Here is a 41,849-nt window from a genome sequence, read left to right on the forward strand (position 1 = left end):
TAGGTGTATTCATATCAGCATAAAATGCTGATATGAAACACAAAAGTAAGATTTTGAGTCAGATTTATCTAAAAAATACTCAATATTAAAACATATGAAAAAGGGCTTTCATTAACTCAACAGCCTTAATGAGATAAAGGATTGTGTTGTTACATCAAAACTTTGTTATGGTTCTAATTACCCTGTATCAAATAAAGATAATTATAATAAATGGTTTAATATAGTTTATAACACATTTGCAGATGCTAAATTACAGCAAGATATATTCTTTAATACCGCTAATAAGTTGTATAGATTTAACCTTTAGTAGAGACTTTTGTTGAAGTATAGATATTTTTGAAGAAGATTAGATATATGCTTGTATAAGCTGTTATAAATATCATATTAATCGTGAAGTTTGACCAATACATAGTCCATAGAACACTTTTGTCTTTTATCATAATTGGGAGCATTACTATATTGTTTATTAGGATAACTATCGCAACACTTATTATAGTTGAGAAGAAGATATTATTTTTTAAGAGTTTCTTATAAATCCAACTAAAAATTGAGACTTCTGCTAGATTTGTCACAAAGGTGCTTAACATTCCTGATAAAAATAACAGTATCGTCGGCTCAGCGATTTGGTGTATAGCGCTTGATCTTATGTGATTATTATCTCCGATTATAGATATATCAGCCAAATGAAAAAATGATGATGAATAAACGCCAAAAGAGTATATGCCATCCATTACCATAGCTAGAATTATTAATTTATAAGTGTTTTTTAGGCCATAAATTATTGAACAAACATCTAACACGACAAAAATTCCTGCATATACCAAAGATGATTGTGTTATTACTAGGTGAGTACCTAAAAAATTAATATTTATAGTGTTAAGAAAAAGTGGGTCACATAATATTTTCAATGTGATAAAAAGAGCAGCAGGAGTGATATATTTTATAAATTTATTTGACTCTAAATTATTAAGGTTAGCAACTTCCATGATAATGATATTTGTGTTAAAACGCTATAAATTGTATATTTTTTGCATAAGAAATACGACAAAAATATTTGGTGTTTATATTTTAGAGTTGGGCATAGTGTGTTATCACATTGATAAAAAAACTAATATGGATATAATGTTTAAAACTATATTATTAAATATTCAATTAAGGCTATATTTTGGATAATAGTTTGGAGCTATTTCTGCATTCATCTAATTATATTTTATTAGCGTCTGGCTTAATATTGTTTTTTGCGATTGTATCTCAGTTTTTATCATGGAGGCTAAAACTTCCTTCAATACTATTTTTGATCCTTAGTGGTATTATTTTAGGACCTTTATCTGAAGCTGTATTTCAAGGAGGCTTTAAACTTGTAGATGGTACGATTATTTTTGGAGAAGCATTATCTCCATTTGTATCAATTTGTGTGGCCATTATCCTCTTTGAGGGGAGTTTATCACTTAATTTTAGTAAGATTAAGAGTGTCAGTAGTGTTGTAATACTTTTGACTACCGTAGGATTAGGGGTTACAGTGATACTCACAGCAATGTTCTGCTATTACGTCATTGGCTTGAACTTAGAGCTATCTATGCTAATAGGCGGTATTACATGTGTTAGTGGTCCAACTGTTGTACCTCCATTAATGAGAACTGTTAGACCGAAAAGACATATTGCAAGTATCTTGAAGTGGGAGTCTATACTTGTAGATCCTATAGGAGCTTTAGTAGTTGTATTCATGTTAGCATGGTTCGTTATAGGGGGGAATTATGCAAATCAGCCTAATGGAACAAGTATATTCATAGCTTATATAATCTTCGTATGTATTTTGGGAATAACTTCGGGCTTTATTTTTGGCTACTTGATAGGACTAAGTTTTAGAAAGCATTATATTCCTGAATATCTAAAAAGTTTTTTTGTGTTAGCTGTAATAGTTGTAGGTTTTATACTAACTGATGCTACTATGCATGGTGCAGGGCTTTTAATGGTAACGGTTGCTGGTCTTGTGATGGCTAATATGAAAGATATTAAGATGTCTGATATTTTGTCATTTAAAGAAAATCTAAGCATAGTTATTATTTCAGTTCTTTTTATAGTGCTAGGTGCAGAGATAGATTTTAGTTTGTTCAAAGACTATTGGCTAGATCTAATAGTGCTCTTTTTATTTTTACAGTTTATTTTGCGCCCAATTGTAGTTCTATTATGCTCTATTAAATCTAAAACAACTTTTGCAGAAAGAATTGTCATGGGTATTATTTATCCACGAGGTATTGTAGCAGCATCTGTAGCGGCACTAGTTGCTGTAAGAATTACTAAATCTCATCCTGAGCTGTACGATGAGGCGAACACTTTAGTATTCTTTGTATTTATGATAATTGTTTTTACTGTGGTTTTTCAAAGTATATTTACTCCTTATATATCAAGACTTCTTAAAGTTACTGAACCTGAAGGTAAAGGGTTTTTGATAATCGGCGGGAATAGGTTTGCACGTGAACTAGCAGAAGTGTTTGTCAAAAATGATATTGAAGTGGTTGTTACTGATTCGTCTTGGGTAAATGTCCAAAAATGTCGTCAGTTAGGCTTGAATACGTATTATGGTAGTCCTGTGTCAGCACACGCTGACTGGAGTATTAATTTGGTGGGGATTGGAGCTATGCTAGGATTATCAACTAGCGAATATGTGAATGCTGTATCAGCCATGAAATATAGGTATGAATTTGGTTCAAATAATGTTTTTGTGTTAAGAGCATCTCAGAAAGAAAGCTATAAAGGCATAGGGTCGATAGAAAATAATCTAGCAAATCTGTTGTTTGAAGAGGGTACTGATTTCAACGTTTTAATAGAGAGACTGAATCAAGGTGCTACTATTAGGAGTACAAATATTACACCTAATTACCCACTCGAGAAATTCTTTAAAGATAATCCTAATGCTATAGCATTGTTTATAATTGATGATAATGGCTATGCTCAGCCTTTTGATAAAGATAAAAGGTTAAGATTTGATAGCTATAGTTTGGTATCATTAAGAGATGATGTTAGTAAGACTAGAGAGCAGCTATGTCTAGATGTGTAAGAGTTTTTAATGATAAAGTACCAAATATTGATGCTTCAGCCTATGTTGATGAATCAGCCGCAGTGATAGGAGATGTGATTCTAAGTCAAGATGCATCTATATGGCCTCAAGTTAGTGTGAGAGGTGATCTCTTAACAATAACTATTGGAAAAGGGACCAATATTCAAGATTGTAGTACATTACATACTACAGAGTACCCAAAGGATTCGGGTCAAGGATATCCTCTAACTATTGGAGATGATGTGACTGTAGGACATGGTGTGATATTGCATGGCTGTGATATCAAAAATAATTGTCTAATAGGTATGGGATCTATAATTCTTGATGGAGCTGTTGTTGAACCTTGGGTCTTCTTAGGCGCTGGAAGTTTGGTTCCTCCAGGTAAAGTTCTAGAGTCTGGTTATATGTACTTAGGGTCGCCGGTCAAAAAGATTAGGCCAATCAGTGATCATGAAAGACAAATTATTAAAGAAAATGCTGAGCATTATGTTAAAGTCAAAAATAGATATAAAGCACAAAATTAGATTAGTATTAACTCTGATTTTCGTATCGTTATTAGTATCGTGCACTAGCGTGCAATCTAGTATTGCTCCAATAAATGATAATATGAAATTTGATCAGAAAACAACATCTGAACAACTTTTGCAGTTAAACAAGTGGCAAACAAAAGGGATTATAGGAATTATCTATAATAATCAGGCAGAATCTGCTAACTATATATACACTCAAGATGGTGATAAATTTAGTATTAGCTTATATGGTCCTTTGGGTATAGGTAGTGTTGAGATAAAAGGAGATACTGATGAGGTATCGCTTGAAAATAGCAAAGGACAAAAAATAGTAGCTAAAGATGCCAAAACCTTAATGTTAGAGCAGTTAGGTTGGTATGTTCCCGTTGATGGGCTTAAGTATTGGATCAAAGCTGTAGCTATACCAAATATCAAATATAATACGCAACTGAACTCACAAGGGTTGCCACATAAATTATCTCAAAATGGTTGGAATATTTCTTATCAGAATTATGAACTAGTTGATTCTAAGTATCCGTTACCGGCTAAAATTAGAATGTCTAGAGAGAATATAACGTTAAAGATTGTTATAAAGTCATGGCAAATATAGAACCCAAAAACTATCAAAGTTATGCAAAAATTAATTTGTTTTTGCATATATTAAATAAGCGAGATGATAGATATCATAATTTACAAAGCTGGTTTACATTTTTGGATCTAAAAGATCATCTTAGCTTTAGGTTTAATAATTATAGTAAGATTGAAATTACAAGTAATATACAAATAGCTTCCCAAGAAGATAATTTGATTTATAAAGCTGTTAAAGGGTTTCAAGAGGCTTATAATATTGAGAATATCGGAGTTGATATTGATATTATCAAAAATATACCAATGGGTGCTGGTCTCGGTGGCGGAAGTTCAAATGCAGCAACCACTTTAATAGCATTACGAGATTATTACTTACCTGAACTATCAAATGACCAGATGATACCTTTAGCTAAAAAACTTGGAGCAGATGTGCCGATATTTCTGTATGGCAGATCAGCATGGGCTGAAGGGATTGGAGATATTTTATACCCTAAGGAATTTGAGCAACAATATGTACTATTAATTAAGCCTAATATTCATATTAGTACCAAAGAGTTTTTTGAAAGTAAGAATTTAGCTAAGACAAAGGATATATTATCAAAAGATCTGAGCTTTGATACTAACACTATGCATAATGCTTTTGAAAATATATTCTTTACAAAGTATCCTGAGTTTAAGCAATATTTGTATAGTATTGATGATGGTTTTAGAATGACAGGAACTGGATCATGCTTTTATCTACTTTCTAATAATATTAATAAACTACAGCAACTTGCAAGAAAATTTGATAAACCTCTTGACAAATGGGTGGTCAAAACATTAAACTATGCCTACTAACTTTCGTTAGTGCTTATGTTGGGCTATCGCCAAGCGGTAAGGCAACGGGTTTTGATCCCGTCATGCGCAGGTTCGAATCCTGCTAGCCCAGCCATAAAAATTCAATATTGTATACTTTAATTGTTCTAGTCAAAAATATCAGTACTATATATTGATCTAATAAATAATATATAAAATTTTTGCAGAGATGGACTATTAATCGTTATACTATTTGCATAAATGAATTTTATTATACGGAATTAATATGTCTACACAATATCATATTGGAACACCTAGTAAAAAGTGGGGCTCTGAAGAAAAAGTCCAATGGTTATCAGAGCAAAGCAAAAAAAGATCATACAAAGAAGAAGCTGAAAAAAAGATTTTGGCACTATCAAAAGATTTTGATATCGATGTTTATGGAGAGCTTGATTATCCAGTAGGCAGTTATAAGTTGTATGCACTTAAAACTAAAAACTGGGATGCTAGTAAGCCCTATGTTTTAGTTACAGGTGGTGTACATGGTTATGAAACAAGTGGTGTACAAGGAGCTATTAGTTTTGCTGCAACTAGAGCAAAAGAGTTTGCAAGTGATTATAATATCTTGATACTGCCTTGCTTAAGTCCTTGGGGATATGAAACAATTAACCGCTGGAATCCTAATGCTATGGATCCTAATAGATCGTTCTATCTAGAGAGTGGTTGTGATGAGTCGGTTTTTGCAATGAAATATATTAATTCGTTGAATATTGAACTTCTGATGCATATAGATTTGCATGAGACAACAGATGCTGATGACAGTGAATTTAGACCAGCATTAGCAGCTCGTGAGGGTATAACTATAGATAAATGGGGTATTCCAGATGGATTTTATTTAGTTGCTAACAATAGAAATCCACACTATGACTTCCAGAAATATATAATTGATGCAGTAGCAAAAGTTACTCATATTGCTCCTACTGATCCTAGCATAAATATATTAGGTGATGATATTATCAGAGATGGAATTATGGCATGTGATTCAGACAAAGAAAAATTATGCATGTCTTTATCAAATGCTGAGTATACAACTACGACTGAGGTTTATCCAGATAGTCCAAGAACAAATCCTCAAGAATGTATACTTGCTCAAGTAGCGGTAATAGTTGCAGGTTTGAACTTTATTAGCCAGCAAAAATAAAAGGAAAATATAAATGTTAAATGGTTTGATTAATGTAGCGACTTTTTTGATAGATATTGTCTTTGGCATTTATGCTTTTATACTACTGTTTAGATTTTTCTTACAGTGGGTAAAAGCAGATTTTTATAATCCAATTTGTCAGATGATTATGCGTGCGACAAATGCTGCTATATTACCTCTAAGAAAATTTATACCAGGATTTTTGAATCTAGATTGGTCATGTATAGTAGCTGTGTATATTGTGTTTGTGGTGCAGGACTTACTTGTAGGCTTATTAAATGGGATAGGTCTTAGTTTGATGTTTATTTTCTTTAAACCGGTGATTGATATAGTTTTTGCAGTTATTAATATGTATGTATATTTGATAATAATAAGAGCAATATCTAGTTGGTTTGTTCAAGGAGGCTATAATCCAATTATTATGGTTATATATCAAGTTACGGAACCATTATTATCAAGAGCTAGAAATATAATCAAACCAACTAATTCAGGATTTGATTTTTCTCCAATTATTGTATTAATTGGTCTATTTTGTATTCAGATATTCATACAAAGCATTATTGCACAGTTTTTTCATTACTGATTAATAGCATGTAGAGTCGAGCTAATATCTTTAATAACTATTCTAGTTGAATCACATTCGAGATCACGAGGATAGTTAAGTTCTATAGTTTTTTCTGATGCTATACGTCCTGGATTACTATCGAGAATTATTACTCTATCTGCCATATTTACAGCTTCTTCAATATTGTGTGTAACAAGAACAATGGCTTTTGTCTTAGCCTGACCAGTATGCCATAGACGCATAATGTCATCTCTTAAAGTTTTGGCAGTGACTATATCAAGTGATGAGAAAGGCTCATCAAGAAATAGAATCTCTGGCTCAATCATTAGTGCTCTAGCAAATCCCACACGTTGTTTCATGCCTCCAGAGAGTTCGCTTACATAGGCATCCTCAAAATCATTTAAGCCAATCTTTTTGATAATCTCTAGAGCTTTAGGTTTGCTTTGTGATCTAGGTATACCAAGAGAGTCTGCACCAAAAAGAACATTTTCTAAAACATTTAGCCATGGTAGGAGGGCAAAGTTTTGAAAAACCATGCCGATGTTTTCTAAAGGGCCATCAATAGCCGAACCCTTATAAAAAAGTTTTCCAGAAGTTGGTTTTAATAGTCCGCTTAATATTCTTACAAGACTAGATTTGCCTGCTCCTGATTTGCCAACTATAGCGATTATCTCATTTTCTCTTACTTTTAAAGTTAGATTTTCAATTACTCTTTTTATATTCTTTTTATCTTGCTTATAATCTAGGCAAATATCGTAGCAATTTATTAACGTGTTATTTTTAAATTCAGTCATGTTCATTCTCCTTTTAGATATTTATGGATTAGTTACATTTGTATTTTGTTTCAGCAAGTTTATATAATGGCTTCCAGATAAATATCACACACAAAGCCACTAATGAGCACAATGCAACTACCGCTAGGGCTGCTTCATGAAGTTGGTTATTGCCTGTTGTGGTAGATACCAGTGCGCCAATTCCATCTACCTTAATAGTATTTGAGCCCCATATTACCAATTCAGCTGCAATTGCCGAGTTCCAAGCGCCACCTGCAGCACTAATAATTCCGCAGACTATATATGGAAATACAGCAGGTATTGCAAACTTAAACCACCATTTCCAACCTTTTAGATGGAAAGACTTTGTCATTTCTATTATTTCTGTAGGCAAGCTAGAGACACCCGCAATTACATTAAATAGTACATACCAAGAGGTTCCTGTCATTATTAATGGAATACACCAAACATTTAGCGATCCACCACCGCCTAATATAAGTACAGCAACAATCGGAAAAAATATTGGTTGTGGTATTGCTGCACCTATTTGTATTATTGGTTGAATAGCTTTTGTACGTTTGCTCGACATACCTATCCATATACCTAATGGTGTACATATAGCGACACTTATCATCATGGCAATAGTCACACGAACAGTTGTCTCTATCATTAGTGGTATCAAATAACTCATATCACCATTTGGGAAGAAGTGCCACAGAGCATTACCTGCCCATACACATGCTGAGATAATTACTATATACCAAGCAATACAGCTAAGCTTTTTCAATATCTTGAGGTCTCTAGTCGGTGATTTGAGATTAATTTTTTTACTTAAAAAACTAGCGCCATTAATTAACCAAAATATAATAGTGCTAAAAATAGGCTTTATAGCATTTACAAATTGAGATTTTTTATATGAGCGATAAAGCCAAGGGCTATCTGTAGTTTTATTGTTGATAGATTCGTATTTGAACTTCTCTGACCATTTGACTAAAGGTCTAAAAAGTAGCTGATCAAATAGAGCTATATTAATGATAATAGCCACAAGAGCATATAAGATAGCTGTTATATTTGAGTCAGTTAATGCCAGCGCTATATACGAGCCTATACCAGGTAAGCTAACATCGCCTGTGATAGTCGGGATAGCTTCACTAGCTGTGATAGCGAACCAAGCAGCTGATTGAGAAACCATAATATTCCAAAGTAAACCAGGTACCGAATAAGGTAGTTCAATCTTCCAAAATCTTTGCCATGCGTTGAGTTTGAAAGCAGTTGCAGCTTCTGTTAGCTCTGCAGGGACTATTCGTATAGTTTGGTATAAGATTAGTGCCATATTCCAAGCTTGAGATGTAAATATTCCAAAGATTGCTGCAGCTTCTAAACCCATAATTGAGTGTGGAAATAGAAAAATAAAAAACGCGGTGGTAAATGTCAAAAATCCTAATAAAGGTGCAGATTCTAGGAAATTTATGATTGGCAAACATACTCTAGCGAAGTGTTTATTCTTAGCGCATGCATATCCAGCTATCAATGCAAAAGCAAATGAAAATATCATACCTATAATCAATCGCATAGTAGTACGCAACATATAGTATGGTAAGTGGCTTGGATCAAGTGATATTGCTGAAACTGATGAAGCATCAATAAATGATTGATGCATATCATTCCAAGCATAATAAGCTAGTGCGCTAACAACTAATATTAAAGCTACTATAATCACATCAGCTTTATTTGGTAGAAATCTCTTTTTTGTTATTGTATAACTTGCGAACATTATTATTCTCCTTAGTAATCGAATCAAGTTATCTTAGAGTTACTAATTTTGTGATTATATGAACTTATAGGACTTATATATCTTAATGGCTATAAAAGTATTACAAGTCTATTTCTAATTCATTATCTTGAATTAAATAAATAGACTATTTTTAAGTAATTTAGCTTTAGATACAACTATCCCTATACAGACAGTTTAAGGATATCTTTGGTTGAAAATAGCCCTTAAACTGATTACACAAAATTAGTTATATGAAGTTAGTTGTGACTAACAACTCGGAGGTTGTAGTGTGTGAGTTATAAACATTTGATGCCTCCTTGTGAGAGGTTGCTACTACAGTAGCGCTTATTTTGCGGAGATTCTAGCGCTATAAATCATGTTTTGCAATATGTTTTAGCAGATTTTATAGTAATTATCTTAGAAAGAGTCGATTAACTTGAGTTTTTTTATAAGAATCATTTTAAGAAGCATCACTATCATGATAAATTCTTATCAGTACTATGATTTTTTAATGGTTTTTATTAACAGTAAGAGAGTATATTCTAATAGCTCTTTTATATTCAAAACATAGAATATAACTAGTTAAAAAATTTGTATCTTGGTAGTAAAGAAATATTTTTGTTTATTGATGTATAAGTAAGTTGTTTTTTTGAAGTTTTATCATGACTAAGTTTGGTATTTTTTCAGCTATTAGTTATCGTTGAATTAAGCTAATATAAAAGCAGGAAAAGAGTCGTTTACTTGTTATATGTTATACAAAAAATGTTTACTCATAATGCTTTTGTTTGTAAGTGTTTGCTCTTGCTATTCATATGATAGGATTGAGGATTTTAAATATAACCAAAATATTCTTCTCACTGGTGTTATCAGTAGTATTCCCAGACTAGAAGGTAACGATTATAAGTTTATTTTTCATAGCTATAAATACGGAGATGTCTTACTAAAGGTTAACAGATCATATCGCCATTATTTAGTACCAGCAAATAAGTTAGAGTTAGAAGCAAAAGTATATAAGCCTCATGAGTATGATAATGTAGAAGCTTTTAACTATTCTGAATATTTAGATCATAATGATATCGTTGCCATAGGGCGGATGGTGGATAATACGGATATTATCTACAAAGGTACTGCAAGCTTATACTTGCCCGAAAGGATAAGGTATTACTTATTTAATAAACTAGAAAAAGATTTGCGAGGAAATGAACTTAAACCTTATATTCTAGCATTACTTATTGGCGATAAAGAATTTAGTCAATCTCAGCAAAATCTATTGATAAGCTCTGGTACATCACATCTAATGGTAATTTCAGGATTACACATAGGACTTTTGGCTTTTATTACTTTTGTTATTTTTAGAGGCTTATGGTCATTATCACCACACTTATGTCGCAAGCTGCCAGCACAATATGCAGGTGTTATTAGCTCTGTCATAGTAGCTTTTATATATAGTTTATTAGCGGGCTTTAGTTTGCCAACACAACGAGCATTGATAATGCTTCTAGTGGTAGCATTATTTTGGCTTTTGGGTAGGCGTATTTCGATAGTTAAATCACTGATTGTTGCTTTAGGCATTATAATGTTGATTAATTTTGAATCAATATATAGTGTGAGCCTATGGTTGAGTTTTTCAGCTGTTGTGCTCTTGGTTATTATTTCTATAGTGTTACAACAATATAAATCAACATTAGCAAAAACATTACTTGCACAAATTTATCTAGCAATCTTTTTAGTACCAATTTCAGTTTATTATTTTGGCGGTTTCTCAGTTATTTCGATTTTAGCAAATATCATTGCAATTCCATTGGTTAGTTTTGTTATAGTGCCATTACTGTTAGTATGTTTACTACTATCTTGTGTTGGACTAAGTTTGTGGATCATTCCTAGCTTAATTATTAAATTATTAATTTATTATTTAAGCTTTTTGACGGGTTATGCTGGCTTTATTGAGTATTGGAGTTATTTTTCATTTTTTAGTCTTATAATTATTATTTTTGGGACTGTTCTAGTTATTTTCCCATTCAGTAATTCAATCAGACTGCTTGGATTAGCTTTATGCTTAGTGTTTTTGCAATCTTCAGAAAATACTTCAGAGAAATATCAATACTTTAGGATACATATTTTTGATACTAAAAATTTAATGATATTAGTTGAAGAAAATGGTAATAGTCTTCTATATACTTCAGCTGAAAACTTAGAGAATGAATATTTGTTGACAAATATTTTAGGTAACTACATTAAGCTAGTAGGTATTAAACAAATTAATTATTTAGTAGTGGTTGGTTCAAGTGATAATGATTTGGTTTTTAATTTTATTAAACAAATAGTCTCTGTTAAGAAAGTTGTTACAAATTTACAAACTAATAGAAAACATCAAAGCTGTAGCTATAAAAATAATTTTAACTTAACTGGGGATACAAAAGTAAAGTTTCTTTCTAATGATGAAAGTTGCTTTATAACTATTGGACACGGAAATAAAGAATTCTTAATTGTAGATAACTCAAGTACTAAAGATCAGCAACAAATTTACACTTTATACAATAGAGTTATTAATCCAAATATAGTGATTAGTCCTTTGATCCTTAGTACTAAATTTTTAAAATCAAATATTGATTACCTAGTATACATATCTGATAAGCCATTGAATAAACAGGTTTATAACAGTAGTCGGATAAGGATATTTGACACATATAATAATGGGGCTATAACCGTCATGATAGATAGTGATAGTCACTTAATAATAAAGTCTTTACTTAAGCAATATTAGTTAAAAACGATTAATATCTTTTATAGTCTTTCAAAAAAGTTTTTATTAATGATAATATTTAAGCTAACAATCAGTAATTTTTAATAATCTTTGATGATAAATGTTATTAAGTATGCTTACTATGGATTATTCTCGATAGTATGTTTGATGTCTACTGCTATAATTACTTTTATACCAGTATTTATTTTTTCATTAATTAAGCTTTTGGTGCCGATAAAGGGTATAAGGTATTTTTGTACTTCAGCAGTTCAATATTTTGTGAGTGTATGGGTAAGTGTTGTTATTTTTATTGCTCGATTTTTATCACCTACTGAAATTGATGTTGATCAGAATAAAGAGTTGGATAAAAATGGCTCTTATTTAATTATATGCAATCACAAAAGCTGGCTTGATACTTTTATATTAATGATGATTTTTCATAAGAAAATAGCCTTTCCTAAATTCTTTATGAAGTTTCAGGTATTCTTTATACCTGTATTAGGGTTGATTGCATGGGCTTTAGAGTTTCCAGCGATGAGACGCTATAAAAAAGAATATCTCAAGCAGCATCCAGAGAAAAAAGGCGAAGATATTAAAAAAACTGTTGAGTACTGTAAAAAGCTATCTTCTAGACCAACAACTATAGTTAACTTTGTTGAGGGTACTAGATATACCTCACAAAAGGCTGTTAAGAGTAACTATAAGAATTTACTTAATCCAAAAGCTGGAGGTATAGCAGTTATTCTAAAAAGTCTCTCAGATAGGATGGTAGGGGTTCTAAATACGACTATAGTTTATGATAATCCTAAACAGACTTTATGGGATTATATGACTAGAAGAACTAAGCAGATCAAAGTGAAAGTAGACTTAATCCCTATATCTGAAGTACCTATGGGAGATTATTTTAGTAGCGAGGCTGATAAGGAGCACTTCCAGACTTGGTTAAATCAACTTTGGCAAACTAATGATGAATATATTTCTAAGGAGGCAAAGAAAATTACTTACTAGCTATTAACCCCGTTTTTATTAAATTCTGTATTACCATAACTATAAAATACTACGTTAAGTTTATTTCAGTAACTTTTACATGATTGTACTAGTTTTAAGTTATTTTGTACTATGAATATAGTTAGCTAACTAAAAGAAACGACAGGCAATCTAATAGAGTAGTTTTATTTTGAGAAAAGTTTTTAGAAATAAAATTAGTTTAATGTATGCGGAAGCCAGTTAAGCTCAACAAATAAGAATAGTGCTGAATAAATACCCATAAAGATGAAAGGCATATATATTTCGAGTATTCTGATAGGTTTGAAAGATCCTTTTTGTTCAGCGATATGCTCCTCAGTCAACCATACTTTTGAAGGAAGACGCTTCTCAAGAGACGGAACAATACTGTTTTTTATTTGTATGTGATGTCTAAAGAATCTTATAATTTTCCACCAAGCATAGCAGAATACTAATCCCGCAAAATAAGGTATAGTAACAAGTATGCCTGATGGTGGGTTCTCAACATTAATGTTATTACTAATTGCCAAAGCAACAGTACCTACAAGAACAAGGTTGAAAACTAAGAAGAATAAATTAATTACAATTCTTCTATAGCTAGTTCTGTCGGTTAGCTCAACATATATTCTATATTGCTCAATTAGCAGTTGATTATACTGCTCGTTAGATAAATTACTTTCATCTTCATTGCTCCATAATTTATCTTGTATATCTTTATGATTAATCTTTTCCATTTTATTCCTTTTTTATCTATAAGCTTAAAAGAATTCAGCAGTCTTAATGCTATTATATTTTGAGATAATTAGCAAATTTTTAGTGCCTGTGCTTACCTATATCTATCTCTAGTGATTATATCAATAATTCTTGACGGTTGTGAAGAGTTAACTTCTCTTTCTAAGATATAAATATTGTTAAAAGTTTTATTAATTGAATGAGAATTGTTGATGAAATCTTGTCCAGATATATTTGCACTAGTTGAAATAATAGCATCATCAATTTTAGTACAAATATTTGTTATGATATCTGTTGTTACTAAGCGTATAGCAATAGTTGGTTTCCCTCCTGCTAGCCATTGTATGCTTTCTTTGCCTGGTACGATCCATGTCGTGGGCTGTTCCTGTACTGAACATATTTCTTTGATTTGCTTTGCTGATAGCACAGCAGTATCTGTATATTTTAACAAATGTTTGTAGTTATGTGAGATTATTATAAATCCTTTGCTTGAGTCTCTTTTTTTTAAGCTGATAATTTTTGCAACAGCATCTTTGGATATCCTACAGCTTAGACCATATACAGTATCAGTTGGGATGCTAACAGCCTGGTTGTCAGAGATTTTCGATATGATTTCATTCAAATCTTTTGTGAGCATACTATTTTTGTCAGATTTATAAATTAGGGATATTTTATTATATTTTATGAATAAAAAAACCCCATAAACTATAAATAGTTTATGGGGTTTAGTTAGATCTAGATTTTAAAAGATTGAAGAAGTATTACTTCTTATTTAGTTGCTCTTTGATTAAGTCACCAAGAGTTGTAGGAGTCATTTGCTCTACTTTGTAATTAGACTTAGCTCCAGCCGTAGTATCTTCATCAACAGCCTTGATAGAAAGAGCAATACTTCTTTTCTTAGTGTCGATGTTTATGATTCTAGCCTCAACTTCTTGTCCTTCACTTAACTCATCACTAACATTTTTAGTATGCTCAGCAGAAATCTCAGAAATTCTGATGAAACCATCAATGTTATTGTCAGCGTCAAGCATAACTACAGCACCGTTATCTTGTAGTTTAGTAACGTTACCTTTCACTAAAGATCCTTTAGGGTGGATATTTATGAAGTTCTTGAACGGATCTTCAGAAAGTTGCTTCATGCTAAGGGCAATTCTCTCAAGATCAGTGTTTACAGAAACTAATACTGCTTCAACTTCATCACCTTTTTTAAGCTCTTTAATTGCTTTAGCTGGGTTATCCCATGCAACATCTGAGATGTGTACAAGACCGTCGATACCACCTTCTAGTCCGATAAATACACCAAATTCAGTAATTGATCTGATTTTACCAGTTACTTTATCGCCAGGCTTATAGTTTTTCTCAAACTCATCCCAAGGGTTAGCTCTACATTGCTTGATACCTAGAGAAATTCTGTGATTATCAGCATCTAGTTCAAGTACTATAACTTCAACTTCTTGACCGATAGATACAGCTTTATGAGGATTAACGTTTTTGTTAGTCCAATCCATTTCAGATGTGTGAACTAGACCCTCGATACCTTCTTTTAACTTAACAAAACAACCGTAGTCAGTTATGTTAGTTACTGTACCCATAAGCTTAGCACCTACAGGAAGCTCATTAGCGATGTTTAACCAAGGATCTTCACCAAGCTGCTTGATACCTAGAGAAATTCTTTGCTTCTCTTTGTCGAACTTGATTACTTTAACATCGATTTCTTGACCTATAGATAATACATCTGTAGGGTGGCTAATTCTGCTCCAAGAGATATCTGTGATGTGTAGTAGACCATCAACTCCACCAAGATCGATAAATGCACCGAAGTCGGTGATGTTTTTAACGATACCTTGAAGTACGCTACCTTCAGAGATTTTCTCTAACATAGCATCTCTATCACCAGAGTTATTTTCTTCGATTACAGCTTTTCTAGAAACAACGATGTTATTTCTTTTAGTATCGATTTTAACAACTTTTAACTCGATATCCTTGTCTTCTAAATGAGCAACATCTTTGACAGGTCTTGTATCAACTAATGAACCAGGTAAGAATGCTCTTAGACCCTCAACATCCATAGTGTAACCACCACGAACATGATTAGTGATTCTACCAAGAACAGTTTCATTGTTTTCGAAGGCATTTTCAATCCTATCCCATAGCTCGATTTTTTTAGCTTTATCTCTAGATAATCTAGTTTCACCACAGCTATTGTCCAGTGCTTCTAATACAACGTTGATTTTATCACCAGCAGCTACTTCTAGTTCACCGTTGTTATTTTTCAAAGAAGATACAGGGATGAAAGATTCTGATTTAAGACCAGCATCAATCATTGCAAATTCTTTGTCTATGCTTACTACAGTTGCTTCGATGATTTTACCTATTCTCATCTCTGTTTGTTTCAGAGACTGCTCAAATAGTTCTTTGAAATTTTCTGACATTTTTTGATTTCCATTTCCAGTGTGGTTGGTTATACATAGTTTGACAAGTACCCACTGGTTTATATATAAAAAGTACTAGCAAACAATTATGTAATGTATTATCTTATCTAAGAGATGTAAATTCTTCAAGAAGAAAATTCTAAAACTTTATGCCTAATTGTCCAGATGAAAATATTTTCTATATGCGAAAGGCTTATGAGCAAGCACTGTTGGCTTATGATGCAGGTGAAGTTCCTATAGGAGCAGTGCTTGTCAAAGATGATCAGATAGTCGCACAAAATTTTAATAAAACGATAATGATGAACGACCCAACAGCACACGCTGAGATTTTAGTTTTACGTGAGGCTGCTAAAAAACTTCAAAATTATAGATTAGTTAATACAAAATTGTATGTTACTTTAGAGCCATGTATAATGTGCTTGGGTGGTTTGGTTCAGGCTAGAGTATCTGAGTTGATTTATGCTTGTTATGATACTCGTGTTGGGGCTTTTTCTCATGAAAAGTTGCATCAAAACAAGAACATCAATCATAGCCTTAAAGTAACATCTGGTGTGATGACTGAAGAGTGTAGTACGCTCTTAAGGGATTTTTTTAAACAAAAAAGAAATTAGGTACTTATGCAAAAAGAAAAAATTGTCGTTCTATATGGTGGGGACTCTCCAGAAAGAGAAGTATCTCTGAAATCTGGTAAAGCAGTTTTGGATTCTTTACTAAATCAAGGCTATGATGCGTCTGGCTTAGATGCAAGCTCAAAAGATTTGGTTACTAAACTTATAGAGCTAAATCCTGATAAGTGTTTTATTGCATTGCACGGTGAAGATGGCGAAAATGGTAGGGTAGCAGCATTGCTTGAAATGCTAGGCATTAAGCATACTGGCTCAACTATGAAATCATGTGTCATAACTATGGACAAAATGATCTCGAAAGAAATATGGATGCACCATCGTATGCCTACACCCATGGCAAAGTTCCTTACAGATAAATTAGTGGAATCTGATGAGATTAGTTTTCCTGTTGCAGTTAAACCAAGTAATGGTGGATCTAGTATAGCTACTTTCAAAGTAAAAAATTTTAAAGAGCTTGAAGAGGCATATAAACAAGCTTCAGAGTATGGTGAAGTAATGGTTGAACAATGGATTACTGGTAAAGAAATAACTGTAGCTATTGTTAATAATGATGTTTACTCATCTGTCTGGATCGAGCCATTGAATGAGTTCTATGACTATGAGTCAAAATATAGCGGTAAGTCAATATATCATGCACCTAGTGGATTATGCGAGCAAAAAGAGCTAGAAGTTCGTCAGTTAGCCAAGAAAGCCTATGACCTATTGGGATGTAAAGGACATGCTCGAGTCGATTTTATATATGATGATAGAGGAGATTTTTATATTATGGAAATTAACTCATCACCAGGTATGACAGAGAATAGTTTATCTCCAAAGTCAGCGGCAGCTGAGGGGATTGATTTTGATAGCTTTGTTAAATCAATATTAGAACAGGCACAATGCTAAAGATTTTTAAAAAATTTTCTATACTAAGCTTTATTTTCGTAATAATTTTTGGTGCTGTGATTTTTATTGCTAGTAAGACAGATAAAAAAATCTCAAGGGTAGATGTGGTCTCTAATGATGGTTTGGTATACATTTCAAAGCAGGACTTAATTAATAAAATAATAGGTTTAAACGATAAAGAGTGGTTTGATCTTAATATTGATACTGTTGAGAAGTATTTTTATGATATGAAAGGGGTTGACTATACCCTTGTAAAGAAAGTTTGGCCTTCAACTTTAGTTGTATATGTCTATGATCATAAGCCTGTCGCGTATTGGAATAATAACCAAATTCTGCTTGATAATATGGATATTATCACTCCAGTTGTTTTTAATTATGATCAAAATTTACCATACATAGATAGTAATGATGATGCTGGTAAGGACTATATCTATGAGACTCTACAAGAGTTAAATAAGGTAGCTGAAAATAATAATATGCAAATAGTCAAAATATCCTACAGAGGTAATCAGTTTAGTGTCTTACTTACAGATGATATTGAAGTTGTCCTAGGTTCTATAAAATTAAAAAAACGACTAAATCTGTTCTTTAAATCATATAAAGATGTTAAAAACTACAAATCTGTGAAATATTTTGATATGAGATACAGTGATGGTTTTGCAGTAAAGTATAACTAGAAAAAGATTTATTTTATTGGTTTTCTATGATAATAAGCATATAATGTAATGTAAGTGTATGAAAGTAAGAAAATATCTGTCTTAGATTGGGGCTATAATAAATGGGTTTTGGGAATAATAATTTTTGTGCGGTAGATTTGGGATCTCACAAGATAACCGTTGCGATTGGACAACTTGCTGAAAACAACAGTATAAAAATATTAGGTGTAAGCCAAAAGCAGTCAAAGGGCATTAAACAAGGTTCTGTTATTAATCTTGAAATGGCTATAGAAACATTAAATGCAGCCTTAGATGAAGCAAAAAGTATAGCGGGAGTCGATATTAAAGAAGTCACGTTGGGTGTCAGTGCGCCTAGTATTAATGGCTTTAATTCTTATGGTTTAGCAGCTGTCGAAAATGGAGAGGTGAGCTTAGAAGATTTGGCTATGGCTATTAAGACAGCAAAAGCTGTGCCGATGTCTGCTGATACAGAAATGCTTCATGTTCTTCAGAGAGACTACATAGTTGATGGTCAGCCTGGAGTTACTGAACCAATAGGAATGTTTGCAGTAAGACTAGAGTCTAATGTACATATTATTGTTGCGTCATCTAGGATGTTACAGAATGTACGTAAATGCGTTTCAAATTGTGGTTATGCTATAGAAAACTTAGTAGTAGAGCATTTAGCAGCAAGTAGTGCGACTCTTACTGACAATGAGAAAGAAATGGGCGTTTGCCTTGTGAATATTGGTGCTGACTCGACAAGCTTTTCTGTCTTTGCTGATGGCGGTATATGTTATACATCAAGTGTTAAAACTGGTGGTAGTAGTATCTCCTCTGATATATCGAAAGTGTTTAGATTACCTATCGAGGCTGCTGAAAGCTTAAAGCTTCAATTTGGCTATGCAGCAAGTAAATATCTTAAAAATCCGGATGAAAAGATAGATATACCGAATTCATTAGGGAATGCTAAAAAGAGAATATCATTACAAGATTTATCACTTGTAATAGAGGCAAGAGTAGAAGAGATATTTGAGTCTCTATATCGTGAGTTGGATCAGAACCGTTTATTAGAGGTTATTTCTTCAGGTATTGTCTTTACAGGCGGTGGTGCTAAGCTAAAAGGATTAGCAAGACTTGCAGAGGATATGTTTAAGCTTCCTGTAAGGGTTGGTGGTCCTATAGAGGTTTCTGGTGCAAGTGAAGTTGTCCATAATCCATCATACTCCACAGTAGTTGGGTTATTGAAGTATGCTGCAGAAAATAGTGATGTAAGTAATGATCAAAATATTGATGATGATGTTATGGAGATTGATGAAAATACCACTAAGTCGAAGAAGAAAATAATATCATCAGTTAAAGGTTGGTTTTCAAATAATTTTTAAGTTAAGCAATAATGAATCGAAAGTAAAGGAGTAAATGTATGTTTGATTTTAATGATTCAATGGTCTCAAATGCCATAATTAAAGTTGTTGGAGTTGGTGGCGGTGGCGGTAACGCTGTTCAGCACATGTGTGAAGATGTTACTGATGTTGAGTTTTTTGCATTAAATACAGATGGTCAAGCATTATCAAAGTCGAAAGTACAAAATGTATTACAAATTGGTACTAATCTTACAAAAGGTCTAGGCGCTGGTGCAAATCCTGAAATTGGTAAAAGAGCAGCAACTGAAGATAGAGCAAAAATTGAGCAACTTCTAGAAGGTGCTGATATGGTTTTCATCACAGCTGGTATGGGTGGTGGAACAGGTACTGGTGGTGCGCCTGTAGTAGCTGAAGTGGCAAAAGAAATGGGTATACTGACTGTAGCAGTAGTTACTAAGCCTTTCCCATTTGAGGGTCCTAGAAGGATGAAAGCTGCTGAGTATGGTATAGATGAATTAACTCAACATGTTGACTCAATTATTACAGTACCAAATGAAAAGCTTTTAAGTGTTCTTGGCAAAGGAGCATCTCTTTTGGATGCATTTAATGCAGCAAATGATGTATTAGGAAATGCTGTTAAAGGTGTTTCTGAACTTATTACTAAGCCAGGTCTTATTAACGTTGACTTCGCTGATGTTAGAGCTGTGATGACTGATATGGGTCTAGCTATGATGGGTATGGGTGAAGCTAATGGTGAGAATAGAGCAAGAGAAGCTGCAGAGGCTGCTATTTCTAGCCCGTTATTAGAAGATATTAATCTTGATGGCGCAAAAGGTGTTATTGTAAACATAACGGCTGGCATGGATATGTCAATTGGTGAGTTTGAAGAAGTTGGTGAAGTAATTAGATCATTCATCTCAGATGAAGCTATTGTAATTGCTGGTACAGTTATCGATCCTGATATGACAGACTCTATGAAAGTGACAGTTGTAGTTACTGGTATTGAAAAAGTTGCTATGAAAAGAGGCTTTGGTGTAGAAAAGACAACTTCTAGTCAACCTCAAAGTTTCTCAAGCAAACCATCACCATCTTTCTCTAGGAATGATGATGTATCTAGCTCTTCTGCTAGTGCTCCAAAAACAGAATCTGAAGATGTTAATAAATCAGATATTCCAAGTTTCCTTAGAAGAAGATAATTTTTCTTTATAACTCTAGTAATTTAAATATATTGATATAGCCTTAAAATCTCAGTGATTCTATATCAATATGGTTTTTTGATATATATAATTTAATTTATCGATTACAGTAATTGTATTTTTGTAGTATATGATAATCTGCAAGGTTGCTACTGTCATTGCTATATTATGTTAGCTAAATTGAAGTGTTAAAATTTAATAATAGAGAGTAAATATGAAGCAAAAAACTATAACAAAAGAATTTTCGGTTACGGGTATTGGTTTGCATTCCGGTGTTGATGTTTCTATGGTTGTTAAACCTGCAAATGTCGATACTGGCATAGTATTTCGTAGAGCTGATCTTAGCCCTGTAGTTGATATCAAAGTAACTCCATCTAATATTAAAGAAGCTATAATGTGTACTTTATTAACAAAGGATGATGATCAGAGCTTATCGGTATCGACTATTGAACATTTAATGTCTGCATTTGCGATGTTTGAGGTTGATAACGTCCTTATTGAAGTAAATGCACCAGAGTTACCAGTGATGGATGGAAGCTCTTATGAGTTCACTCAGCTATTAAAAGAAGCTGGTATCGTTGAGCAAGAATCTAATCGTAAAGGTATAAAGATATTAAAGCCTGTTAGAGTTGAGCATGAAGATAAATTTGCAGAGGTTTTACCTAGTGATAATCTTAAGTATGAGTTTAAGATTGAGTGGGATCATCCTGTAATTGCTGCGACAAATGATCATATACTATTTGAGTATAACCTAGATGAGTATATTAAGATGGTTTCAAAGGCTAGAACTTTTGGCTTCTACGAGCAGCTTGCATACTTACACCAAAACAATCTTGCAAAAGGAGCCTCACTTGATAATGCTGTTGGTATTTCAAATGATGGTGTACTTAATGATGGTGGTTTGAGATATGCAGATGAATTTGTAAGACATAAGTTGCTAGATGCAATTGGCGACTTTTATGTTGGTGGTTATATACTAGGACATTTTAATTGCTTTAAATCTGGTCATACCCTTAATAATAAACTTTTACATGCTATTCTTGCTGATAAAGATGCGTGGGAATATATCTAACCCTTATAAGATTTTCTTATTATTATTATCAATAGTATATATTTAGTCTTATTGATTCATTTTTGTATAATTCCTGAATATTTATAAAAATAAGGAAATACAAAAATATGAAAAAAATAATAGTATTACTTTCTTTTGTTTGTGCGACTATAGCTTTCGCAGCAGGGGATGGCTTTTTAAGTGGAGATAAGCTTCCTAATGGTTTAGCAATATTGCCACCTCCTCCTGAAACACCTAATGAACCTGCATCAAAAGTACCTGTTCCAGTTTCAAACTTATTACCATCATTTGCAGAAGATCAGAACATATCAAATCAAATTTTTGTAGAGAGTCGTTTTTTTAATGCAAAAGAAATATCTAAAGAGAGATATAGTCAAGCTATTAATGATGCTAATACAGATCCAGATAATTTTATTAACATATTTATAGATGCTTTGCCTTTGGATTCAAATATTTCAGAAGAAAAGAAAGAGCAACTTAAGCAACTGTTAAAGAGTCATTCTGACTTTTTCCAAAAGGTTATTTATGATGGAAAAAACTCTACAACAGAGGCAAAAGACCATTATCAAAGACAGCGTCCATATGTTTATTACAGTAAGAATGTTTGTACTCATTCTGATCCTAGCACTGACCCTGATCCACACCATTCATATCCTTCAGCACATTCAACAAGGGGTATGGTTGTTGCGTATACGATAGCTGATCTTCTACCTAATTATAGAGAGCAAATTTTGACTAGAGGAATGGACTATGGAGATAGTAGAGTCATCTGCGGCGCTCATTGGAGAAGTGATGTGCAGGCTGGGAGAGTGATGGGTAATGTTGTATATAGTGCATTGAAACAAAATAGTGACTTTAAAGCTAATTTTGATGCAATAAAACAACAGGTTGATGCTTTGATATAACTTCTTTTAATCAGTTAAAATTATATCTTCATTTTTAATATCTATATTAAGGGCTTCCTTAACAAGTTTGACATTTTCATCATTATGAATTTTTTTAATAGCTCTTTGAGTTTTTATTTCAGCTGGAGACTTGCTATTAGAGTTAGCGTTAATGCTTGGTAGGTTTTTAATATCTAATCTAAAGCTTGGGTTATTCAAATATTGGCTAATAGCTGATTGAAGTTTAGCTAAACTTTGAGGGTCAAGCTCAAGAATTTTTTTTGCATCATCATTTAGCTGAATTTCATAAGATTCATCAGACTCATTAAGTAAGTGACTATTGTATGCCAATGTTTTAGTGAATCCTTTTAGCTTAATTCTTGTAAGTTGATTAAACCATTTCTTATCTAAAGATTCTTCTTGTACATTCTCCATATATGTTGGTTCAGAAGAGTTGTTTTTACTAGTTGGTATGCTATGCTGCCTTTGTGGCTGTGGCTGTGGCTGTGGCTGTGGCTGTGGCTGTGGCTGTGGCTGTGGCTGTGGCTGTGGCTGTGGCTGTGGCTGTGGCTGTGGCTGTGGCTGTGGCTGTGGCTGTGGCTGTGGCTGTGGCTGTGCGTGCAAAGCATTCTTTAGGGCTTTGATGTCATTTTTAGTCTCTGAAGAGATATTTGAGCCAGTTGTTAATAAATGGTTACTAGTTAAGTTTTTTTGGAAAGCTATTAGTCTAAGTACAGCCATTGTCACTCCAGTCTCAAAGCTAGGTGCAAGGGAGATATCCTTTTTGGCTGTGATAGTCAGTTGATATAAGAAGTGTGCTTGTTCTACTGATATTTTGCCAAGAACCTTATTGATGATATCAATATCAATATCATTTATGGCATCTAGCGACTGTGTAAAACTATAAATACAACAAGCAAACCATATCTCAGCGATTCTGTCTAATACAGCATCAGCATTACTTTCTGTAAGAGTTAAATTTTTTACAGCAGGTAATACCGCGCTTGGGTTATTTTCGATAATAGCTTCGATAATATTATAGACTTCTTCGCTGTCTATGATTCCAAGCATCTGTTTGATTTGTGCTTGCTTAAGCTCCCCACTACAAAAGCTTATGGCTTGATCAAGTAAACTTAGAGCATCTCTAAGGCTACCTTTTGCATGGTATGCGATATAGTCTAGTGATTGTTCATCAGAGCTTATATTTTCTTTATTAAGAACTACTTTTAGCTGATCCTTGATATCTGATTGTGAGATATGCTTCAGATGTAGTTGTATACAACGTGAAAGTATTGTGACGGGTATTTTATGATAATCTGTGGTTGCTAATATAAACTTGACATATTCAGGTGGCTCTTCTAATGTTTTTAGTAGAGCATTGAAGCTCTGTTTGGATAACATGTGAACTTCATCTATCAGATATACTTTATAGCGACCTTGAGACGGCATATATTGGATATTATCTAAAATCTCTTTTGTCTCTTCGACTCCTGTGCGCGATGCAGCGTCAATCTCAATCAAATCTATAAAACTATTATTATTGATTGCTAGACAGTTTTCGCACTTATTACATGGCTCTGCGGTGACGCCAGTTTTACAGTTTAGACATTTTGCTAGTAGTCTACCAAGAGTTGTCTTACCGACTCCTCGAGTACCTGTGAATAAGTAAGCATGATGGACTTTTTGTGTTTCTAGAGCATGTACTAGACTATTGAGTGCATGCTGTTGCCCTGCAACTTCTGAGAATGATTGTGGTCTATATTTACGAGCTAATGCTTGATATGACATCTGTAAATTTTTTTATTAGAAATCTTGTAATAAATGATAGCAGAGTTAGGCTAAAAGAATAAGAGAGTATTTAAATAACTTTCAATACTCTTTGTTTGTAAAATTCAGCACAAAAATATAAAATCTATACACAAATTCTAACCAATAAATATCTATAAAAATGGAATCTATAAATTATAAGATTGTATTAAAAGATCTAACGGCCCGTATTGAATCTTTACGGGACTATCTTTGACTATGATGTCAAAAAAGAAAAGCTAACAGAAGTTCTCATGGAGCTAGAAGATGGCTCTATTTGGGATAATCCAGAGTATGCACAAAACTTGGGCAGACAAAAAGTAGAGCTTGAGAATGTTGTGCACAGTTGTGAGCATATTTCAGAAACTCTAGAAACTTTGACAGAGCTACTTGAGCTTGCTGAAGAAGATGAATCTTTGATGCAAGAGATTGCTAAAGATACTCAAGATGTCACAGCTGAAATTGAAAAGCTAGAGTTTCGTAGAATGTTTTCTGGTCAGATGGATCCTAATAATGCCTTTTTGGATATTCAATCAGGTTCAGGTGGTACAGAAGCACAGGATTGGGCTGAAATGCTGATGCGTATGTATATGCGTTGGGCAGATAGTCATGGCTTCAAGGTAACCGTTGATGATGTATCAGATGGTGATGTTGCAGGTATCAAAGGATGTACGCTAAAAGTTGAGGGTGAATATGCTTATGGTTGGTTGAGAACTGAGACAGGTATTCACAGGCTAGTGAGAAAATCGCCATTTGACTCAAATAGCAAGCGTCATACATCTTTTGCATCAGTATTTATATCTCCGGAAGTTGATGATGATATTGATATAGAAATTAATCCAGCAGATCTGCGTGTTGACACATATAGAGCATCAGGAGCCGGTGGACAGCATGTCAACAAAACGGATTCTGCGGTGAGAATAACTCATATTCCTACAAATATTGTTGTACAAAGCCAAAGCGATAGGTCACAGCATAAAAACCGTGATAGTGCGATGAAACAACTAAAGTCAAAGTTATATGAAATGGAGCTACAAAAGCGTAATGCTGAGAAAAATGCTCTCGAAGATACAAAGGCTGATATTGGCTGGGGAAGTCAGATTCGTTCTTACGTTTTAGACCAGTCTCGAATCAAAGATTTAAGAACGGGTGTTGAGAATACAAATACACAAGCAGTTTTAGATGGTGATTTAGATAAGTTTATTGAGGCTAGCCTAAAAAGTGGGTTATAATAAATAGTTTGATAAATAAAGTTTCGCTACTTACTACATAGGTTGTAGCGAGCGACATGTTTTTTCATCGCAGAGATATATACAAAACCGTAGAGAATGTAATAAGGTTTAAAATGAGTAAATTAAAAGATTTAATAAAAAATTCGATTAAAGAGTATTTGGATGCTAATGATATTACAGTTAAAGACGCTGTAAGAGGTAAGCTTAGAGAGCAAGTTAGCAAATCTCTAGAAGGCATTAGTGAGATAAATGAAAGCGTAAAAGAGAAGGTATCTGTACTTGTTAAAAAACATGTAACAGATATGCAAGAAAGTTCGCAAATGGGGCTTAGGAAAGAAAAGCTTCAAACACTAGCAGATCAAAATAACGGTATCAGTCATCCAAATGGTTTTAGAAGAAATGTAGTTGCTCATGATTTACAGAATCAATATGCACATTACTCAAAACAAGAGCTAGAAGCGTTAGAAGATAAAAAAACTTATAATGTAACTGGTAGAGTGGTTTTGCGTCGTGTAATGGGTAAAGCTTCATTTATCACACTTCAAGATTATTCTGGTAGAATCCAAGTTTATTTGAAGAAGAGTGACTTACCAGAAGGTCAATATAACACATTCAAAAATCTATGTGACTTAGGTGATATAGTTGGTATCACAGGTACTATGTTTAAGACAAATACTGGTGAGCTTTCTGTTGAAGCAAGTCATTTTGAAATTCTAACAAAAGCAATTAGACCATTACCCGATAAATTCCATGGTTTAGCAGATCAAGAAATGAGATATCGTCAAAGATATGTTGATCTAATTACAAACGAAAAAGCTCGTGAAGTTTTTAAGGTTCGCTCAAAGGTTGTTAGCTTTATCCGTAATTATTTTGATAGTTTAAGCTTTATGGAAGTAGAGACTCCAATGATGCATGTTTTACAGGGTGGTGCGGCTGCAAAACCATTTAAAACCCATCATAATGCTTTAGATATGCCACTTTATCTAAGAATTGCTCCTGAGCTTTATCTAAAAAGGCTTGTTGTAGGTGGTTTTGAGCGTGTTTATGAGATAAATCGTAATTTCAGAAACGAAGGTGTTTCTTCTCGTCATAACCCGGAATTTACAATGCTAGAGTTCTATATGGCGTATGCTGATTATAATGATCTTATGGATCTAACAGAAGACATGTTGTCTAAACTTGTACAAGAGGTTATAGGTAGTGAAATACTTGAGTATGGTGAGTATAAGATTAACTTTGGTGGTAAGTATGAGCGTATTTCAATGGTTGATTCAATCGTCAAATATAATGATGATATTACCAAAGAAGATTTAGCAACATTTGAATCTGCAAAAGCACTTGCAGAGAAGCTGAAGATAAAAGTAGAAGCTTATCACGAGCTTGGTCACCTAATAAATGAAATATTTGAAGAAACTGTTGAGCATCAACTAATTCAACCAACATTTATCACAGATTATCCAGCTGTAGTTTCACCTTTAGCGCGTAGACAAGATGGTAATCCTGAGTTTACAGATAGATTTGAGTTCTTTGTTGGTGCGCGTGAGATTGCCAATGGCTTCTCCGAGCTAAATGATGCAGAAGATCAGGCGGAACGTTTCAGAAAGCAGGTTGAAGCAGCAGCATCTGGTGATGATGAAGCAATGCCTTATGACAAAGATTATATTCGAGCATTAGAATACGGTATGCCTCCTACAGCTGGTCAAGGTATAGGTATTGATAGATTAGTAATGTATCTAACGAATTCGCAATCTATCAGAGATGTAATATTGTTCCCACATATGAAGCCTGAGTAAAAAGAGTCGAAAAAAAGCTTATTAAAATCTTTATTTGAAAATATCTACAATCCAGATATCGATCCCGAAAATTTTATTCAAAAATTTGTACGTTTAGATTATAAACAAGTTGTTGATGGCCATGCGATTGATTACGAGGGCTTTATTGAGTACATCAAAAAACAACGTGAAGTTGTTGAAAGTGTTAGATTTGAGTTTGTTCATCTAGTAGAAGAGGGTGATATGGTAGCCTCTTTGCATAGAGTATATGCTAATATCAAGCTGGATAATCGTAAACTAATAGCTGAAGTTCATGCTTTCTTTAAATTTGATGAAAATATGTTAGTTTCTTGTGATGAGCGTACTAGAATTATCCAAGGCAAGCCTGAGGATGAAGATCTCGGGCGTAGAAAATAATATTTAGGACAGTAAAGTTACTAGTGATCATCATCATAGCTAGCTTTGTGAGATTTACCTTCTATAAATGAAGTAAATGCGATTAGTAGTGCAGATATTACAAATACTAAGTGGATAGCTGCTGACCATGCTAAATCTCTATCAGATGAATGAGATACTTCTAGAAACTTCTTCAAAAGAGATATTGAAGAAATACCTATAATAGAGCCTGCAATCTTTAATTTAACTGCATTTGGAGATAGCTTTTTAATCCAAACAGGTTGACCACCACCTTTTTTATCAAGGTTCATTTTACTTACGAAGTTTTCATAGCCACTTATTACTACAATTACTACAAGATTTGCTACTAGTACAACGTCACATAGTGTCAGAGCTAGTATAATAAGTTGATCTTCATCAATGGTACTATAAGCAGTAAATAAATGGTGAAGTTCATGATATATTTCGTAGATAAAGCCAAATAGAACTAGTGATAAAAGCAAATAGATTGGTGCTTGAAGCCAGCGAATTCCAAATATGAACATTTCTATTACTGATAGTATTTTATTAATGAATTTACTCATGAATCAAATCCTTATTTGTAGATTTTAAATTAACTAATCCGTAGTAAAGATATATGAGTTAAAAAATAAAAGCAACCAGCTATTATCAGATAATTTGATAAGATATAAGTAAAGATGATAGTTAAGTATAAGAGTTTACCTGTTTCTATGATGAAACTTTTTCTAATAATCTTACAATATGACTGTAGCTATTAGCTCTAGCATCATCAAGAGGAGTTTTGCCCCATCTGTCTTTAATAGTGGGATTTGCTCCTTTGCGGATGAGGTACTTGACAACATCTTCATGACCTTCAGCAGCAGCCAAGTGAAGAGCTGTTCTTTTATCATAATCTCCTTTGCTAATATCAACTCCTAATGCGACTGCTCTTTTTATTTCTGAAAGATCTCCATTACTAGCAGCCCAGATTAGTTCAAGAGTTAGGTTTGACTCTATAGTTACTCTACTCTCAATAGGATTAATTTTGTCACAATGAGTGATATGGTCATAGTTGTGAAAACTAAATTTTTCTACTAATCTTTTGCTAAACTCTACACCCCTAACAGAGTTGTGATTATTGTCCAAGCGCGGGGAAAATATTGCAAAACCACCAACATTTGGTATGGCTATAACTAATGCACCTGATACGCCTGATTTTGCTGGCAGTCCAACAGAAAATGCGTATTCACCTGAGAAGTCATACATTCCACAAGAGTACATCATAGATAAACAGTTACGAACTGTTGTCGGAGAAAAGATCTTTTTGTGAGTAAAAGGACATATACCACCATTAGCAATTGATCCCATGATTTTAGCCATTTTTTTTGCATTGATCTGAATCGAGCATGTTTGAAAGTAGAAATCTAATGATGTATGAATATTAGTACCTTCTGGAAATGCTCCAACCTCTTTCATAAAGTGAGCTAGGGCATAGTTCCTATCGGCAGTTTCTTTTTCAGAATGATATACCGCATTATCAAAACCAATAGATTCACCACCTGCTAAATTTTTCCAAACATTTGTTATGTATTCAAATCTATCTGCTAAATTCCATTCGGGTTTAATCAGTGAGCAGGTCATAATTGCGCCGGAGTTTATCATTGGGTTATGAGGTAAATCATACTTATTTAATGCGATTGCGTTAAACGTAATACCACTTGGTTCCCTGCCTACATGTTTGTGAACCTTATCCTCGCCATTTTCTTCTGTTGCAATACAGTATGTAATAGCTTTTGCAGTGGATTGTACACAATATGGGTGTAAGAAATCGCCCAAAGTAATCATTTGGCCATCAACACTACAAAAGGCAACTGCAAAAAGCTCAGAATCTACTCGCGCTAATTGGGGGATGTAGTCTGCATTTTTGCCAGACACATTCTTTTTGGTTTCTTCATAGATTTCTTTAATCTCTTTTTGGAAATCCTTAAAGTTAGGTATCATAAAGCCTTTATTGACAGATTTTTCAATGATACTACTACTACTCTCTAAGGTCATTTCCTTGAATTTGTTAAAGTCAATCTTATCTATGACCGTTAACCCATCTAGTTCAGCTCTCAGCTTTTTGGTGCGTGGATCATCACTAGCTATACCAGCATCATCTAAAATGGCTAATACATCAGTTTTTGTCAAAAAACCATCTTTATCACTAATAGCATTAAAGATATTTGCATAGTAGTTTTCATTAGTAGCTCTAGCTCTAATCATTTTTGTTTTCATTTAGATATGTTTTAAAGATTGTATGGATTTTATTTTACATAAAAAAAGAGAGATTTAATATATAGAAACGCTTAGGCTAGTTAATAGCAGCGTTTGCTAAAGCCATAGCAACTACATATGGATCAGAGTTCGCACCAGGCCTTCTATCTTCAAGGTAGCCATAACCCTTAAGAGCAACAGGTCTAGGGATTCTAATAGAACAGCCTCTGTCAGCATCTCCGACACTAAAAGTACTCATATCAGATGTTTCTAATTCGCCTGTTAACCTTTCGTGAAGATTATGTCCATAGTTTAGTATGTCTATTTTATGATTTTTTTCTAATGAAGCGCATATTTTCTTAATCGCTTCTCTACCTGTTTCTGGATCTCTTGTTTTACTTGTAGAGAAATTTGTATGAAGACCTGCACCATTCCAGTCACCTTTGATAGGCTTATTATCAAATGAAATATCTATACCATACTCTTCACCAAGTCTTTCTAAAAGCCATCTTGCTAAATGTGTATGATCAGATATGTTCAGTATTCCGGCATCTTCGCCTTCGACACCTCTGTAACCAATTTGGAACTCCCACTGTCCAGGCATAACTTCAGCATTGATACCATAAAATAGTATTCCGGCGTCTAAACAAGCTTGCATATGAGCCTCTACTAGATCACGACCATAGGCTTTGCTATTACCAGCGCTACAGTAATACGGTCCCTGAGGTCCAGGGAAACCATTAGCAGGCCAACCTAATGGACGACCATTCTTGAACATTGTATACTCTTGCTCAAAACCTGCCCACATATCTTGACAGTCTGTACTAGCTAGTAAATTTCTTAGCTTAGCTCTATTATTAGTGGCATGTGGAGTCTCTCCATCTGGATTATAGACTTCGCACATAACAAGGTATCCACATTCTCTCAGTGGATCGATTACAAAGTTAACGGGCTTTAAAATACAGTCCGAATTATCACCAGTAGCTTGATTTGTAGAGGAGCCATCAAAACTCCACTCAGGGAAATCGTCAGCTGTCTCAAAATCTTTAAATGGTAAAACTCTTCCTTTAGACCTAAGACCAGGTACAGGATCTGAACCATCAATCCATATATATTCAGCGGTCACTACTTTCATATCTTTAACATATTCCTTAACATTGATTGATTAATCCTGATTAATAATATCAACTGTCTAAAAAAAGTAAATAATACTTATAGCTTAACAATAAAAAAACTCAAAACTGAACTAGAAAGTTTCAAAAATTATTTCATTGAGTTTAAGTCGGATATTACCTTTTTTTGCGCCTTTGATGTATAGGTCAACTTCTAGGCATTTTTCAAAACCTGTAGATATTTTGTCGATACTAACTCTATTAGCTAAACTGATGTAGAATTTCTGCTTTGAGGGCCAAATATTATTATCCTTGAATATCTTTTGATGATATGTCGGTTGAGTGTTTTTAAGTTGAGAGATTATTCTAAGCTCTCTTTTGATAGCCCATAGTATTAAGGGAGGTTTATCATTTTCAGCTAAAATGCTATTTAGAATTTTTAGGGCTTTAGTTTTTTGTTGGGATAAAATGGCCTCAGATAAATCAAATATATCGAAACTAGCATGTTCATGTATAAATGGGCGAATTGTATTTTCATCAAAGTTTTGGACTTCTTGACGAGACAATAGTTTGATGATTTGTTTAGAGGCAATGAGATTACCTTCTGTTTTTTGGACTAGTAGTTGAATAGCACTTTTTGTAAGAGTTAGCCCCAGTTGTTTAGCTTCATAGTCTATTATGTTTATAGCATTATCTATGTTGGGTTGAAAAATACGTATGTGTACAGCTCGATGCTCCAAGCTCTGGAACCATTTAGCTGAGATATTTTGTTTTTTCATGCCATTGAAAACCAATAGATAAATATTATCATCTTCATTTGATAGTTTATCAACTAAAGCCTGTTGGAGCTTTTTTTGAGGAGGTTTATCAAAGCTAAATTGAATAAGCCTATCCATAGCAAACAAGCTTAAACTATCAACTTCACCATACAAGACATCTAAGTTTTGCTCATTTAAATCATGATATGAAATTTCATAACTCTTTGCTTTAAACTGATCTGTTATTTTTTCTATAATATTATGCTTTTGTAAAGGTTCATCACCTGTGATTATGAAAAGCTTATATTCTGTTAAATCGTTTTTTTTGAGTAGATCAAAATAACTTAGTTGCATAATATTAAAAAAGTTTAATTATAGTTAAATATCATGGTTAGTTTACTATACTGGGTAATGGATAAAAAATTAAAAGTGAATAATATGAGAAAAATGTTATCAATAGCTGTGGTTTTGCTTGCAGTGTTATTAACTGGCTGTGTAACAAAACCTGATAATATTAAGCCTGTGGAGAACTTTCAGGCAGATAAATATTTAGGTAAATGGTATGAGATAGCTAGATTTGATAATAATTTTGAAAAGGGCATGACAGAAGTATACGCTGAGTATAGCTTAAACCCAGATGGTTCGATAAAAGTGGTAAATAGTGGAGTTACACCGTCAACTGGTAAGAGAAGTTATGTAACAGGTATCGCTGAATTTGTAGATGAAGATGATAAGGGATATCTCAAAGTATCTTTCTTTAGGCCATTTTATGGAGCTTATGTAGTATTCAAGCTTGACGATGACTATAAGTATGCCTACGTTGCAGGTGCTAATAAGAATTATTTATGGCTATTATCAAGAACTAAAACTGTGCCACAAAGTGTCAAAAATGATTTCGTTAAAAAAGCTAAGGCACTAGGTTTTGATACTAATAATTTAGTGTGGGTGAAACAGTAGTTGTTTCTTAGAAAAATAGTCTTGTAATCTTTTATTTCTTCATTTTTAATCACCGCCAAAAAAGCTAGAATATAATTACGTGTATCCAAGTTATTTGAAAATGAGAAATTTAGCAAATTTTGATAAATTTGATTTTGGTTGGTTAGTTGTCAGTATTGGTATGGCAGTAGGTGCCGGTATTGTATTGGTGCCTGTGAGTGTTGGGGTTGTAGGTTTTGTAGTTTTTGTTGTCTCAATACTAATAGCTTACCCTGGTATTTATCTATTTCAAAAGCTATACATAGAGACTTTGTTTGCTACAAAGCAACCAAAAACATATAAGGACACTGTAGCTGAATTACTAGGTAGTAAATGGGCAATTTTTTTAGGAGCTGTATATTTATTGATGATGTTAACATGGACTATTATATATGCTGAAGTTGTTGCAAAATCATTAGCAGCATATTTGTATATGTTTGATATTAGTTCAAACCCGCATCTGGAACAAAATGCACTATATAGTGCTTTACTGATGATTGTACTGATATTCACTGGAATGAAAAGTCAGAAACTATTTGTACGAGTATCAACTTTTTTGGTGTTTATATTAATTGTAGCGATTATCTTGGTGTCTATATCTTTGATTCCACTGTGGTCACTTAAGAATGTTGTCGAAATGCCAACAGATACTGGCGAGTTCGTTGCTAAGAGTATTATTATGTTACCATTTTCTTTGACATCGATATTATTTATTCAATCTCTAAGCCCTATGGTAATTGGCTATCGCAAGTATTATGGTAATAAAGATAAGGATTTTGTTTTATCTAAAACTTTAAAAACCATGACTTTAGCATTTGTGATCTTGGTTATTATTATTGGTTTTTATGTTTTATCATTTTCGCTAGTTATTCCTAGAGCTGATGCATTAGAGGCAACACAAAATAATCAATCAGCATTTATACTTTTAGAGAAACAGCACATATCAAATATGCTGATATATACATGTGGAATTATTATTAGCTTATGTGCTATTTTGACATCTTTTTTGAGTGTGTTAGCAGGTATGGAGGAATCCCTAAAAGGCTTGCTGCGAAATAGTGCTATCAAATTAGGGCTAAAAGAGGACTCAAAGGGTATTTTTAGTCTAAATACGCTTGTGATAGGAATAATTTTTTTAATGACATGGCTTTCAATAGTTTTTGATGCTCCTGTATATAAATTGGTACCTTTATCTGGTCCTGTCTTTGGTATATTGGGTTGCTTAGTGCCAGCATATATTGTTTTTAAAACACAGAGTCTTGAGAAATGTCGAACTAAAAGTATCTATTTTGTTATTTTTGTTGGAATAATATTAGTGATATCGCCATTGTTGACATCGGCATTATCTTAAAATTAGTGACTATATAATTAGAAGATGTAAATCGATAGATATAAATAGGATAAAGAATTAATGTCTAAAATGTCTCATTCCTGTAAAGACCATAGTGATGCCTGCTTTGTTAGCAGCGTCAATAACTTCTTGGTCATTCTTTGAGCCACCTGGTTGGATTACAGCAGTTGCACCAGCTTTGATACACTCTTCTAAACCATCAGCAAATGGGAAAAAGGCATCTGAAGCTACAGCAGAACCTTTAGCACCTTCATGAGCTTGTGCTTTTTCTGCTCCAATTCTAGCAGAGTCAACACGAGACATTTGCCCAGCGCCGATACCGACTGTTTGAGTATCTCTAGCATAAACAATAGCGTTAGATTTGACATATTTAACAGCTTTCCATGCAAACATAAGATCAGCCCATTCTTGCTCAGTTGGCGCTCTATCTGTAACTACTTTGCAGTCTGCTATATCGACACCGCCATTATCATAAGATTGAGATAGTATACCGCCATGAATGTTTTTGCTAATCATGCGCGATGATTTTGTATCAAAAGCTTTGCCTGTCTCTAGTACTCTAAGGTTCTTTTTAGCAGCTAAGATTTCAAGAGCTTCTTGAGTGTAGCTTGGGGCAATTATTACTTCTAGGAACATTTTGCCTAGAGCTTCTGCAAATTCTTTGTCAACCTCGCAGTTAAAAGCAACAATGCCACCAAATGCGGAAACTGGATCACAAGCTAGGGCTTTTGTCCAAGCTTCATAAGCATTTTTACCAGATGCGATACCACAAGGATTTGCATGTTTGATAATCGCACATGAGGGTTCTGAGTATTCACAAACCATTTCAAATGCACCATCAGCATCGTTTAGGTTGTTGTATGATAGTTCTTTACCTTGTAGTTGCTTAGCATTTGTAATGCTTATACAGTCAGTATCAGTAGAGTATAAGGCTGCTTTTTGATGAGGATTTTCACCATATCTTAGTACTTGCTTTAGAGTTCCTACTGAAAATAATTTTTCTGGGTACTCTTCATCAAGTTCCTTGCTAAACCAATTTGCAATATGGCTATCATACTCAGCAGTATGGGCAAATGCTTCTTTGGCAAATTTACGACGAGTAGCTGGAGTCGTTTGACCGCCATTATCTGCCATTTCCTTTGCAACTATTTCATATTGGTTAGGGTTGGTTACGATAGTTGTGTGCTTATGGTTTTTTGCGCATGAACGTACCATTGATGGCCCACCTATATCGATATTTTCGATACAAGTGTCAAAGTCAGCGCCTGATTTAACAGTATTAACAAAAGGGTATAAGTTAACTACAACCATGTCTATTGCACCGATATGATTATCTGTCATAGCTTGTAGATGCTCTGAGTTATCTCTATCTGCTAAGATGCCACCATGAATTAGTGGGTGAAGAGTTTTTACGCGACCATTCATGATTTCTGGGAATTGGGTGTGATCAGATACATCTTTTACATTTAGCCCAGCTTCTTTAAGGGTTTTTGATGTTCCACCTGTTGAAAGTATTTCGACATTATGTTTTCTTAACTCTTTGGCAAATTCAACAATACCCGTTTTATCAGATACAGATATTAGAACCCTTTTTATTTTTGACATGATTTTTCCTTGTTATTGGCGTGTTAAAGCTTAAAATTAAAATCTTATTATAACAATTTTAATCACAAAATCTCAGTCAAAACGCTTTTGTTTATCAGATATTTTACTAGTAAAATACTCACTAATATATTAGTATATTTAGTATCAAAACTTTAATCTTTAGATATTCAATTTAATATGTCAAATATTGTAATCGTTGGTGCACAGTGGGGCGATGAAGGCAAAGGTAAGATTGCCGATACATTAGCCGAAAAATCAGATCTAGTTGTTCGCTATCAAGGTGGTAATAATGCTGGACATACTCTGGTCGTAAATGGTAAAAAAACATTCCTTCATTTAATTCCTTCAGGTGTTTTGCATAAGCACACAAAATGTGTAATAGGTCATGGTGTAGTTGTTGATCCAATAGCTCTAGATGCAGAAATTACACGTTTACAAGATACAGGTATTGAGATATCTGCAGATAATCTATTTGTCTCAGAATCCTGTACGGTTATTACTTCATATCACAAGCTTTTAGATGCTGTTAGAGAAAGTAGTACTACTGAGAAAATAGGCACAACTGGTAAAGGTATTGGACCTGCGTATGAGGACAAAGTATCACGTAAAGGTATCAAATTTAAACATTTATTTGACAAAGATGTTTTAAGATCAAGATTAGCACTTTCATTGTCAGAGAAAGAGACGTTATTTAGAGATCTTTATAAAGTTGAGTATCCGTCTTTAGAAGAAGAGTTTGAGAGATTGTATACATTAGGTCAAAAGCTTCAACAGTATTCAGCTGATACTTTCTCAATAATTGATCAAGCGATTGCTGCAGGTAAAAATGTTGTATATGAAGGTGCACAAGGAGTACTTTTAGATATTGATTATGGTACATACCCATTTGTAACATCTTCAAGCACATCTGTAGCTGGTGTGTATTCAGGTGCAACAACTGCAGGACATAGTCTTGATCATGTAATAGGTATCACAAAAGCTTATACTACTAGAGTTGGTGAGGGTCCTTTCCCTACTGAGTTATTTGATGATGTGGGTAGCTTTATTCAGAAGAAAGGCGGTGAGATAGGTGTAACTACGGGCAGAACACGTAGATGCGGTTGGCTAGACTTACCATTACTTAAATACTCGGCTAAATGCTCAAATCTTACATCTATAGCTTTGACAAAAGTAGATGTGCTTTCAGACTTAGACACTCTAAAAATATGTATAGGTTATAAGTATGAAGGCAAAGAAATATTCTGTGCTTATCCAGGCATAGATCTATACAAGGTCGAGCCTATATTGGTAGATATGGAACCGTTCTCTCTTGATGAAGTTGTGACGAAAGAAAATATGCCAACTGCTCTTAAAACATATTTAAGAACTATAGAAAATCATATTGGTATTCCAATATCCTCATTGGCTTATGGCCCATCTAGAGAACAGATTTTATTCTTTGAAGATTATTTCAAAAAAGGTTAATTATGAGTTTTGCTAAAGATAATACAGAAGTATATATAAGTGCTGAGCAGCTAGAAACAGAGATTACAAAGCTGGCTAATAAAATAAATAAAGATTATGCAGGTCAAGAGATTGTATTGATTTGTGTACTAAAAGGCTCATTTATGTTTTTTGCAGATCTAACTAGGAAGCTAGAAGTTGATCTAAGAACTCACTTTGTGACGGCTTCGTCTTATGGTTCTGGTACAGTTAGTTCGGGTAAGGTAATCTCTACTATTGGTTCTTTGAAAAAAGAGTATATCCAAGGTAAAAATGTAATTATAGTCGAAGATATCGTGGATACTGGACATACTTACCATAAGCTTATGGATGGTATAACTGAGCTAGAACCAAAGAGCTTGAAATTTGCGACTTTACTATTCAAACCAGCTAGGCTAGAAAGAGAAGTAAACCTAGACTATATATGCTTTGAAATTGAGGATAAGTTTATAGTTGGTTATGGTTTAGATTATAATGATAGATATCGCCAGTTGCCATATATTGGTATCATGAAAGATACTAAGTAAGAGGATGACATTATTTCTTGAACACTAAAAACTTTATCGGAAGATTAATGTTAGTTACTATATTCATGTTTTTTGTGATGATGGTGACAGCTAGTTACAAGTGTTGTCATAATTATCAGCATAATAGGGATTAATAGTAGCTTTTTCATATGTATTCTCCTCTTAATTCTTGATAAGCACATAATGTATAATCTTTAATTAAAATTAATTTTAAAGACCATATAATGATAATAGTTAATTATCTATAGATATACAAGTTATTTACTATTAAGATGATTTTTTCAAGATTTTGAATTGTAGTTAGAATTTGCTTAGATGATTATTTAAAAATACCCACTAACAAAAGTTTCTCTCAAGAAATCTTCAGCAAGCTTCCAGGCTCTTTTATTTGATAGTTTGTTAAATACTGTACCAAACTCCAGATCATTAGCATTAGGGTTTGTAAAGGCATGATACGTATTACCAAAAGTATGTAATTGCCATTCAGCCTTGCGCATATCCATCTCTTGCTGGAATTTATTGACCTGCTCTGGTGATACCATAGGGTCATTATAGCCGTGTAGTACTAATATCTTTGTATCTATGTTTTGTTCTTTGACGATGTTGGATTCTAGTAATCCATGGAAACTAACAGCTGCTTTTAACTCAAAGTTCGATCTAGCCATATCTAGGACACATCGACCACCAAAGCAGAAACCTATTGCAGAAATACTTGATTTATCAACACGAGGCATTTTTCTAACAACATTAAATGCTGATCTCAGCCTAGTCATCAGTGCATATTTATCCTCTAATAGATTATTCATAAGAGCAGAATTTTCTTCTTTAGAGCTACCTACTTTGCCCTCACCATAGATATCTATAGCAAATCCTAGGTAGCCTCTTTTAGCCATCGCTATAGCTTTCTCACAAGCAAAGTTGTCTCTACCTGCCCATGTTGGAGCAACTAATACTGCGGGTAAGTGCGCACCTCTATCAGGGTATGCACAGAAACCTTTCAATAAAACACCGTCTCCACGATACTCAACTTCTTTTGTTATTATCATCTTTTATATTAAATCTACTAAAACTAGCATAATTATAATGGTAAATAAGGCATCGGTATAGTCACAATTTGACAGTTTAGCAAAAATTAATAGAATTTGTTTTTTATGATACTTATCAGATACAAAATACAGATAATAGTAGTAATGAAAAAACTAATAGGAACATCGATATAATAAGCTGCAATAATTCCAGACCAAACCGTCAAGATGGATATCGCTGTACTAAGAACTATAGGTTTATAAAATCCATCAACCCATTGAGTAGCAATCGCAGCAGGACCTATAAGTAGTGAGAATACTAACAATATACCAACAATCTGGCAAGCCATAGATACAGTGATTGCTATGCATATAAATAATAGTATAGACAAAAATTTATTTGAGATTCTCTTTGATTCTGCAAATACGGGGTCAATAGATGATATGAATAACGGTCTAGCAATCGCAGCTAGAAGAGCTATGGTGAATATAGCTAAGGCAAGCAATATATAAATCTGCTCTAAAGTTACAGTCAGAATATTACCGACAAGTATAGACATTACAGAACCTGAGTAGCCACTTTGATATAAAAATAGGAAATATGTACCAAGCCCTAAAAAGAAAGTTAGAACTATACCTATTGCAATATCGTTCTTTTTGATTTTATCGCCAAAAGCACCCATGAGAAGACCTGCAATTAGATTTATAGCAAGCTGTCCAGTCATGGCAGATAAGTTTAGAAGAACAGCTCCGGACGCTCCTGTAAGGCTAATATGCCCTAGTGCATGAGATGCAAATGATAATCTTCTAATAATTACAAAAAAACTAATAATCCCGCAAATAAGAGCAATTATAGTACCCGCTATAAAAGCATAAATCATAAAAGTATAGTTAAACACAGATATCCTCCTGTAGACATGGTAACTCATTGCAGTAATGGCATTGTCCGTCTTTAAAATGAATAAATGCATCTAATTGAGAGCTAATCTCTTTCATGTCATGAGAGATTAGTAGTAGTGTGATATTTTCTTGTTTATGAATTGCTCTCAAACAACTTAGGAATCTTTGCTTTGCATCTGGATCAAGATCAGATAAAGGCTCATCTAATAGTAATACTTTTGGGTTGTTTATAAGTGCTTGAACTAAATATATACGTTTTTTTTGACCACCAGAAAGATTTTTAAATGGCTTGTGAATATAATCTTGAGTTTGTGTCAAGGTAATCAAGTAGTCTAGTTTTTCTCTGAAATTTTTATTAAATAGAGGTAGCCCCCATGAACTAGGCTTGTAGCTATATTTTACGAGTGTGTAACCCGATGTTTTTTCTTCAAAGTTTATTTCTCTCTCTTGTGGTATGTAGCTTATAGTATTGATATCAACTTTCTTTTCATTAATAGTTATAGACCCTGAGAAGCTTGGTATCTTGCCTAATAGTGTTTTAAAAAAGGTTGATTTACCAACACCGTTTTTACCTACTATACCTACCCAAGCATTTGAGGGAATCTCGAGATTAAGAGGTTGTGTGATTGGTTTATCGTAGCCAATCACTAAGTTTGAACATCTTATCATTTTATTGGTTTGCTTTATCTAGAGCTTCAGCAGTTTTTTGCAGTGTTTTTACCATCCATGTAATAGCATCTTCATTTGTAGGCATTGTTTCTGTAATACCAACTACTGGTATATCGTTTTCTTCTGCTAGTTCTAACATTTTATTAGTGACATTATCAGTAACTTGCTTATTATAGAAAAGAACTTTAACTTCTTTATTTAAGAATAAGTTTTGATAATCAACCATCATAGTAGGACTCGGTTCAGATTCATTCATTATTACCCACTGGAATGCCAAACCCTTCATGTCTAAGTTTAAAGCATCTGACATATAGCCAAACAGAGGCTCTGTGGCTGTTACAGGTGTGTCTGCACTAGACTTCTTAATTTGACCAACTAGGTTATATACTTGCTGGTACTTATGATTAAAATTAACTAGGTTTTTTTCAAATAAGTTACTATCAATACTATCTTCTTCAGAGAATGTTTCCTTTAGTTTTTTTGCTAGAGCAGGGAATGTATCAGGATCATACCAAAGGTGTGGATTAATACCAAATTTTGGAGTCTCTGGATAGTTTATGAGGTCCTGTACCTTAATGATTTTGGCATGTTTATTGCTTTGAATAATAGGTGTGATCCAAGAGTCGTAATCAGCACCGTTGTAAATAATTACATCAGCTGATGCTAAGAGTTTAGCGTTCTTAACTGATGATATAAAAGTATGCGGATCGCCATCAGCATTATTTATGATATTAGTAACTTTGACATTACTACCGCCTATAAGCTGAGCTATACTTCCATATTGGTTTTCAGCTGCAACGACAGTTATATCGTGAGATCCTTTAGTAGTTTGGGGTTTAGTGGAATCTTTTGTTAGAAAGTTGACTGCTACAAAAGCTATAATGACTATCGCTACAGCTATAGCAATTACTAATTTTTTCATATCTTAATGTAAGTTCAAAATTTTATAACAAATAATAGATTAAAAAAAAGTTAGAGTAAAGCAGTATATATTTTAGTTCTCTGTACACGATAATTTTTTCATATTTTAAGTTCCTTAGTAGTTTTATTGAATATTTTGAGACACAAGGAGAAATCATTGCTATAAAATCCAATTTTTTGAATAGCATTTACAATCATGTCTAG

The 41,849-nt window shown here is 33.5% G+C and carries 38 protein-coding genes and 1 tRNA gene; 23 read left to right on the forward strand and 16 right to left on the reverse strand.

The features are described from left to right. Positions 1 to 296: 296 nt before the first annotated feature. Positions 297 to 986, reverse strand: a complete 690-nt coding sequence (locus F3D57_RS06335; RefSeq protein ID WP_150465607.1) for a VUT family protein — start codon at positions 984 to 986, stop codon at positions 297 to 299. Between the two features lie 179 nt (positions 987 to 1,165). On the opposite strand from F3D57_RS06335, the gene F3D57_RS06340 reads away from it, so the two are divergent. The 7 genes from F3D57_RS06340 to F3D57_RS06370 all read left to right on the forward strand — a co-directional run bounded on the left by F3D57_RS06340 (position 1,166) and on the right by F3D57_RS06370 (position 6,734). Beyond that, positions 1,166 to 3,058 carry a cation:proton antiporter gene (locus F3D57_RS06340; protein WP_150465608.1) on the forward strand — a complete coding sequence of 631 codons (1,893 nt, stop codon included), beginning with the start codon at positions 1,166 to 1,168 and terminating at the stop codon, positions 3,056 to 3,058. Then, positions 3,043 to 3,582: a gamma carbonic anhydrase family protein gene (locus tag F3D57_RS06345; RefSeq protein WP_150465609.1), complete on the forward strand. Its 540-nt coding sequence runs from the start codon at positions 3,043 to 3,045 to the stop codon at positions 3,580 to 3,582. The genes F3D57_RS06340 and F3D57_RS06345 overlap by 16 nt, the downstream gene beginning before the upstream one ends. Then, positions 3,545 to 4,177: a lipoprotein insertase outer membrane protein LolB gene (gene lolB, locus F3D57_RS06350; RefSeq protein ID WP_411961501.1), complete on the forward strand. Its 633-nt coding sequence runs from the start codon at positions 3,545 to 3,547 to the stop codon at positions 4,175 to 4,177. The genes F3D57_RS06345 and lolB overlap by 38 nt, the downstream gene beginning before the upstream one ends. Next, the gene (gene ispE, locus F3D57_RS06355) at positions 4,165 to 4,992 is read left to right on the forward strand and encodes a 4-(cytidine 5'-diphospho)-2-C-methyl-D-erythritol kinase (protein ID WP_150465611.1); all 828 of its coding nucleotides are present in this window, start codon (positions 4,165 to 4,167) and stop codon (positions 4,990 to 4,992) included. Before lolB ends, ispE begins: the two co-directional genes overlap by 13 nt. 19 nt (positions 4,993 to 5,011) lie before the next feature. Beyond that, a tRNA-Gln gene (locus F3D57_RS06360) sits at positions 5,012 to 5,086 on the forward strand. Positions 5,087 to 5,236: 150 nt separating this feature from the next. Next, positions 5,237 to 6,151, forward strand: a complete 915-nt coding sequence (locus tag F3D57_RS06365) for a M14 family metallocarboxypeptidase (RefSeq protein WP_150465612.1) — start codon at positions 5,237 to 5,239, stop codon at positions 6,149 to 6,151. 13 nt (positions 6,152 to 6,164) lie between these two features. After that, positions 6,165 to 6,734 (forward strand): YggT family protein, encoded by a 570-nt coding sequence (locus F3D57_RS06370; protein ID WP_042524337.1) that lies wholly within the window; start codon positions 6,165 to 6,167, stop codon positions 6,732 to 6,734. Here the strand turns inward: F3D57_RS06370 and F3D57_RS06375 are convergent. Then, positions 6,728 to 7,510 carry an ABC transporter ATP-binding protein gene (locus F3D57_RS06375; protein ID WP_150465613.1) on the reverse strand — a complete coding sequence of 261 codons (783 nt, stop codon included), beginning with the start codon at positions 7,508 to 7,510 and terminating at the stop codon, positions 6,728 to 6,730. The genes F3D57_RS06370 and F3D57_RS06375 overlap by 7 nt on opposite strands. A 28-nt stretch (positions 7,511 to 7,538) precedes the next feature. Continuing rightward, positions 7,539 to 9,263 carry an ABC transporter permease subunit gene (locus tag F3D57_RS06380; RefSeq protein ID WP_150465614.1) on the reverse strand — a complete coding sequence of 575 codons (1,725 nt, stop codon included), beginning with the start codon at positions 9,261 to 9,263 and terminating at the stop codon, positions 7,539 to 7,541. 748 nt (positions 9,264 to 10,011) lie between these two features. On the opposite strand from F3D57_RS06380, the gene F3D57_RS06385 reads away from it, so the two are divergent. Then, positions 10,012 to 12,027 carry a ComEC/Rec2 family competence protein gene (locus F3D57_RS06385; protein WP_150465615.1) on the forward strand — a complete coding sequence of 672 codons (2,016 nt, stop codon included), beginning with the start codon at positions 10,012 to 10,014 and terminating at the stop codon, positions 12,025 to 12,027. Between the two features lie 93 nt (positions 12,028 to 12,120). After that, positions 12,121 to 13,014: an acyltransferase gene (locus F3D57_RS06390; protein ID WP_150465616.1), complete on the forward strand. Its 894-nt coding sequence runs from the start codon at positions 12,121 to 12,123 to the stop codon at positions 13,012 to 13,014. Positions 13,015 to 13,208: 194 nt separating this feature from the next. On the opposite strand, the gene F3D57_RS06395 is transcribed toward F3D57_RS06390, so the two are convergent. From F3D57_RS06395 to rpsA, 3 genes are all read right to left on the reverse strand, one after another. Beyond that, positions 13,209 to 13,745, reverse strand: a complete 537-nt coding sequence (locus F3D57_RS06395) for a hypothetical protein (protein WP_146421668.1) — start codon at positions 13,743 to 13,745, stop codon at positions 13,209 to 13,211. A 92-nt stretch (positions 13,746 to 13,837) separates the two neighbouring features. Continuing rightward, a complete protein-coding gene (locus F3D57_RS06400; protein WP_150465617.1) occupies positions 13,838 to 14,380 on the reverse strand; it encodes an L-threonylcarbamoyladenylate synthase in 543 nt (180 codons plus the stop codon). A gap of 124 nt (positions 14,381 to 14,504) precedes the next feature. Beyond that, positions 14,505 to 16,175, reverse strand: coding sequence for a 30S ribosomal protein S1 (gene rpsA / locus F3D57_RS06405; RefSeq protein WP_146421670.1), 1,671 nt, complete (start codon positions 16,173 to 16,175; stop codon positions 14,505 to 14,507). Between the two features lie 149 nt (positions 16,176 to 16,324). Between rpsA and tadA the strand changes: the two genes are divergently transcribed. The 7 genes from tadA to F3D57_RS06440 all read left to right on the forward strand — a co-directional run bounded on the left by tadA (position 16,325) and on the right by F3D57_RS06440 (position 22,879). Further along, complete coding sequence (tadA, locus tag F3D57_RS06410) at positions 16,325 to 16,786, forward strand: tRNA adenosine(34) deaminase TadA (protein WP_149369092.1); 462 nt, start codon at positions 16,325 to 16,327, stop codon at positions 16,784 to 16,786. Between the two features lie 6 nt (positions 16,787 to 16,792). Beyond that, positions 16,793 to 17,686, forward strand: coding sequence for a D-alanine--D-alanine ligase (locus tag F3D57_RS06415; RefSeq protein ID WP_150465618.1), 894 nt, complete (start codon positions 16,793 to 16,795; stop codon positions 17,684 to 17,686). Further along, on the forward strand, positions 17,680 to 18,363 hold the full coding sequence (locus tag F3D57_RS06420; protein ID WP_150465619.1) for a cell division protein FtsQ/DivIB: 684 nt from the start codon (positions 17,680 to 17,682) through the stop codon (positions 18,361 to 18,363). The genes F3D57_RS06415 and F3D57_RS06420 overlap by 7 nt, the downstream gene beginning before the upstream one ends. A 101-nt stretch (positions 18,364 to 18,464) precedes the next feature. After that, positions 18,465 to 19,727: a cell division protein FtsA gene (ftsA, locus tag F3D57_RS06425; protein WP_146421674.1), complete on the forward strand. Its 1,263-nt coding sequence runs from the start codon at positions 18,465 to 18,467 to the stop codon at positions 19,725 to 19,727. A 38-nt stretch (positions 19,728 to 19,765) separates the two neighbouring features. Continuing rightward, the gene (gene ftsZ, locus F3D57_RS06430; protein WP_150465620.1) at positions 19,766 to 20,902 is read left to right on the forward strand and encodes a cell division protein FtsZ; all 1,137 of its coding nucleotides are present in this window, start codon (positions 19,766 to 19,768) and stop codon (positions 20,900 to 20,902) included. A 214-nt stretch (positions 20,903 to 21,116) separates the two neighbouring features. Further along, entirely contained in the window at positions 21,117 to 21,974 is an 858-nt protein-coding gene (lpxC, locus tag F3D57_RS06435) for a UDP-3-O-acyl-N-acetylglucosamine deacetylase (RefSeq protein WP_150465621.1), read from the forward strand. Between the two features lie 107 nt (positions 21,975 to 22,081). Next, positions 22,082 to 22,879, forward strand: a complete 798-nt coding sequence (locus tag F3D57_RS06440) for a phosphatase PAP2 family protein (protein WP_150465622.1) — start codon at positions 22,082 to 22,084, stop codon at positions 22,877 to 22,879. A gap of 6 nt (positions 22,880 to 22,885) precedes the next feature. On the opposite strand, the gene dnaX is transcribed toward F3D57_RS06440, so the two are convergent. Then, positions 22,886 to 24,646, reverse strand: a complete 1,761-nt coding sequence (gene dnaX, locus F3D57_RS06445) for a DNA polymerase III subunit gamma/tau (RefSeq protein ID WP_150465623.1) — start codon at positions 24,644 to 24,646, stop codon at positions 22,886 to 22,888. Between the two features lie 160 nt (positions 24,647 to 24,806). On the opposite strand from dnaX, the gene prfB reads away from it, so the two are divergent. The 3 genes from prfB (at position 24,807) to F3D57_RS06465 (ending at position 28,085) form a co-directional block, all read left to right on the forward strand. Next, positions 24,807 to 25,896 (forward strand): peptide chain release factor 2 gene (prfB, locus tag F3D57_RS06450; RefSeq protein ID WP_150465624.1). Its coding sequence is split into 2 segments (ribosomal slippage): positions 24,807 to 24,878 and positions 24,880 to 25,896, totalling 1,089 coding nucleotides; the frame shifts between segments, so codons are not numbered across the junction. A gap of 113 nt (positions 25,897 to 26,009) precedes the next feature. After that, on the forward strand, positions 26,010 to 27,689 hold the full coding sequence (gene lysS, locus F3D57_RS06455; RefSeq protein WP_411961502.1) for a lysine--tRNA ligase: 1,680 nt from the start codon (positions 26,010 to 26,012) through the stop codon (positions 27,687 to 27,689). 222 nt (positions 27,690 to 27,911) lie between these two features. After that, on the forward strand, positions 27,912 to 28,085 hold the full coding sequence (locus F3D57_RS06465) for an RNA-binding protein (protein WP_150465626.1): 174 nt from the start codon (positions 27,912 to 27,914) through the stop codon (positions 28,083 to 28,085). Positions 28,086 to 28,105: 20 nt separating this feature from the next. Here the strand turns inward: F3D57_RS06465 and F3D57_RS06470 are convergent, their stop codons facing one another. From F3D57_RS06470 to holA, 4 genes are all read right to left on the reverse strand, one after another. Next, on the reverse strand, positions 28,106 to 28,648 hold the full coding sequence (locus F3D57_RS06470; protein WP_013921953.1) for a TIGR00645 family protein: 543 nt from the start codon (positions 28,646 to 28,648) through the stop codon (positions 28,106 to 28,108). A gap of 145 nt (positions 28,649 to 28,793) precedes the next feature. Next, positions 28,794 to 30,341 carry a glutaminase A gene (gene glsA, locus F3D57_RS06475; RefSeq protein WP_150465627.1) on the reverse strand — a complete coding sequence of 516 codons (1,548 nt, stop codon included), beginning with the start codon at positions 30,339 to 30,341 and terminating at the stop codon, positions 28,794 to 28,796. Positions 30,342 to 30,417: 76 nt separating this feature from the next. After that, entirely contained in the window at positions 30,418 to 31,455 is a 1,038-nt protein-coding gene (locus F3D57_RS06480) for a glutamine synthetase beta-grasp domain-containing protein (RefSeq protein WP_149369099.1), read from the reverse strand. 111 nt (positions 31,456 to 31,566) lie between these two features. Further along, a complete protein-coding gene (holA, locus tag F3D57_RS06485) occupies positions 31,567 to 32,544 on the reverse strand; it encodes a DNA polymerase III subunit delta (protein ID WP_150465628.1) in 978 nt (325 codons plus the stop codon). A gap of 84 nt (positions 32,545 to 32,628) precedes the next feature. On the opposite strand from holA, the gene F3D57_RS06490 reads away from it, so the two are divergent. After that, complete coding sequence (locus tag F3D57_RS06490; protein WP_150465629.1) at positions 32,629 to 33,147, forward strand: lipocalin family protein; 519 nt, start codon at positions 32,629 to 32,631, stop codon at positions 33,145 to 33,147. 100 nt (positions 33,148 to 33,247) lie between these two features. Next, positions 33,248 to 34,516 (forward strand): aromatic amino acid transport family protein, encoded by a 1,269-nt coding sequence (locus F3D57_RS06495; protein ID WP_150465630.1) that lies wholly within the window; start codon positions 33,248 to 33,250, stop codon positions 34,514 to 34,516. 57 nt (positions 34,517 to 34,573) lie between these two features. On the opposite strand, the gene purH is transcribed toward F3D57_RS06495, so the two are convergent. Beyond that, positions 34,574 to 36,121, reverse strand: a complete 1,548-nt coding sequence (gene purH / locus F3D57_RS06500; RefSeq protein WP_150465631.1) for a bifunctional phosphoribosylaminoimidazolecarboxamide formyltransferase/IMP cyclohydrolase — start codon at positions 36,119 to 36,121, stop codon at positions 34,574 to 34,576. Between the two features lie 177 nt (positions 36,122 to 36,298). Here purH and F3D57_RS06505 point away from each other — a divergent pair, with 177 nt between their 5' ends. Further along, entirely contained in the window at positions 36,299 to 37,585 is a 1,287-nt protein-coding gene (locus tag F3D57_RS06505) for an adenylosuccinate synthase (RefSeq protein WP_150463490.1), read from the forward strand. A gap of 2 nt (positions 37,586 to 37,587) precedes the next feature. Further along, on the forward strand, positions 37,588 to 38,130 hold the full coding sequence (gene hpt, locus F3D57_RS06510; RefSeq protein ID WP_150465632.1) for a hypoxanthine phosphoribosyltransferase: 543 nt from the start codon (positions 37,588 to 37,590) through the stop codon (positions 38,128 to 38,130). Between the two features lie 323 nt (positions 38,131 to 38,453). Here hpt and F3D57_RS06515 read toward each other — a convergent pair whose 3' ends face one another. The 4 genes from F3D57_RS06515 to F3D57_RS06530 all read right to left on the reverse strand — a co-directional run bounded on the left by F3D57_RS06515 (position 38,454) and on the right by F3D57_RS06530 (position 41,646). Further along, complete coding sequence (locus F3D57_RS06515; RefSeq protein WP_150465633.1) at positions 38,454 to 39,176, reverse strand: dienelactone hydrolase family protein; 723 nt, start codon at positions 39,174 to 39,176, stop codon at positions 38,454 to 38,456. Positions 39,177 to 39,262: 86 nt separating this feature from the next. Next, complete coding sequence (locus F3D57_RS06520; RefSeq protein ID WP_150465634.1) at positions 39,263 to 40,126, reverse strand: metal ABC transporter permease; 864 nt, start codon at positions 40,124 to 40,126, stop codon at positions 39,263 to 39,265. Further along, positions 40,047 to 40,724: a metal ABC transporter ATP-binding protein gene (locus tag F3D57_RS06525; protein ID WP_150465635.1), complete on the reverse strand. Its 678-nt coding sequence runs from the start codon at positions 40,722 to 40,724 to the stop codon at positions 40,047 to 40,049. Before F3D57_RS06525 ends, F3D57_RS06520 begins: the two co-directional genes overlap by 80 nt. A 1-nt stretch (position 40,725) precedes the next feature. Continuing rightward, entirely contained in the window at positions 40,726 to 41,646 is a 921-nt protein-coding gene (locus F3D57_RS06530) for a metal ABC transporter solute-binding protein, Zn/Mn family (RefSeq protein ID WP_150465636.1), read from the reverse strand. Between the last annotated feature and the right edge of the window lie 203 nt (positions 41,647 to 41,849).

Origin of the sequence: Francisella sp. SYW-2 (assembly GCF_008711475.1) — a bacterium.
GTDB classification, from domain to species: Bacteria; Pseudomonadota; Gammaproteobacteria; order Francisellales; family Francisellaceae; genus Francisella; species Francisella salimarina.

What these genes read in the sequence shown, in the direction of transcription:
- F3D57_RS06415 (WP_150465618.1), top strand. Translation starts at nt 16,793, where the DNA reads ATGCAAAAAGAAAAAATTGTCGTTCTATATGGTGGGGACTCTCCAGAA.
- F3D57_RS06440 (WP_150465622.1), top strand. Translation starts at nt 22,082, where the DNA reads ATGAAAAAAATAATAGTATTACTTTCTTTTGTTTGTGCGACTATAGCT.
- holA (WP_150465628.1), bottom strand. Translation starts at nt 32,544, where the DNA reads ATGCAACTAAGTTATTTTGATCTACTCAAAAAAAACGATTTAACAGAA.
- rpsA (WP_146421670.1), bottom strand. Translation starts at nt 16,175, where the DNA reads ATGTCAGAAAATTTCAAAGAACTATTTGAGCAGTCTCTGAAACAAACA.
- F3D57_RS06520 (WP_150465634.1), bottom strand. Translation starts at nt 40,126, where the DNA reads ATGCATTTATTCATTTTAAAGACGGACAATGCCATTACTGCAATGAGT.
- F3D57_RS06390 (WP_150465616.1), top strand. Translation starts at nt 12,121, where the DNA reads ATGATAAATGTTATTAAGTATGCTTACTATGGATTATTCTCGATAGTA.
- hpt (WP_150465632.1), top strand. Translation starts at nt 37,588, where the DNA reads ATGAGTTTTGCTAAAGATAATACAGAAGTATATATAAGTGCTGAGCAG.
- lysS (WP_411961502.1), top strand. Translation starts at nt 26,010, where the DNA reads ATGAGTAAATTAAAAGATTTAATAAAAAATTCGATTAAAGAGTATTTG.
- F3D57_RS06345 (WP_150465609.1), top strand. Translation starts at nt 3,043, where the DNA reads ATGTCTAGATGTGTAAGAGTTTTTAATGATAAAGTACCAAATATTGAT.
- purH (WP_150465631.1), bottom strand. Translation starts at nt 36,121, where the DNA reads ATGTCAAAAATAAAAAGGGTTCTAATATCTGTATCTGATAAAACGGGT.
- lolB (WP_411961501.1), top strand. Translation starts at nt 3,545, where the DNA reads ATGTTAAAGTCAAAAATAGATATAAAGCACAAAATTAGATTAGTATTA.
- ftsZ (WP_150465620.1), top strand. Translation starts at nt 19,766, where the DNA reads ATGTTTGATTTTAATGATTCAATGGTCTCAAATGCCATAATTAAAGTT.
- tadA (WP_149369092.1), top strand. Translation starts at nt 16,325, where the DNA reads ATGCCTAATTGTCCAGATGAAAATATTTTCTATATGCGAAAGGCTTAT.
- F3D57_RS06385 (WP_150465615.1), top strand. Translation starts at nt 10,012, where the DNA reads ATGTTATACAAAAAATGTTTACTCATAATGCTTTTGTTTGTAAGTGTT.
- F3D57_RS06400 (WP_150465617.1), bottom strand. Translation starts at nt 14,380, where the DNA reads ATGCTCACAAAAGATTTGAATGAAATCATATCGAAAATCTCTGACAAC.
- F3D57_RS06395 (WP_146421668.1), bottom strand. Translation starts at nt 13,745, where the DNA reads ATGGAAAAGATTAATCATAAAGATATACAAGATAAATTATGGAGCAAT.
- F3D57_RS06490 (WP_150465629.1), top strand. Translation starts at nt 32,629, where the DNA reads ATGAGAAAAATGTTATCAATAGCTGTGGTTTTGCTTGCAGTGTTATTA.
- F3D57_RS06470 (WP_013921953.1), bottom strand. Translation starts at nt 28,648, where the DNA reads ATGAGTAAATTCATTAATAAAATACTATCAGTAATAGAAATGTTCATA.
- F3D57_RS06365 (WP_150465612.1), top strand. Translation starts at nt 5,237, where the DNA reads ATGTCTACACAATATCATATTGGAACACCTAGTAAAAAGTGGGGCTCT.
- F3D57_RS06480 (WP_149369099.1), bottom strand. Translation starts at nt 31,455, where the DNA reads ATGAAAGTAGTGACCGCTGAATATATATGGATTGATGGTTCAGATCCT.
- lpxC (WP_150465621.1), top strand. Translation starts at nt 21,117, where the DNA reads ATGAAGCAAAAAACTATAACAAAAGAATTTTCGGTTACGGGTATTGGT.
- F3D57_RS06380 (WP_150465614.1), bottom strand. Translation starts at nt 9,263, where the DNA reads ATGTTCGCAAGTTATACAATAACAAAAAAGAGATTTCTACCAAATAAA.
- ispE (WP_150465611.1), top strand. Translation starts at nt 4,165, where the DNA reads ATGGCAAATATAGAACCCAAAAACTATCAAAGTTATGCAAAAATTAAT.
- F3D57_RS06465 (WP_150465626.1), top strand. Translation starts at nt 27,912, where the DNA reads ATGGTAGCCTCTTTGCATAGAGTATATGCTAATATCAAGCTGGATAAT.
- F3D57_RS06530 (WP_150465636.1), bottom strand. Translation starts at nt 41,646, where the DNA reads ATGAAAAAATTAGTAATTGCTATAGCTGTAGCGATAGTCATTATAGCT.
- dnaX (WP_150465623.1), bottom strand. Translation starts at nt 24,646, where the DNA reads ATGTCATATCAAGCATTAGCTCGTAAATATAGACCACAATCATTCTCA.
- F3D57_RS06495 (WP_150465630.1), top strand. Translation starts at nt 33,248, where the DNA reads ATGAGAAATTTAGCAAATTTTGATAAATTTGATTTTGGTTGGTTAGTT.
- ftsA (WP_146421674.1), top strand. Translation starts at nt 18,465, where the DNA reads ATGGGTTTTGGGAATAATAATTTTTGTGCGGTAGATTTGGGATCTCAC.
- F3D57_RS06525 (WP_150465635.1), bottom strand. Translation starts at nt 40,724, where the DNA reads ATGATAAGATGTTCAAACTTAGTGATTGGCTACGATAAACCAATCACA.
- F3D57_RS06420 (WP_150465619.1), top strand. Translation starts at nt 17,680, where the DNA reads ATGCTAAAGATTTTTAAAAAATTTTCTATACTAAGCTTTATTTTCGTA.
- F3D57_RS06370 (WP_042524337.1), top strand. Translation starts at nt 6,165, where the DNA reads ATGTTAAATGGTTTGATTAATGTAGCGACTTTTTTGATAGATATTGTC.
- F3D57_RS06335 (WP_150465607.1), bottom strand. Translation starts at nt 986, where the DNA reads ATGGAAGTTGCTAACCTTAATAATTTAGAGTCAAATAAATTTATAAAA.
- F3D57_RS06505 (WP_150463490.1), top strand. Translation starts at nt 36,299, where the DNA reads ATGTCAAATATTGTAATCGTTGGTGCACAGTGGGGCGATGAAGGCAAA.
- F3D57_RS06515 (WP_150465633.1), bottom strand. Translation starts at nt 39,176, where the DNA reads ATGATAATAACAAAAGAAGTTGAGTATCGTGGAGACGGTGTTTTATTG.
- F3D57_RS06375 (WP_150465613.1), bottom strand. Translation starts at nt 7,510, where the DNA reads ATGACTGAATTTAAAAATAACACGTTAATAAATTGCTACGATATTTGC.
- glsA (WP_150465627.1), bottom strand. Translation starts at nt 30,341, where the DNA reads ATGAAAACAAAAATGATTAGAGCTAGAGCTACTAATGAAAACTACTAT.